Annotated in this window: 61 protein-coding genes, 1 tRNA gene and 1 pseudogene; 30 read left to right on the plus strand and 33 right to left on the minus strand. The window is 62.6% G+C overall.

All coding sequences use genetic code 11. The annotated features are described in order from the left end of the window. Both ACJ0G7_RS09295 and ACJ0G7_RS09300 read right to left on the minus strand, forming a co-directional pair. Positions 1-436 (minus strand): triose-phosphate isomerase (locus ACJ0G7_RS09295; protein WP_407395954.1); only part of this gene is annotated, 436 nt, incomplete at its 3' end. 31 nt (positions 437-467) lie between these two features. Continuing rightward, entirely contained in the window at positions 468-665 is a 198-nt protein-coding gene (locus ACJ0G7_RS09300; RefSeq protein ID WP_043691788.1) for an RNA-binding S4 domain-containing protein, read from the minus strand. 40 nt (positions 666-705) lie between these two features. Here ACJ0G7_RS09300 and ACJ0G7_RS09305 point away from each other — a divergent pair, with 40 nt between their 5' ends. Both ACJ0G7_RS09305 and ACJ0G7_RS09310 read left to right on the plus strand, forming a co-directional pair. Continuing rightward, positions 706-2451, plus strand: coding sequence for an ABC transporter ATP-binding protein (locus tag ACJ0G7_RS09305; RefSeq protein ID WP_043691785.1), 1746 nt, complete (start codon positions 706-708; stop codon positions 2449-2451). Positions 2452-2500: 49 nt separating this feature from the next. Continuing rightward, positions 2501-2740, plus strand: coding sequence for a DUF6447 family protein (locus ACJ0G7_RS09310; protein WP_043691783.1), 240 nt, complete (start codon positions 2501-2503; stop codon positions 2738-2740). 22 nt (positions 2741-2762) lie between these two features. Here ACJ0G7_RS09310 and ACJ0G7_RS09315 read toward each other — a convergent pair whose 3' ends face one another. The 4 genes from ACJ0G7_RS09315 to carB form a co-directional block, all read right to left on the minus strand. After that, positions 2763-4112, minus strand: coding sequence for an alanine/glycine:cation symporter family protein (locus ACJ0G7_RS09315; protein WP_407395955.1), 1350 nt, complete (start codon positions 4110-4112; stop codon positions 2763-2765). A 60-nt stretch (positions 4113-4172) separates the two neighbouring features. Continuing rightward, on the minus strand, positions 4173-4811 hold the full coding sequence (locus ACJ0G7_RS09320; protein WP_407395956.1) for a DUF3386 domain-containing protein: 639 nt from the start codon (positions 4809-4811) through the stop codon (positions 4173-4175). A 69-nt stretch (positions 4812-4880) separates the two neighbouring features. Beyond that, positions 4881-7817 carry an Ig-like domain-containing protein gene (locus ACJ0G7_RS09325; RefSeq protein ID WP_407395893.1) on the minus strand — a complete coding sequence of 979 codons (2937 nt, stop codon included), beginning with the start codon at positions 7815-7817 and terminating at the stop codon, positions 4881-4883. 513 nt (positions 7818-8330) lie between these two features. Beyond that, positions 8331-11645, minus strand: coding sequence for a carbamoyl-phosphate synthase large subunit (gene carB, locus ACJ0G7_RS09330; RefSeq protein ID WP_407395895.1), 3315 nt, complete (start codon positions 11643-11645; stop codon positions 8331-8333). Positions 11646-11760: 115 nt separating this feature from the next. On the opposite strand from carB, the gene ACJ0G7_RS09335 reads away from it, so the two are divergent. The 6 genes from ACJ0G7_RS09335 to ACJ0G7_RS09360 all read left to right on the plus strand — a co-directional run bounded on the left by ACJ0G7_RS09335 (position 11761) and on the right by ACJ0G7_RS09360 (position 16077). Next, a complete protein-coding gene (locus tag ACJ0G7_RS09335) occupies positions 11761-12396 on the plus strand; it encodes a DUF3318 domain-containing protein (RefSeq protein WP_043691773.1) in 636 nt (211 codons plus the stop codon). Next, positions 12389-12763, plus strand: coding sequence for a ribosome silencing factor (gene rsfS, locus ACJ0G7_RS09340; protein WP_043691771.1), 375 nt, complete (start codon positions 12389-12391; stop codon positions 12761-12763). The genes ACJ0G7_RS09335 and rsfS overlap by 8 nt, the downstream gene beginning before the upstream one ends. Next, positions 12760-13254 (plus strand): CGLD27 family protein, encoded by a 495-nt coding sequence (locus ACJ0G7_RS09345; protein ID WP_043691768.1) that lies wholly within the window; start codon positions 12760-12762, stop codon positions 13252-13254. Before rsfS ends, ACJ0G7_RS09345 begins: the two co-directional genes overlap by 4 nt. A gap of 18 nt (positions 13255-13272) precedes the next feature. Beyond that, complete coding sequence (locus ACJ0G7_RS09350) at positions 13273-14250, plus strand: asparaginase (protein ID WP_043691761.1); 978 nt, start codon at positions 13273-13275, stop codon at positions 14248-14250. A gap of 48 nt (positions 14251-14298) precedes the next feature. After that, a tRNA-Met gene (locus tag ACJ0G7_RS09355) sits at positions 14299-14375 on the plus strand. A 58-nt stretch (positions 14376-14433) separates the two neighbouring features. Then, positions 14434-16077: a GMC oxidoreductase gene (locus ACJ0G7_RS09360; protein ID WP_407395897.1), complete on the plus strand. Its 1644-nt coding sequence runs from the start codon at positions 14434-14436 to the stop codon at positions 16075-16077. Here ACJ0G7_RS09360 and ACJ0G7_RS09365 read toward each other — a convergent pair. Together ACJ0G7_RS09365 and ACJ0G7_RS09370 are read right to left on the minus strand one after the other, a co-directional pair. Further along, complete coding sequence (locus tag ACJ0G7_RS09365; RefSeq protein WP_043691758.1) at positions 16058-16324, minus strand: DUF2811 domain-containing protein; 267 nt, start codon at positions 16322-16324, stop codon at positions 16058-16060. The genes ACJ0G7_RS09360 and ACJ0G7_RS09365 overlap by 20 nt on opposite strands. A 391-nt stretch (positions 16325-16715) precedes the next feature. Then, complete coding sequence (locus tag ACJ0G7_RS09370; RefSeq protein ID WP_043691755.1) at positions 16716-17804, minus strand: sirohydrochlorin chelatase; 1089 nt, start codon at positions 17802-17804, stop codon at positions 16716-16718. A gap of 60 nt (positions 17805-17864) precedes the next feature. On the opposite strand from ACJ0G7_RS09370, the gene ACJ0G7_RS09375 reads away from it, so the two are divergent. Beyond that, on the plus strand, positions 17865-19046 hold the full coding sequence (locus ACJ0G7_RS09375) for an FAD-binding oxidoreductase (RefSeq protein ID WP_407395899.1): 1182 nt from the start codon (positions 17865-17867) through the stop codon (positions 19044-19046). A 34-nt stretch (positions 19047-19080) separates the two neighbouring features. Continuing rightward, positions 19081-20631 carry a SulP family inorganic anion transporter gene (locus tag ACJ0G7_RS09380; RefSeq protein WP_407395900.1) on the plus strand — a complete coding sequence of 517 codons (1551 nt, stop codon included), beginning with the start codon at positions 19081-19083 and terminating at the stop codon, positions 20629-20631. Between the two features lie 143 nt (positions 20632-20774). Here the strand turns inward: ACJ0G7_RS09380 and ACJ0G7_RS09385 are convergent, their stop codons facing one another. Next, positions 20775-21098: a hypothetical protein gene (locus ACJ0G7_RS09385; protein ID WP_043691747.1), complete on the minus strand. Its 324-nt coding sequence runs from the start codon at positions 21096-21098 to the stop codon at positions 20775-20777. A gap of 90 nt (positions 21099-21188) precedes the next feature. On the opposite strand from ACJ0G7_RS09385, the gene ACJ0G7_RS09390 reads away from it, so the two are divergent. From ACJ0G7_RS09390 to ACJ0G7_RS09405, 4 genes are read left to right on the plus strand one after another with little or no spacing between them, the layout of a single operon-like run. After that, entirely contained in the window at positions 21189-22250 is a 1062-nt protein-coding gene (locus ACJ0G7_RS09390) for an amino acid ABC transporter substrate-binding protein (protein ID WP_043696684.1), read from the plus strand. A 13-nt stretch (positions 22251-22263) separates the two neighbouring features. Next, complete coding sequence (locus ACJ0G7_RS09395; protein WP_043691745.1) at positions 22264-23151, plus strand: ABC transporter permease subunit; 888 nt, start codon at positions 22264-22266, stop codon at positions 23149-23151. Continuing rightward, a complete protein-coding gene (locus ACJ0G7_RS09400; protein WP_407395901.1) occupies positions 23151-24122 on the plus strand; it encodes an amino acid ABC transporter permease in 972 nt (323 codons plus the stop codon). The genes ACJ0G7_RS09395 and ACJ0G7_RS09400 overlap by 1 nt, the downstream gene beginning before the upstream one ends. Continuing rightward, a complete protein-coding gene (locus tag ACJ0G7_RS09405; protein ID WP_043691739.1) occupies positions 24122-24862 on the plus strand; it encodes an amino acid ABC transporter ATP-binding protein in 741 nt (246 codons plus the stop codon). The genes ACJ0G7_RS09400 and ACJ0G7_RS09405 overlap by 1 nt, the downstream gene beginning before the upstream one ends. A 32-nt stretch (positions 24863-24894) precedes the next feature. On the opposite strand, the gene ACJ0G7_RS09410 is transcribed toward ACJ0G7_RS09405, so the two are convergent. Then, complete coding sequence (locus tag ACJ0G7_RS09410; protein WP_173402123.1) at positions 24895-25056, minus strand: hypothetical protein; 162 nt, start codon at positions 25054-25056, stop codon at positions 24895-24897. Positions 25057-25076: 20 nt separating this feature from the next. Between ACJ0G7_RS09410 and ACJ0G7_RS09415 the strand changes: the two genes are divergently transcribed. After that, entirely contained in the window at positions 25077-26045 is a 969-nt protein-coding gene (locus ACJ0G7_RS09415; protein WP_407395903.1) for an AEC family transporter, read from the plus strand. 471 nt (positions 26046-26516) lie between these two features. Here ACJ0G7_RS09415 and ACJ0G7_RS09420 read toward each other — a convergent pair whose 3' ends face one another. Further along, positions 26517-27116, minus strand: a complete 600-nt coding sequence (locus ACJ0G7_RS09420) for an alpha-ketoglutarate-dependent dioxygenase AlkB (RefSeq protein ID WP_253912811.1) — start codon at positions 27114-27116, stop codon at positions 26517-26519. 160 nt (positions 27117-27276) lie between these two features. Here ACJ0G7_RS09420 and ACJ0G7_RS09425 point away from each other — a divergent pair. After that, positions 27277-27583 (plus strand): annotated as a pseudogene (locus ACJ0G7_RS09425) (hypothetical protein). Here the strand turns inward: ACJ0G7_RS09425 and ACJ0G7_RS09430 are convergent. The 7 genes from ACJ0G7_RS09430 to ACJ0G7_RS09460 form a co-directional block, all read right to left on the minus strand. Next, positions 27559-28452, minus strand: coding sequence for a homoserine O-succinyltransferase (locus tag ACJ0G7_RS09430; protein WP_043691731.1), 894 nt, complete (start codon positions 28450-28452; stop codon positions 27559-27561). The pseudogene ACJ0G7_RS09425 and the gene ACJ0G7_RS09430 sit on opposite strands and share 25 nt — an antisense overlap. A gap of 17 nt (positions 28453-28469) precedes the next feature. Further along, positions 28470-29795 carry an O-acetylhomoserine aminocarboxypropyltransferase/cysteine synthase family protein gene (locus ACJ0G7_RS09435; RefSeq protein WP_043691728.1) on the minus strand — a complete coding sequence of 442 codons (1326 nt, stop codon included), beginning with the start codon at positions 29793-29795 and terminating at the stop codon, positions 28470-28472. Between the two features lie 31 nt (positions 29796-29826). Beyond that, complete coding sequence (locus ACJ0G7_RS09440; RefSeq protein ID WP_407395905.1) at positions 29827-30495, minus strand: hypothetical protein; 669 nt, start codon at positions 30493-30495, stop codon at positions 29827-29829. Positions 30496-30536: 41 nt separating this feature from the next. After that, positions 30537-31496: a transglycosylase SLT domain-containing protein gene (locus tag ACJ0G7_RS09445; protein WP_407395906.1), complete on the minus strand. Its 960-nt coding sequence runs from the start codon at positions 31494-31496 to the stop codon at positions 30537-30539. A 38-nt stretch (positions 31497-31534) separates the two neighbouring features. Then, positions 31535-32116, minus strand: coding sequence for a DOMON-like domain-containing protein (locus ACJ0G7_RS09450; RefSeq protein ID WP_043691722.1), 582 nt, complete (start codon positions 32114-32116; stop codon positions 31535-31537). Position 32117: 1 nt separating this feature from the next. Next, positions 32118-33239, minus strand: coding sequence for a phosphotransferase enzyme family protein (locus tag ACJ0G7_RS09455; protein WP_043696680.1), 1122 nt, complete (start codon positions 33237-33239; stop codon positions 32118-32120). A gap of 83 nt (positions 33240-33322) precedes the next feature. Continuing rightward, entirely contained in the window at positions 33323-34834 is a 1512-nt protein-coding gene (locus ACJ0G7_RS09460; protein ID WP_043691719.1) for a hypothetical protein, read from the minus strand. Between the two features lie 57 nt (positions 34835-34891). Between ACJ0G7_RS09460 and ACJ0G7_RS09465 the strand changes: the two genes are divergently transcribed. Continuing rightward, complete coding sequence (locus ACJ0G7_RS09465) at positions 34892-35476, plus strand: glutathione S-transferase family protein (RefSeq protein ID WP_407395908.1); 585 nt, start codon at positions 34892-34894, stop codon at positions 35474-35476. Here ACJ0G7_RS09465 and ACJ0G7_RS09470 read toward each other — a convergent pair. Next, entirely contained in the window at positions 35473-36051 is a 579-nt protein-coding gene (locus tag ACJ0G7_RS09470) for an SET domain-containing protein-lysine N-methyltransferase (protein WP_043691712.1), read from the minus strand. The two genes, ACJ0G7_RS09465 and ACJ0G7_RS09470, sit on opposite strands and share 4 nt — an antisense overlap. A gap of 61 nt (positions 36052-36112) precedes the next feature. After that, the gene (locus ACJ0G7_RS09475; protein ID WP_407395909.1) at positions 36113-37414 is read right to left on the minus strand and encodes a Rieske 2Fe-2S domain-containing protein; all 1302 of its coding nucleotides are present in this window, start codon (positions 37412-37414) and stop codon (positions 36113-36115) included. Positions 37415-37469: 55 nt separating this feature from the next. Here ACJ0G7_RS09475 and stpA point away from each other — a divergent pair, with 55 nt between their 5' ends. Then, positions 37470-38711: a glucosylglycerol 3-phosphatase gene (gene stpA / locus ACJ0G7_RS09480; RefSeq protein WP_407395958.1), complete on the plus strand. Its 1242-nt coding sequence runs from the start codon at positions 37470-37472 to the stop codon at positions 38709-38711. On the opposite strand, the gene ACJ0G7_RS09485 is transcribed toward stpA, so the two are convergent. Beyond that, positions 38635-39594: a hypothetical protein gene (locus ACJ0G7_RS09485; protein WP_407395911.1), complete on the minus strand. Its 960-nt coding sequence runs from the start codon at positions 39592-39594 to the stop codon at positions 38635-38637. The genes stpA and ACJ0G7_RS09485 overlap by 77 nt on opposite strands. A 491-nt stretch (positions 39595-40085) precedes the next feature. Here ACJ0G7_RS09485 and arsS point away from each other — a divergent pair, with 491 nt between their 5' ends. After that, positions 40086-41042 carry an arsenosugar biosynthesis radical SAM (seleno)protein ArsS gene (arsS, locus tag ACJ0G7_RS09490; RefSeq protein ID WP_043691700.1) on the plus strand — a complete coding sequence of 319 codons (957 nt, stop codon included), beginning with the start codon at positions 40086-40088 and terminating at the stop codon, positions 41040-41042. Here arsS and ACJ0G7_RS09495 read toward each other — a convergent pair. Next, the gene (locus ACJ0G7_RS09495) at positions 41033-41335 is read right to left on the minus strand and encodes a cell division protein SepF (RefSeq protein ID WP_407395913.1); all 303 of its coding nucleotides are present in this window, start codon (positions 41333-41335) and stop codon (positions 41033-41035) included. The genes arsS and ACJ0G7_RS09495 overlap by 10 nt on opposite strands. A gap of 34 nt (positions 41336-41369) precedes the next feature. Between ACJ0G7_RS09495 and ACJ0G7_RS09500 the strand changes: the two genes are divergently transcribed. Next, entirely contained in the window at positions 41370-41600 is a 231-nt protein-coding gene (locus ACJ0G7_RS09500; RefSeq protein ID WP_407395914.1) for a hypothetical protein, read from the plus strand. Positions 41601-41603: 3 nt separating this feature from the next. Next, positions 41604-42002: a GLTT repeat protein gene (locus ACJ0G7_RS09505; RefSeq protein WP_043691693.1), complete on the plus strand. Its 399-nt coding sequence runs from the start codon at positions 41604-41606 to the stop codon at positions 42000-42002. Positions 42003-42020: 18 nt separating this feature from the next. On the opposite strand, the gene ACJ0G7_RS09510 is transcribed toward ACJ0G7_RS09505, so the two are convergent. Further along, positions 42021-42476 (minus strand): Fur family transcriptional regulator, encoded by a 456-nt coding sequence (locus ACJ0G7_RS09510; protein ID WP_052378154.1) that lies wholly within the window; start codon positions 42474-42476, stop codon positions 42021-42023. Between the two features lie 134 nt (positions 42477-42610). Between ACJ0G7_RS09510 and ACJ0G7_RS09515 the strand changes: the two genes are divergently transcribed. Next, on the plus strand, positions 42611-42880 hold the full coding sequence (locus tag ACJ0G7_RS09515; protein WP_043696674.1) for a DUF3764 family protein: 270 nt from the start codon (positions 42611-42613) through the stop codon (positions 42878-42880). Positions 42881-42899: 19 nt separating this feature from the next. Next, entirely contained in the window at positions 42900-43661 is a 762-nt protein-coding gene (locus ACJ0G7_RS09520) for a metallophosphoesterase (protein ID WP_043691690.1), read from the plus strand. Between the two features lie 2 nt (positions 43662-43663). Here the strand turns inward: ACJ0G7_RS09520 and ACJ0G7_RS09525 are convergent, their stop codons facing one another. Both ACJ0G7_RS09525 and ACJ0G7_RS09530 read right to left on the minus strand, forming a co-directional pair. Continuing rightward, entirely contained in the window at positions 43664-43915 is a 252-nt protein-coding gene (locus ACJ0G7_RS09525; RefSeq protein ID WP_043691687.1) for a hypothetical protein, read from the minus strand. A gap of 43 nt (positions 43916-43958) precedes the next feature. After that, positions 43959-44606, minus strand: a complete 648-nt coding sequence (locus tag ACJ0G7_RS09530; RefSeq protein WP_052378291.1) for a putative 2OG-Fe(II) oxygenase — start codon at positions 44604-44606, stop codon at positions 43959-43961. A 40-nt stretch (positions 44607-44646) separates the two neighbouring features. On the opposite strand from ACJ0G7_RS09530, the gene ACJ0G7_RS09535 reads away from it, so the two are divergent. The 4 genes from ACJ0G7_RS09535 to ACJ0G7_RS09550 all read left to right on the plus strand — a co-directional run bounded on the left by ACJ0G7_RS09535 (position 44647) and on the right by ACJ0G7_RS09550 (position 47366). Continuing rightward, positions 44647-45201, plus strand: coding sequence for a hypothetical protein (locus ACJ0G7_RS09535; RefSeq protein ID WP_253912810.1), 555 nt, complete (start codon positions 44647-44649; stop codon positions 45199-45201). Between the two features lie 94 nt (positions 45202-45295). Then, positions 45296-46282 carry a hypothetical protein gene (locus tag ACJ0G7_RS09540; protein ID WP_407395915.1) on the plus strand — a complete coding sequence of 329 codons (987 nt, stop codon included), beginning with the start codon at positions 45296-45298 and terminating at the stop codon, positions 46280-46282. Positions 46283-46543: 261 nt separating this feature from the next. Next, entirely contained in the window at positions 46544-46981 is a 438-nt protein-coding gene (locus ACJ0G7_RS09545; protein WP_043691679.1) for a hypothetical protein, read from the plus strand. A gap of 52 nt (positions 46982-47033) precedes the next feature. Beyond that, positions 47034-47366, plus strand: a complete 333-nt coding sequence (locus tag ACJ0G7_RS09550) for a hypothetical protein (protein ID WP_407395916.1) — start codon at positions 47034-47036, stop codon at positions 47364-47366. On the opposite strand, the gene ACJ0G7_RS09555 is transcribed toward ACJ0G7_RS09550, so the two are convergent. The 6 genes from ACJ0G7_RS09555 to ACJ0G7_RS09580 form a co-directional block, all read right to left on the minus strand. After that, entirely contained in the window at positions 47367-47927 is a 561-nt protein-coding gene (locus tag ACJ0G7_RS09555; RefSeq protein WP_407395918.1) for a pyridoxamine 5'-phosphate oxidase family protein, read from the minus strand. It abuts the gene before it with no gap. Positions 47928-47933: 6 nt separating this feature from the next. Beyond that, positions 47934-48848: a histone deacetylase gene (locus ACJ0G7_RS09560; RefSeq protein WP_043691670.1), complete on the minus strand. Its 915-nt coding sequence runs from the start codon at positions 48846-48848 to the stop codon at positions 47934-47936. Positions 48849-48931: 83 nt separating this feature from the next. Further along, positions 48932-49183: a hypothetical protein gene (locus tag ACJ0G7_RS09565; protein ID WP_407395919.1), complete on the minus strand. Its 252-nt coding sequence runs from the start codon at positions 49181-49183 to the stop codon at positions 48932-48934. 207 nt (positions 49184-49390) lie between these two features. After that, positions 49391-49762: a hypothetical protein gene (locus ACJ0G7_RS09570; protein WP_407395920.1), complete on the minus strand. Its 372-nt coding sequence runs from the start codon at positions 49760-49762 to the stop codon at positions 49391-49393. Further along, complete coding sequence (locus tag ACJ0G7_RS09575) at positions 49762-50049, minus strand: hypothetical protein (RefSeq protein ID WP_043691663.1); 288 nt, start codon at positions 50047-50049, stop codon at positions 49762-49764. The genes ACJ0G7_RS09570 and ACJ0G7_RS09575 overlap by 1 nt, the downstream gene beginning before the upstream one ends. Positions 50050-50417: 368 nt before the next feature. After that, the gene (locus ACJ0G7_RS09580; RefSeq protein ID WP_371257651.1) at positions 50418-50627 is read right to left on the minus strand and encodes a TIGR02450 family Trp-rich protein; all 210 of its coding nucleotides are present in this window, start codon (positions 50625-50627) and stop codon (positions 50418-50420) included. A 135-nt stretch (positions 50628-50762) separates the two neighbouring features. Here ACJ0G7_RS09580 and ACJ0G7_RS09585 point away from each other — a divergent pair, with 135 nt between their 5' ends. Then, positions 50763-50933 carry a hypothetical protein gene (locus ACJ0G7_RS09585; protein WP_162176151.1) on the plus strand — a complete coding sequence of 57 codons (171 nt, stop codon included), beginning with the start codon at positions 50763-50765 and terminating at the stop codon, positions 50931-50933. A gap of 33 nt (positions 50934-50966) precedes the next feature. Here the strand turns inward: ACJ0G7_RS09585 and ACJ0G7_RS09590 are convergent, their stop codons facing one another. Further along, entirely contained in the window at positions 50967-51197 is a 231-nt protein-coding gene (locus ACJ0G7_RS09590) for a hypothetical protein (RefSeq protein WP_407395921.1), read from the minus strand. A gap of 26 nt (positions 51198-51223) precedes the next feature. On the opposite strand from ACJ0G7_RS09590, the gene ACJ0G7_RS09595 reads away from it, so the two are divergent. Together ACJ0G7_RS09595 and ACJ0G7_RS09600 are read left to right on the plus strand one after the other, a co-directional pair. After that, positions 51224-52309: a hypothetical protein gene (locus ACJ0G7_RS09595; protein ID WP_407395923.1), complete on the plus strand. Its 1086-nt coding sequence runs from the start codon at positions 51224-51226 to the stop codon at positions 52307-52309. 175 nt (positions 52310-52484) lie between these two features. Next, positions 52485-52691 (plus strand): hypothetical protein, encoded by a 207-nt coding sequence (locus tag ACJ0G7_RS09600; RefSeq protein WP_084187947.1) that lies wholly within the window; start codon positions 52485-52487, stop codon positions 52689-52691. Between the two features lie 616 nt (positions 52692-53307). On the opposite strand, the gene ACJ0G7_RS09605 is transcribed toward ACJ0G7_RS09600, so the two are convergent. Then, positions 53308-53430: a hypothetical protein gene (locus ACJ0G7_RS09605; RefSeq protein ID WP_407395924.1), complete on the minus strand. Its 123-nt coding sequence runs from the start codon at positions 53428-53430 to the stop codon at positions 53308-53310. Positions 53431-54038: the final 608 nt, after the last annotated feature.

A 54038-nucleotide genomic window follows, 5' to 3' on the forward strand; every position in this document is an offset into this window, starting at 1 on the left:
GACGGATCACCCGTTCAGCTTCCCCGCGTTCCCGCTGCTGATCGCTCTCGCCGACACAGACGATCGGGATCAGTCCGTTGGCCTGGGCGCACCGGGCCCTGTGGTTGATCTGCTCATCACTCTCACTGAAATACTTGCGCGGCTCGCTGTGGCCAACGATCGTGTAGCGCACCTTGTGCTCCAGCAGCATCTCGGCGGAGATCTCAGCTGTGAAGGCACCCTCGGCCTGCCAGTGCACATTCTGACTGGCCAGCTGCACCCGACTGCCGTCGGCCAGGCCTGCCATCGTTGAGATGGCTGTGAAGGGAGGAGCCAGCACCACATGGCGGTCGTCCGGTGTCGCTTCGATCAGCGGCAGGAACACACCCATGTAGTCCCTGGCCTGGGCACAGGTCATGTGCATCTTCCAGTTGCCGGCGATCACCCGTCTGCGCACGCCCAGATCCTCTGCAGAACTGCGGGCCAACTTACGGCGCGATCGTTGTGGCCTCCCCGACGACACCGTCCTCTCCGGCCAGGCTGACCCGGTCCCCCTCCGCCAGCTGGCGTCCACGGCGGGTCTCCACCGTGCCGTTGACGCTGACCTCGCCGTTCTGGATGCGCTGTTTCGCCTCTCCACCGGTGGAGACCCAGCCCTTCCACTTCAGGTACTGATCGAGCTTCATCGCCCACGGGCGTGTGTCACAACATTGATACTGTGCCGGGATGTTCACCCCCTCCCAGGCCGGATTCCGCCGGCTGCTGCCGCTGCTGCGCCCCCACCTGCGACAGCTCAGCTGGGGTGTGCTGTGCATGCTCATCTACGTGGGAAGTTTCCCGCTGCTGATCCGTCTGGCCGGTCAGTTGTTCCCAGCGCTTGGCTCAGGCGATCTCAACAGGGTTCTGGGGTTGATCGGACTGGCGCTGGTCATCTTCGCGGTGCAGAAGCTGGCCCAGTTCGGTCAGGATTCCCTGCTGGCCGGTCCTGCCCTTCAGGTGAGTCAGCGACTGCGCAGTGATCTGTTCCGCCGGTTGCAGACGGTGGAGCTCGGAGCGTTGGAGAAACTGTCGGCGGGTGATCTCACCTATCGGCTCACGGAGGATGCGGATCGGGTCAGTGAGGTTCTCTACAAGACCATTCACGACACCCTTCCCAGCCTGCTGCAGCTTCTGGCTGTTCTCGGCGTCATGCTCTGGCTCGACTGGAAGCTCACCACGGCGATCCTGCTGCTGGCACCGGTGATCGTGTGGCTGATCAGCCTCTTCGGGGCCCGGGTGATGGTGGCCACGGAACGCAGCCAGAAAAAGGTGAGCGAGCTGGCGGGTCTGCTGGGGGAGGCGATCGAAGGTCTGCCGCTGGTTCGGGCCTTCGCCGCCGAGAGCTGGCTTCAGGATCGCTTCGAAGGGGAGATCGACCAGCACCGTCAGGCCCGTCATCTCACCTACAGCCTGGTGGCGTTGCAGCATCCGGTCGTCGGCAGCATCGAGGTCGCGGGCCTGTTCGCCGTTCTGGCGATGGGAGCAGCCCGTATTCAGAGCGGGGATCTGGACATCAACGGTCTCAGCAGTTATCTGACGGGCCTCGTCGTGCTGATCGATCCGATCGCCCATGTCACCAACAACTTCAACGAATTTCAGCAGGGACAGGCTTCACTGCGGCGTCTTCGCCAGATCGAACAGGAACCACAGGAGCCCCCGGATCCGGTGAACGCCGTTTCCATCGGATGCCTGCAGGGAGATCTCAAGCTGGAGCAGGTGTCCTTTGGGTATGACCCCGCACAGCCTGTGCTGCGGTCGGTTGATCTGAGTGTGCAGGCCGGAGAGGTGCTTGCGCTTGTCGGCCCCTCCGGAGCGGGCAAGAGCACCCTGTTCTCGCTTCTGCTGCGGTTCAACACCGTGCAGCAGGGGCGGATCCTCCTCGACGGTCATGACCTCAGCCGATTGCGGGCGCGGGATCTGCGCCGTCAGGTTGCGCTGGTTCCCCAGCGCACGACGGTGTTCTCCGGAAGCGTTGCCGAGGCGATCCGTTTCGGCCGGCCGGCCTCGGATGAGGACGTGGAGCAGGCCGCCAGGCTGGCCAATGCCGATGACTTCATCCGGGCCTTGCCTCACGGCTATGGCACTCAGCTGGAGGAACGCGGCAGCAATGTTTCGGGCGGTCAGTTGCAGCGGATCGCGATTGCCAGAGCCGTGCTCGGGAATCCATCCCTGCTGCTGCTGGATGAGGCCACCAGCGCTCTGGATGCAGAAGCCGAAGCAGCGGTGCAGCTTGGCTTGAAACAGGCGATGGCCGGCCGCACCGTGCTGGTGATCGCGCATCGTCTCGCCACGGTGCAGGAAGCGGACCAGATCGTGGTGCTGGAACAGGGACGGGTCGTCGATCGGGGCACGCACGATGCGCTGATGCAGCGCGGTGGTCGTTACCGGGATCTGTGCGAACGACAGTTCATCCGTGATCTGCAGAACGGCTGAACGCTCTTAAAGTCGGCATGCCGGATCCGATCACTCCCGGCAGCGACTGATGACTGACTCCGCAGCGAACAATCCCAACCCCGTGCTCACCTTCGAGGGCAAGCGATACGACCTCAACACCCTCCCTGATGATCTGAAGGAACTGGTGCGGGGAATGCAGGTGGCTGACGCCCAGCTGCGCATGCATGAGGACACCCTCAAGGTGCTGGCGGTGGGACGACAGAGCCTGGCGATGCAGCTGAATGAGAAGCTCCAGAACGTCACGCCTCTGCCAGAGGGTCAGGGTTGACCCTCTGGACATCCGCCTCTCCTCAGGCCCTGAAGTTGTAGGACCTGGAGAGGCGGAACACCGTTCCGCTGAGCAGCAGCAGCGCTACAAGATTCGGGAGCGCCATCAGGCCGTTGAGAGTGTCGGCGACACCCCAGAGAGCTCCCCCGGTTCCAGCCACGGACGCAAACACGACCATGGCGACCCAGAACAGACGGAAGGGCAGAACAGCCGCTTCGCCGAACAGATAACTCGTGCAGCGCTCTCCGTAGAAGCTCCAGCCGAGGATCGTGGTGAAGGCGAACACGATCAGTCCCAGGGTGACAACGACGCCGCTGCCGGGGAGGCCGCTGTTGAAGGCCGTGATCGAAAGGGTCGCTCCGCTCAGCCGTTCACCGGCACTGTCCATCACCGTGTAGGCCTTGGTGGTGATGATCACCAGAGCTGTCATGGTGCAGATCACCAGGGTGTCGATGAAGGTGCCGAGCATGGCCACCGTTCCCTGACGGACGGGATCATCGGTCCGGGCCGCGGCATGGGCGATCGGCGCACTGCCCAGACCGGCTTCATTGGAGAAGATGCCTCGTTTGAAGCCCATCAGAACCACCTGCCCGAAGGCTCCGCCTGCGGCAGCTTCGCCGCTGAAGGCGTTGGTGAAGATCGTGCCAAGGGCATCAGGAATCGCACCGGCATTGAGGGCCAGCACCACCAGGCAGGCACCCACGTAGAGAACAGACATCAGCGGCACGATGGCTGAAGCGGCCTGGGCGATCCTGCGGATGCCTCCGATCACAACGGCGAAGACCAGAACGCCCAGGACGATGCCGGTGAGCAATCTCGGAACACCGGCGCTTTCCAGGGCGGAAGAGACTTCAAAGGCCTGGACGCCGTTGCCGATTCCGAATCCGGCCAGCATGCCGAACAGGGCGAACAGACCGGCCATCCAGCTCCATCGCTCACCAAGGCCGTTGCGGATGTAATACATCGGGCCGCCGACATGATTTCCGCGCTCATCGGTTTCACGGAACTGCACCGCCAGAACCGCTTCGGCGTATTTCGTGGCGATGCCGAAGACGGCGATCACCCACATCCAGAAGACCGCACCGGGTCCACCCACGGCGATGGCACCGGCAACACCCGCGATGTTTCCGGTGCCGATGGTCGCCGACAGCGACGTCATCAGGGCCTGGAACGGCGTGATCTCGCCTTCCTTGAGACCGGCCGCCGGTCGCAGCATCATGCGGACGCCGTAGAACAGCCGCTGCAGCGGCATGAACTGCAGACCCACCATCAGCACGATGCCGGTGAGAGCGATCAGCGTGACCGTTGGCGGCCCCCAGACGAATGAATTAATCGGGCTGTTGATGGCCTCAATGGCACCGTTCAATTCCATCACCACCAAAGCCGAAACGTTTGGAGATGGTGTCACAGCTGATCAGCTGCTGCAATCCAATCAAAGCGCTTGAAGATCTTCGAAGCGGAAGGTCTGGCCGCCATCATCGGGATCGTTATCGATCTCGATCACGCGCTCCTGCAGCACCCAGGGGCCTCCGTCGGGAAGCTGGGTGAAGGTATCCGTGAACCTGTTGCGCGCACCGCGGGCCTCGCCGGTGGCAGGGTCGGCATAAGCGCTGGTGTACGTGTGGCTGAGGTAGCCGGCTCCCGTGTCTGTGACATCCGTGGTGAAGATCGTCACAACCGTTCCATGGATGTGTCGATGCACCATCGTCACAACGTCGTCCTTGATGCGATAACGATCGCCTTCATTCTTGCCGCCCACGATCACCTCAGTGCCCACCGCATCGGTGTCGCCAGCGGTGAAGGTGTTCTCACCATGGGTCTGCTCAAAGCTGCGTCGCACCCGATGGATGGCGACTTCCCAGAGTTGGGAATTCACGGCTTTCAACACCTCAGCATCCTCGATCCCCTGCACCTGGGCCTTCAGGTCGGCTCCGACTTCGAATGTGCCTTCAACCTGGCGATCCCCCTGCAACCAGAGGCAGCGGCCGCGGTAACCCTGGAAGCCTGGCTCCCAGGTGTAACGATTCTCGTAGCAGCGTTGGAAGGCGGTTTTCAGATCACTTCCGGGCATCACAGGTGCGGATGTGGTCACGACGGTTCTGCAGCTCAACCAACCCTATCCAGCCAGCGTCGGTGGCGTTCAGCCTGCAGTGTTCTGGAATGTTCCGAAGGATGACTCCAGCAGCGACTTCACGATGGGCACACCCGTTTCGAGACTGTCTTCCCAGGCACCGGGGACGTAGATGAGCTGCTGAGAATCAGAAACATCGAGAGCGGCTGATGTCGCATAGAGCGAGAGGACCATGCCATCGGTGAAGGGATGGAGCTGCCCATCGCCATCAATGTCGGCTTCCTCGAGAGATGGCGCGATCCCTTGAAAAAGACCGGCGACGGTGTCGTCGAGGTAAGTGAGGATGTCCTCGGCGGATTGTCTCTGGGCCGTCCCTGTCACGAGATCAGACAGATTGATGGCGGCGGACGTGCCCAGCTCTGGATGCCCCAACTGTCTGGGTCGGGGTCGGTTGGGGATGGGTGGTGCCTCGATCAGGGTGTCCACATCGATGGCAATCGTGTCTGAAGCGAGATTGCCATTGCCGTAGGTATCGCTGAATCTCTCTTCAAGCACCTTCAAGGTTGCTGTTGTCGTGACATTGACCATGGGAGTGAAGGTGGCCTCAAAGGTTGTGCCTTCACCGGAGAGTGCTGAAAGGGTTCCGCCGCTTACAGAGACATCGTCGAGTCCGAAATCACTGGAGGGTTCTGACAGCGTGAACCGGATCTGTGTGCTTTCACCGATGCCGAGGGTTGAGCGGTAGCTGCTGAGGGTGAGTTCCGGTGCGATCGTGTCAATCGTGAGCATCAGCGACTCAGCTTGGATGTTCTGATTTCCGGCGGCATCCGAAAAGCTGCCGGCTTCAATCACAGCACTAGCTGTGGTTGTGGTATCGGAGAAAGGGGTGAACAATGCTGTGTATTGCGAGGCATTCACAACGGTGAAATCCGTGAGTGCACCGCCACTGACGTTGAAGTCATCCAATGTGAAATCAAAGGAAGGTTCCGAGAGTTCCGCCGCCAAGATCGTTGATTCACCGATCGTCAGAGTTGGATCGCTGCTGCTCAGCGCGACAGTTGGAATGGTTGTTTCCACAGTCATCACAATGTCGGCTGATGCGGTGTTGGAATTTCCAGCAGCATCCGTGAGGGTGTTGGCATCCAGAAAGACGGAGGCATCATCCGTGCTGTCCGGCGTCGGCGTCATGACGAAGGTGTATTCCGTGTCACTGACGGTGTTGAAGCTGTATTCCGAATCGCTGATCTTGTTGAAGCTGGATGTGGCTTTACCGAAATCTGAAATCTGACCTCCGCTGACGCGGAGGTCGTCTGCGGAAAAGGTGGCGATCGGCTCTGAGAGGGTTGCTCGGATCGTGGCTTTCTCTCCCGCCGTCAGAATGTCATCGCTGCTGCTGAAGGAGATGGTCGGCACGGTGGTTTCCACCGTGAGATTGATCTCGGCATCCGCGCTATTGGTGTTTCCGGCAAGATCTGAGAATTCCCCGATGGCGATGGAGAGAAGGCCTTCGGCGGTGCTTTCAGCGGATGGTGTGAAGATGCCGGAGTAAGACGTGGCACTGCTGGCTTGCAGTTGGGACAGTTCTCCTCCCTGGATCAGCAGAGAGTCCTGGGAAAAATCCGGAGACTCCTCCGAGAGCGTGATGGTGATCGTTGCGGTTTCGCCAGCTTTCAAGTTGTCTTCTGAGCTGGTGAAGACCAGAAAAGGCTCCGTTGTTTCAACAGGGATGGACAGGGTTGTGTCGTCGGCATTGTCATTGCCTGCAAAGTCGGAGAACGTTGCCGCATTCACCTGCACGATCCCGGTGGTCGTGCTGTTGACGGAGGGGGTGAACGTCGCGGTGTAGAGGCTGGTGCTGATGGCCTGGAAGTCGCTGAGCTCGCCGCCGCTCACGATCAGGTCGTCTTCCGTGAAGGTGAGCGAACGTTCCGACAGTTGCGCGGAGATCGTGGCGCTTTCCCCGACGGTGAGCATCGCATCGGATCCCAGTCCACTTGCTGTCAAAACGACGGATGGAACGGTGGTCTCCACGTCCATGGAGATCTCGGAGGCCGTGGCGTTGCTGTTGTCCTCCAGATCGGTGAAGGCCCCGATGGCAACGGAAATCACACCATCGCTGGTGCTGTCCGCTGCCGGTGTGAACAACGCGGTGTACCGAAGCTCGTTCACCTGAGTGAAATCGGAGAGCACCCCGCCGCTGACATCGAGATCGTCTTCGCCGAAATCCTCGGAGACCTCCGAAAGTGTGGCGCCGATCAGGGCGGTCTCTCCTGCCGTCAGTTTGTCGTCGGTTGTTGTGAGCGAGACCCATGGGATCGAGGTGTTCACCGTGATCGTGACCAGCTCGTTCTCTGTGTTCAGATTTCCCGCGGCATCGGAGAACGCTCCGGCACCGATGGTCACGGTGCCATTGACGCTGCTCTGGGGGGTCGGTGTGAACAGGGCCGTGTATTCCGTTGCGCTGATCCGATTGAAATCGCTGATTTCGCCCCCGGTGGCGATCAGGTCGGCGGCAGAAAAATCCTCTGATCCTTCAGACAGGACGGCGGTGACGATGGCTGTTGCCGAGGTGGTCAGCGTGGAGTGGGTCAGCTTGACGCTGGGTGGTGTCGTGTCTGTTGTTGAGGCCTGGCTCTGCAATGTGAGGACACCATCGATGACCTCTGTGGTGGTGAGAGTCGCCGAGATCTGATCTTGCGTCGATCCCGTGATCAGGACCTCTTCCAGCCGAAGATCCAGATCGATGCTCTGATCCAGGGTTCCTGCCGGTACCCGGAAGACGAGGCTGCCCAGATGGAGGGGATTGGACTCACTGATGCTCTCGGCATCATCCACTGACAGGCCCACAGGACCGGCGCCGACGATGTGGAACACCCCCCCCGTCGCTGTTTCCGTCAGCATTCCCGCTATTGCGGTGAGCTTGGAAGCACCCTCTCCGCTCTGTTCCGTCGCTTCATCCACAAGCCAGCCGGCAGCCGAACCACTCAGCTGTGAGATGGCATCCATCAGGGGGATGTTGTCGGCGAGGATCTCGAGCGACTCTTCCTCGCTTTGAATGAGATTTAAGGCCGATGAATCATAATGAACCTTGATATTGAAACCGTTGATCGATGTGATCCCGTCATCGAGTTTTGTGATGTCGATGGGGATCGTGATGACCCTCTCAATGCTCGTTGCAGAAGGCGCATCCACGCTTCCGATCCGGACGATCGGATCGAGAGGGCTTGTTTGATCGTCGTCCTGACCTGACAGTGCCTGATTGCTGTTCAGATGATCACTGGCTGAGGCGGATGATTGGAGTAATAAAATATCGCCGTTATTATTGATCCAATTGGGTTGTCGTGAGGTTAAGCCTGTTTTCACGACATTAAGGGCTAATCTTGATCAGATTAGCAACATGCTTTCATTCGGGCCACTGAATACATCGTCGGTGACAAACGCACTGGATGACATGATCGCGCTGTCTGCGTCTGTGCGGCTTTTCATGCTTGTTGCTGATCCGGTTGCTCGTCAGGCCGGTCAGCTGTGGACATCCTGCAACGCATGGATGCTCAGCGTGGGCTGGCCCTGAAGGGCCGCGATCGCTTCCACGGCGGCCCGTGCACCTGCCAGCGTTGTCACGGTCGGCACGGCGTAATCAAGGGCGGCACGTCGCAGGTACTTGTCATCGTGCGCGGCTTGGCGGCCAATCGGTGTGTTGATGACGAGCTGCACCTGTTTCGAGCGAATCAGATCCTCGATGTTCGGGCGCCCTTCGTGCACCTTGAGCACGGATGTCACCGCCAGGCCGGCGTCCGCGAGGGCGTTGGCGGTGCCGGAGGTGGCGATCACCGAGAAGCCGAGCTCGATCAACCTGGCAGCGACCGGGATCAGCGCCTGTTTGTCCCGGTCATGGGTTGAGAGAAACACGGTTCCACCGGTTGGAAGGGCTTCACCAGCCCCCAGCTCAGCCTTGGCGTACGCCATGCCGAAACTGTCGGCGGAACCCATCACTTCACCGGTGGAACGCATCTCCGGTCCCAGGACCGTGTCCGCGCCGGGAAAGCGTCGGAACGGCAGCACAGCTTCCTTGATGGTCTGCAAGGGCGGCTTGGGTTCATGATTCAAACCGACTTCGGCCAGGGTTTCGCCCGCCATCAGGCGTGTGGCGATCCGTGCCAGTGGCTGCCCCGTGGCCTTGGCGACAAACGGCACCGTGCGGGATGCTCTTGGGTTGGCTTCGATGATGTAGACGATTTCCCGTCCTTCGCTGTCACGCTGGACGGCGAACTGCAGGTTGATCAGTCCTTCCACCTTGAGTGCCAGGGCCAGCCCGCGGCTCCACTCGCGAATGATCGCAAGGGCTTCTTCGCCGAGGGAAACGGAGGGCAGGCAGCAGGCGGAATCCCCGGAGTGGATGCCAGCCGGCTCGATGTGCTCCATCAAGCCACCGATCACCACGTTGCCTTCCCTGTCGCAGAGTGCGTCGACATCCACTTCCACGGCGTTTTCCAGGTACTGATCGATCAGCACCGGGTGATCGGGCTCCACCTGAACCGCTTCACGCATGTAGCGGTTCAGTTCCTCTTCGTCGAACACCACTTCCATGGCGCGCCCTCCCAGCACATAGGAGGGTCGGACCACCACCGGGTACCCAACCCTGGTGGCGACGTTCCGGGCTTCCTCTTCACTGCGGGCGAGGCCGTTTCTCGGCTGGCGGATCTCCAGGGTTCTGAGGATCGCCTCGAACTGTTCCCGGTCTTCAGCGCGATCGATCGATTCCGGTGAGGTGCCCCAGATGCGTGTCCCGGTGGCACGTCCCGCGTCCGTGTCCAGCCACTCAAGCAGGGGGATCGCCAGTTTGAGCGGGGTCTGACCGCCGAACTGCACCACCACGCCATCGGGGTGCTCCGCCTCGATCACGTTCAGCACATCCTCCAGGGTGAGCGGCTCGAAGTAGAGGCTGTCGCTGGTGTCGTAGTCGGTGGAGACCGTCTCTGGGTTGCTGTTCACCATCACGGTGCTGATTCCTTTCTCCTGGGCCGCGAAGGAGGCGTGGCAGCAGCAGTAGTCGAACTCGATGCCCTGGCCGATCCTGTTCGGTCCACCTCCGAGGATCATCATTCGACGACCTGATCCGGAGCTGTGCACCTCATTCGAAGGGGGCATCGTGATCAGCTCACCGGCGTCATTGAGCTTCTGCAGCGGCCTCTCGTAGGTGGAGTAGTGGTAAGGCGTCGTCGAGGCGAATTCCGCGGCACAGGTGTCGACGGTCTTGAACACCGGGTTCACCCCCAGGGTCTGCCGCCGATCCCGAACCGCCAACTCCGTGGAATCGGTCGCCCAGGCGATCTGCCGGTCGGAGAAGCCGAGTTGTTTGAGCTGGAGAAGCTCCTCCGCATCCAGGCTCGCCAAGGCACGTCCCGTCAGCAGCTGTTGCTCCGCATCAATCAGCCGTCGCAGCTTCGCCAGGAACCAGGGGTCGATCCCGCTGATCCTGTGCAGGTCGTCATCACTGCGTCCGAGCAGCATCGCTGTGCGAACCCAGAGAATCCGTTCCGGGGATGGGGTCCGAAGCAGACGGTCGATCTCTCGCTCGGAGATCTCCGGTTCCGGTCGATCGCAGCCCCAGCCGGACCGGCCGATCTCGAGAGATCGCATCGCCTTCTGAAAGGACTCCTCGAAGCAGCGTCCGATGGCCATCGCTTCCCCGACCGATTTCATCGACGTGGTGAGAATCGCCGGACTTCCGCGGAACTTCTCGAAGGCGAAGCGAGGGATCTTGGTGACCACGTAATCGATCGTGGGCTCGAAGCAGGCCGGCGTTTTGCCGGTGATGTCGTTGAGGATCTCGTCGAGGGTGTATCCAACGGCGAGGCGAGCGGCGATCTTCGCGATCGGAAAGCCTGTGGCCTTGCTGGCGAGGGCGGAGGACCGGCTCACCCTGGGGTTCATTTCAATCACCACCACATCGCCGTTCACGGGATTGACGGCGAACTGGATGTTGCTGCCGCCGGTGGCGACCCCGATCTCGCGGATGATCGCGATCGACTGGTCGCGCAGTCGCTGGTATTCCCGATCCGTCAGGGTCTGGGCCGGGGCCACCGTGATCGAGTCTCCGGTGTGAACCCCCATCGGGTCGAGGTTTTCGATGCTGCAGACGATCACGACGTTGTCGGCCAGATCGCGCATCACCTCCAGTTCGAATTCCTTCCAGCCCAGCAGGGACTGCTCGATCAGGATCTGCGAAACCGGGCTTGCCTCCAGTCCGCTCTTGCAGATCGCCGCATATTCCTCCGGGTTGTAAGCGATCCCACCGCCGCTGCCCCCCAGGGTGAAGGCGGGACGGATGATGCGGGGAAAACTGCCGATGGCGGCACCCACGGCCTCAGCCTCCTCCAGGGACGAGGCGATCCCGGAGGGACAGACCCTGACGCCGATCCGTTCCATCGCCTGCTTGAACAGCAGGCGGTCTTCGGCTTTCTGAATCGCCTGCAGATCGGCACCGATCAGCTCGACACCGAAACGCTCCAGTGTTCCGTTCTCGGCCAGGGTCACCGCCAGATTCAGGGCGGTCTGCCCGCCCATGGTCGGCAGCAGGGCGTCGGGACGTTCCCGTTCGATCACCTGCGTCACGAGATCCGGGGTGAGCGGCTCGATGTAGGTCCGATCCGCCATGTCCGGATCGGTCATGATCGATGCCGGGTTGGAATTGACCAGGATCACCTGGTATCCCTCGGCGCGGAGAGCTTTGCAGGCCTGGGTTCCGGAGTAATCGAACTCGCAGGCCTGGCCGATCACGATCGGGCCTGATCCCAGCAGAAGGATGCGTTGCAGATCGGTCCGCCGGGGCATGGAGGTCGTTCTGGGCCAGACATTGAAAGCCTCTCACGCAGCTGTTCCCCCACGGCATGAACGGTGAGGGACCGGGGCCTCGCTACCTTTGACACATCAAAGGAACCCAGACGCGATGAGTGAGCTCCAGCGCCTCAAGGGGCTGCTGCCACCGGAAATGCAGAGCTGGGTGTTCGTCGAGTCTGCTGCCGCTGTGGACCCGCCGCTGATCACCCTTGAAGAGATCGGCCGCGATGAGGTCGAGATCCAGGTGGATCTTGAAAAGTGGGACAGCATGGCTCTCGATCACCGCAACCTGCTCTTCTGGCATGAGGTCGGTCGCATTCAGAACGACACGATCCCCAGGGATGGCTGGGAGATGGCTGCCCTCGCCATCGGTTTGGGTGGTGCCATCGGCGAACTCTGGGTTCAGGACGGCCTTCTGCTGTTGATGGCCCTGGGGCTCTCGGGTTTCGCCGGTTACCGCCTCTACCTCAAGAACAATTCCGAGAAGCGTCTGCAGGATGCGATCACCGCAGACGAGCGGGCCATCGACCTGGCCTGCCGATTCGGATACAGCGTTCCGAACGCCTACCGCAGTCTGGGTGGTGCGCTGAAGGAGCTGGTGGAACAGACCCGCAAGAAGCGCCGTCGCAGCTTCTATGAAGATCGCCTGGAGGCGCTGCGTAAGAGTGCCAGCAAGGCGCGTGCCGAGATGGCCCAGCAGGAGGGATCCCGCAGTTCCGTCACCAGCGAAAACGTCTATGGATAGTGAACAGCTTGCCGAGCTCGCTGCGGATGCCTGTGACGACCGCAAGGCCACGGACATCCGTCTGATCCGAGTCGACGAGGTTTCAAGCCTGGCCGACTGGCTGGTGATCGCAGGGGGACAGTCGGATGTGCAGGTGCGGGCGATCGCTCGCTCGGTCGAGGACCGGCTGGAGACCGAAGCGGAGCGACTCCCGCTGCGAAAGGAAGGATTGAATGAGGGGCGATGGGCGCTGCTCGATTACGGCGAACTCATCGTTCATGTGCTCATGCCCGATGAGCGGGGGTATTACGACCTCGAGGCCTTCTGGAGCCACGGCGAGACCCGGGTGTTTCTAGGTTCGCCGCAGGATGTTCCTGCGGGGTCATGACCGAGTCCGTCGCCTGTCCGGTTCCTCCCGAGCAGCGTCCACTGGAGGAGTTCCAGCAGTTGACGGAATCCTGGTTCTTCTCCTGGCCTGCCGGGGCTAACCCACGGCTGCGCTGGCGTCTGGCAACGGCATGGTTGCTGATGCTTCCCGTGTGCACGCTGATCGCCAGCGGCAGTTGGACGCTGCGTGGCGACCCACCGCGGCTGGTGATGGCAGCTTCCGTGGCAGCGCTGGTTCTGCCTCTGTTTCTGCTGATGCGCCAGTGGCTTGGCTGGACCTACGTGATGCGCCGCCTGCTGGCTGAATCGGTGGATTACGAGGAGTCAGGCTGGTACGACGGGCAGACGTGGGAGAAGCCCGTGTCCTGGCGTGAGAAGGATCAGCTCGTGGCCCGGCATGAGGTGAGGCCGATCCTGGGTCGGCTGGCACGTGCCATGGCCCTGGCCGCCGCACTCATGCTGGGGGGGGCGAGCCTCTGTCAGGCTCTCTGAAACGAGGCTCGTTCGAGGATGCCCCTCTCCTCCGGTTTCAGCGGCGCATCACGCTCCGGGACTGCGCCATTGGAGGTGACCCTCTGCCGCGGCTGCATCGGCGAGTCAAAGCACAGGGTGCACGCAGTTGTCTGTGACGGGCGCGGACGGGTTCTGATGTCTGCCGGTGATCCCGGCTACGAGACTTTCATCCGCTCCGCTCTGAAACCGTTCCAGGCCCTGCCGTTTCTCAGCAGTGGGGCCGCTGCCCAGATGGAGGCCGGTGATCGGGGCATCGCCATCAGCTGCGCGTCCCACTCCGGCAGCAATGAGCATGCCCGTGAGGCGTTCAGGCTGCTCTGGAATGCTGAGCTGGAGGCCTCCCATCTGCAGTGCCCCGTTCCTGAAGGGTCCGACAGCCCGTTGCAGCACAACTGCTCCGGCAAACACGCCGCCTTCCTGGCCACGAGTCGAAAAATGGCCTGGCCCCTCGACAGCTACCTGCAGAGCGACCATCCGCTGCAGAAGGAGGTGAACCGGAGGGTGGCGGAACTGCTGGGGCTGCCGGCAGCGGAGCTGGTGGCGGCACGGGATGACTGCGGTGCTCCGACCCTGCGACTGCAGCTGGCGCAGATGGCGCTTCTCTATGCCCATCTCGGGGCTTCGCGCCATGCGGAACTGGAGCAGATCAGCCGGGCGATGCTGGCGCATTCTGATCTTGTGGCCGGTGCCGGCCGCTTCGACACCGAGTTGATGGGACGAAGCCATGGTCAGGTGCTCTCCAAGGGAGGCGCCGAGGGAATTCAGTGCCTCAGCCGCATCGGTGAGGGCCTTGGGGTCGCCATCAAGGTGGAAGACGGCTCAAGACGTGCCAAACAGGCTGTGGCGCTGCATCTGCTGCGTCAGTTGGAATGGCTCACGCCCATGAGCCTTCAGGAGCTCGAAGAGCAGGTTCTGATCCTGAATCCCGGCGTGCACCTCGAGGTGAACGGTTCTCTGCAGTTCCAGCAAAGCTGAAAGGATTCTGTGTCCGGCGACACCGATGTGTATGATTTCAGAGGGCAACGCGGGGTAGAGCAGTCTGGTAGCTCGTCGGGCTCATAACCCGAAGGTCGGGAGTTCAAATCTCCCCCCCGCCACCACTTCTGTTTGGATTGAAGATCCCTTCGGGGATCTTTTTTTGTACCGGATCCGTTGCCTGTGAGCTCTTCTTCTGAGCACGTCAACGCCAGCTGGGATGCGATCGTCGTCGGCTCCGGAGCGAGCGGTGGTGTCGCTGCCATGACTCTCGCCGAGGGGGGCGCCAGGGTGCTGGTGCTGGAGGCAGGTCCGGATCTGAGCCGTGCGGTGGCCTTCGGAACCCCGGTCGGAAACATGCTGCGTCGGCTCGCGGGGATCAGCAGCGGCCGGCATCGCCGTCAGGCGCAGCATCCCGGCTACTGGAAGGCCAACCCGGAGCTGTATGCGGATGAACGCCGTCATCCCTATGAGCACCCTGTCGAGCGCCCGTTCCTGTGGACCCGGGGTTGGCAGGTGGGAGGCCGCAGCCTCACCTGGGGGGGCATCACTCTGCGGCTCTCGGACGAGGATTTCGCGGGGATCCGCAGCAAGGAAGGCGTGATCCGCTGGCCGATCGGCTTTGCTGATCTGGAGCAGCACTACAGCGATCTGGAGCGGCAGCTCGGGGTCTTCGGTGCCAGGGATGGGTTGGCTCAGCTTCCCGACGGTGTCATGTCAGATGCGCTGCCGAGCACCGACGCCGAGCTGCGCTTCGCTGAGGCGGTCCGCGAACGTCTTGGCCATGCCGTGATTCAGTCGCGGGGATTCGCGCCTCATGCTCCGCAGCGGACGGATGACTGGCCAGCTTCCAGCAGCCGAGGCAGCACGCTGCAGCGGGCGATCGCCACCGGACGCGTTGAAGTCATGGCCGATCAGATGGTCGAGCGGCTCTGTCTGAGTGCGGATGCGTCAACGGCGACCGCGGTGGTCGCCGTTGACCAGACCAACGGCGAGCGCAGAACGCTGAGTGCTGATCTCGTCATCCTGTGCGCCTCGACGATTCAGACCCTGTCCATCCTGCTGCGGACACGTCAGTTCTCATCAGGAGGTGCTGCGGTAGATCCCTCAGGGCGGCTCGGGACCCGTCTGATGGACCATGTCTCCACCAGTCAGTTCTTCGCCATGCCGGGTTCCGGGGAGCGGCCGCAACCGCCTCTCAGCGGAGCTGGAAGCTTCTTTCTGCCGTTTGGGCGTCATCTCTCCCAAGCGTCGTTCCAGGGCGGTTACGGACTCTGGGGAGGCATCGGCCGTTTCGATCCGCCGACGTGGTTGCAGCGGCGTCCCGGCACGGTCACCGGCTTCCTGATCGGCCACGGTGAAGTGGAACCGCGGCTTGAGAACCGTGTGACGCTGAGCGACAGAACCGATCGATGGGGGGTGACGGTGCCCCACATCGACTGTCGCTGGGGCGAGTCGGAACGGGCGATGGTGACGCATATGCAGCGGACCATGGCGGAGTGCATCGAAGCCGCCGACGGGCAGGCGCTGGAGATCCGGGAACTGTTTCACCTTCCTTTCGTGGAACCGCTTCTCGGCGGCGCTGTCGCCCTGTCGAAGCAGGCAGCTCCTCCGGGTTACTACATCCACGAAGTGGGTGGAGCCGCCATGGGGAAGCAGGCCTCCGAGAGTGTCGTGGACCCGGACAACCGGCTCTGGGGATGTCGGAATGTGCTGGTGGTGGATGGAGCCTGCTGGCCGACCTCGGCCTGGCAGAGCCCGACCCTGACGATGATGGCCATCGCCCGGCGCGCCTGCAGCAGAGCTCTCAGCTCTCGGGGCGGCTGAACAGGTCGTCCAGGTAGCGCTCCATCACGGCATGGTCCTCGCAGCCGTTCTGAAACAGAAAATGGGCGAGCGCGGAACTCATCACGCGGTACTGATCCCAGTGGGGGTGGCCTCCGATGAACTCCTTCATCCCTCGGTAGAGGACTTCCGGGATCTCTGTTTCGAGACTCACGTACGCCGGAACTGTCTCTGTCGTCGTCGCGGCCAATCCCATGTCATGGCATCGCTCAAGGTGATTTCTGTCCATCAAGGCAGGTCGCTCAACCCGTACTGCGAATAAGAAAGCCACATCGGGCCGTCCTGCGTCAAAAGGGTGAGCGAATTGGGAAATTCGCTTGAGACTGTATGAGACAGCAGTGACGGATAGGGGTCTTGTTGCCAGGGCCCGCGGCTGATCCGCGGTTGAGCACCATCACAGCACTTGTCAACCTTTCCGGAGGGTTAAGAGGCTTCCCCACAGCGCCGGACGAGATGGCTGGCATCACTGGAGCCCGGGGAGGCTGCTGTTCAGCAGCCTGTGGAAAAGGCGGGGACAACGCCGGCTGCCATGGACTGATCAGAAAATCTCATCGGCGGAAAAATCCAAGCTGTCCCCCGCGAGAACCGGCCGATCCGTGCGTCCGGACCAGGGTTATCTCTTAAGACTTCTGTGAGGAATCGGAACGTTCGAGACTCGCCGGGCCGAGGGGGTGGCCGCTGTGGGGATAAGGGGGGTGATGCGCATGGTCGTGTCCGTGCTCATGGTCGTGACCGTGCGCATGGGTGTGAGCGATCGGGGTTCCATCCGGCTGGCAGGCGCCGGTGCACTCCCGTTCGCAGAGGGTGCAGCTCTCCGCCAGTCCCTCCACGTGGTGATGGTGACTCTCCTGAACCCGACCGACGTCCTGTTCAAAGCCCAGCACCTGTGCTCTGTACTTGCAGAGCGAGCAGTTCATGGCGGTGTCACCTCGGAGAACATCGTCCACCCGCTCGCGGAAGGTCTCCAGCACCAGGGGGTGGTCACCCAGATACCCGGCGGAGATGAAGTTGATCCCCGGGTGGTCCTGGGCCACCCGTTCGGTGTGCTGACGGATGCGGCTCACCAGGACACCTGAGAACAGGAAGTACGGCACGACCACGATGCGGCGGAAGCCGAGCCTGACGACGTGGCGCAGTCCGGGCTCCACGAGCGGAAAGGTCACCCCTGAATACACCGTTTCCCCCCAGCCGAAACCGAAGCCCTCAACAAGCATTCGCGTCACCTTGGCCACATTGGAGTTGGCATCGGGATCGGAGGATCCCCGTCCGACAACCACCAGAAGCGTTTCCGAGAGCGGTACGTCATCGCTCTGACGCTCGATCGCCTCTCGGACCCTGGCTCCCGCTGCCGCCACCATCAGGCGATCGACACCGAGCTCTCGCCCGTAATCGATCGGAAGGCCGGTTTCCGCCGTGTAGGTGTTGAGCACCGAAGGGATGTCGTTCTTGGCATGCCCTGCCGCGAAGAGCATCGCCGGGATCGCCAGGATGCGGTTCACCCCTTGCTGCCTGAGCGCCTCAAGGCCGTCGCGCAGGATCGGGCGGGCGAATTCGAGATAGCCGTGTTCGACAGGCATCGGGGCCAGCCGAGGCCGCAGCTGTTCGACCATTCCGGCGAATTCCTCCACCGCCAGACGGTTGCGGCTGCCATGGCCGCAGATCAGCACCCCGAGCTTGTCCTCGGAGCCTGCGGTGCTGAGATCCGTCAAGACGTTGGGTCCACTGATCGAATGGGTTGACCCTATTCGCCGAAGCGGGGCCAGCTGTGCATGTCGGATCTGTTCAATCTCCAGGCGGCTGATGCGGCCATCGCCGGTGTGATCTCTCCGCAGGCAGACGACTTGCCGTCCCTGCTGCAGGCCTGGAGTGGCCCCCGTCCGCTGAGGGTCTGCAGTGGCGGCACCAGTTCCCGCTGCGCTGTCGACGGCTGCTGGAGTCTCGATCTGCGTCCTGGATTCCAGGACCTCACGCTGTCCCCTGATCGCACGACGGTGCGGGTCGGTGCGGGGCGGACCATGGGGTCGCTGCTCGAGGTGCTGGCGGCTGAGGGTCTCACGATCACGGCCGGCCTGTCGGGGCATCCCGGCATGGGGTATGTGCTGACCGGAGGCATGGGACCTCTGAGTCGTCGCCGGGGACTCGCCATCGACCAGCTCAGCGAGATCCGCGGCGTCTGGGGCAACGGCCGCTGCTTCGCGCTGCAGCCTTCAGATCATCCGGAGTGGCGGGCCCTGTGCGGTGCAGCACCGTTTCTGGCGATCGTCACCGACGTCACGCTGGCCTGTCTGCCGCTGACTCCGCTATGGGTGGCACGGCGTTCCGGTCCGCCGGAACAGCTTGGGGAGTGGATCGCCGAGGCGGAGTCCTGGCCCGATGTGCAATCGCTGCAGTGGTGCTGGCGCGGATCCGAGGTGCAGGGGCTGCAGGTGAGCCTGGAGCCGTTTGAGGGGGGAGTGCCCATCGCCGGCCAGCATCAGCTGCCCTCGCTGGCATCGTCTCCGGTTGATGGAAACCGTCGCCATGGTGAGGTCGTCGGTCTGCTGGGTCCGGCAGCTGCTGCGGGCTGGGGGCGTCTGGTGCCGGATCTGACCAGGCTGATGCGCCGGAGCCCGGACGGTTTCTGCAGCCTGTCGGCCCAGCAGCTCGGTGGAGCCACCGCGAGAGTGCCGGTCAATGCCTCGGCGTTCCGGCACCGCGATGCGGTCTGGAAACCCTGGATCACGGCGGTCTGGTCGGCCGGCGATTCCGAGGCGCGTGAGCGAAGCCTGGCCTGGCTCGAGGAGGTCTGGGCGCTGCTCCAGACAGTCTGTCCCGGTGTTCACCTGGCCCAGCTGCATGACCATCTGCCTTTTCACCAACGGGAACTGGAGCTGGCCTTCGGTCCCTGGCTGTCGGAGTTGCGGCTGCTGAAGGCACGTCTGGATCCCGCCGGCAACCTGCCTCAGCTGTGATCTACGGTCGCCGCTGCCCGCGGCGTCACAGAGCATGGCCCAACGCTCCAGTCCTTCGCTGGTGAATCAATGGTTCGCCAATCCGAGCAGGGATCTCCTTTCCGGTCTTGTGGTGGCGTTCGCGATGATTCCGGAGGCGATCGCCTTCTCCGGCATCGCCGGGGTGGATCCCGCCGTCGGATTGTTCGGTGCGTTCTGTCTCTCGCTCACCATCGCGGTGGTGGGGGGGCGCATGGCGATGATCACCTCCGCCACCGGCTCCACCGCGCTGCTGATGACCGGTCTGGTGGCCACCGGGGAGGCCAGGGGGGCCGGTCTGGGTGTGCAGTACCTGATGGTGGCTGGGTTGCTGACTGGAGTCCTGCAGTTCCTGTGGGCCTATCTGCGTCTGGCCTATCAGATGCGATTCGTTCCTCAGGGTGTTCTCAGCGGTTTCGTGAATGCGCTCGCGCTGCTGATCTTCCAGGCGCAGCTCCCGCAGCTTGGGCTGGATGTTCATCACGGTGAGGCCACTGCCGGACTTCCCCACGGGGGGCAGATCCCGATCGTGCTCGTGCTCGTGCTGATCGGACTGGTGATCATCTATGGCCTGCCGCGACTGACGCGGGTGGTGCCCTCTCAGCTCGTGGCGATCATCGTGCTGACCGCCATCAGCATCGGGTTCGGCTTCGAGATTCCAACCGTCAGCAGCCTCGGGGCGCTGCCTTCCGGACTTCCCTCCTTCAGCCTGCCGTTCGGGGAGGGGGGCGTCCCCTTCAATCTCGACACGCTCGGGATGGTGCTTCCCACGGCGCTGGCGATCTCCCTGGTGGGTCTGATGGAAACCTTCCTGACCCAGGACATCCTCGACGACAAGACGGACACCACCACGGACAAAAACGTCGAGGCCCGCGGGCAGGGCATCGCCAACATCGTCTCCTCCCTGTTCGGTGGCATGGCGGGCTGCGCGCTGGTGGGTCAGTCGGTGATGAACGTCGACAACGGCGGGCGCACGCGGCTCTCCACGTTCTTCTCCGGTGTGAGCCTTCTGGCGATGATCCTGCTGGCCGGCCCCTGGCTGAAGCAGATCCCGATGGCGGCTCTCGTGGCCGTGATGATCAGCATCGCCGTCAGCACGGCGGATCTCAACGGACTGCGCAACATCCGCCGCATTCCGAAGAGCGATACCTCCGTGATGCTGATGACGTTTGCGGTGACGATGCTCACCACCCCCCACAACCTGGCCCTTGGTGTGCTGGCCGGCGTCGCTCTGGCGGGGATCCTGTTCAGCCGCAAGGTGGCCAAGGTGATTCAGGTGGAAACGGTCGATCTCAGCGACGACGAGCGGCTTTACCGCGTCAAGGGACAGTTGTTCTTCGTCAGCAAGATCTATTTCGTGCAGGGATTCGATCTGCACGATCACCCGGCCAGGATCAGCATCGACATGTCCTCCGCTCACATCTGGGATCAGAGTGGCGTGGCGGCTCTCGACCAGGTGATCCGCAAGTTCCGCGTCGGCGGTTCAGCGGTCTCGGTGGTCGGTCTCAACGAGGAAAGCCTCGATCTGTTCGAGCGGATCGGTGGTCAGGAGAGTGCTCACGCCTGATCAGCGTTGGGGGGTGTCACTCGGGCGCAGGACGATGACGATCGTGCCTCCCACGATCAACAGGATCAGCACGCCACCACCGATCAACGGAAGCAGAAGGTCGGTGTCCATCAGGCGTTCTCGGATGACCGCATCATGGCGGCTCAGCGGGAGGCCAGAGGGTTGTAGAGAACGGCCAGGCAGCTCGTCAGATCGGTGCGCATCCCGGCCAATCGCGTCTGAATCACCTGATCCGCGGGGTTGAGCTGCACGTAACGCAGCGTCACGTCATTGCCGATGCTCATCAGGATGCAGAGGGTCTCCAGGTCGCCGCTGCTGGTGGCGCGATCCTTGGCACCATCCACCAGCACCTTCAGCAGAGCCATCTTGTTGTTGTAAGCCTGTCGGTCGCCTTCCTCCCAGGCCATCGCAGGCATCTGCAAGAGCAGGCTGATCAAGGGTGCCACCAGCCACCGGATGGCGGGCATGAAGAAGGAACTGAGGATCTGCAGAACCTAGAGGCTTCAATGGGGTTCAGCCCGGATCTGGGACAATCCCACCCGATCTGTCCCATGGCCATGACCCGATCCGGAATCCGCGTTGTGATCGGCGCCCTCGGGGGCCTGGCGACGCTGCTCAGTTCCTGTGCCTCCCTCGGCAGTGCCGACAGCACGCGTCTGGATCTCGTGAAGCAGCGCGGTGAGCTGATCTGCGGCGTCAGCGGCAAGATTCCGGGCATGAGTTTTCTGCGGCCGGACGGCGGCTACGAAGGCTTCGATATCGATATCTGCCGAGCCATGGCTGCGGCGTTCCTCGGAGATCCGGACAGCATCCAGTACAGGCCGCTGACGGCCCCGGAACGCTTCACAGCCCTGCGCTCCGGGGAGATCGATCTGCTCTCCCGCAACACCACCTTCAACCTGAGCCGGGATGCCTCCGGAGGCAACGGACTCAGTTTCGGGCCGATCGTCTTCCATGACGGTCAGGGTTTGATGGTCAAGACCGGCAGTGGCGTCACGTCTCTCGAGCAGCTGTCAGGCAAGGCCATCTGTGTGGGCTCAGGCACCACCACCGAGCAGAACCTCAACGACGTCTTCGAGACGCGTCAGCTGCCGTACACCCCGATCAAATACCAGGATCTGAATCAGGTGGTGGGCGGCTATCTGCAGGGGCGCTGCGCCGGCATGACCTCGGATCTCACGCAGCTGGCCGCCGCCCGCTCAGGGTTTCCGGATCCCGAGCAGCACACGATCCTCGAGGAGCGGCTGAGCAAGGAGCCGATGGCTCCCGCGGTGGTGGGAGGCGACCAGCGCATGGCCGATGCGATGCGCTGGGTGGTCTTCGCTCTGATCGAGGCGGAGGAACGCGGCATCACCCAGGCCAATGTCGATGAGGTGTTGAAGACGGCGCAGGCGGATCCGAGCCAGGCGGCCCTTCGCCGCTTCCTCGGGGTGGACGGTGGGCTCGGCAGCAAGCTGGGACTGCCCGATGATTTCGTGGTTCAGGTGATCAGAGCGACCGGTCATTACGGCGAGATCTACGACCGTCATCTCGGTCGCGACAGTGCGGTGACGATTCCCCGGAGTGTGAACCGTCTGGCTGGCGACGGCGGCCTGATGGTTTCCCCTCCCTTCTCCTGACGGACCTGCCGCGATGCATCGCCGACTCTGGATTCAGATCGCTGCCGCGGCACTGCTCCTCGGTCTGGCCGCGGTCCTGATCAACAATCTCGCCGTGAACCTGATCCGCACCGGACTGGGTCTGAGCTTCGGCTGGCTTGCGCGTCCTGCCGGTTTCGCTCTTGCAGAGACGGCTCTGCCGTACAGCCCCTCGGACAGCTACGCCTGGGCTCTCACCATCGGCTGGCTGAACAGCCTCAAGGTCATCCTCAGCGGCCTCGTGCTGGCCACACTCCTGGGTGTTGCAGCAGGGGCTGCCCGCAGCAGTGGCAACCGCCTTCTCCGCCGGTTGGCGGCGGCTTATGTGGCCCTGATCCGTCAGGTGCCGCTGCTGCTTCAGCTGATGTTCTGGTACTTCGTTGGGTTTCTGGGGCTTCCGGAGACTCCTGTCGGCGGGTTGATCGGGTTGTCCAACCAGGGCATCCGTCTTCTGGGGCTGGATCTGAGTGTCGAGTTCTGCGCCGTGCTCACCGGTCTGGCGGTGTTCACCGGTGCCTCCATCGCCGAGATCGTGCGGGGTGGGATCAATTCCGTGCCGAGAGGGCAGTGGGAGGCCTTCCGCAGTCTCGGCCTCGGTGAGGGGCTGGGGATGCGGCGGATCGTTCTGCCTCAGGCGCTTCCGGCGATTCTTCCGGCCCTCACCAGCCAGTACCTGAACCTGGCCAAGAACAGCACCCTGGCGATCGCCGTCGGCTTCGCTGACCTCTACGCCGTCAGCGACACGACGATCACTCAGACGGGCCGTGCGATCGAGGGCTTTCTGCTGCTGCTGCTGAGCTTTCTGCTGCTCAATCTGCTGATCAGCAGCGGCATGGCCGTGCTCAACGGTCTGGTGCTTGGACGTCTGAAGGGGAGCCGTTGATGAACCGCGTCATCGATCGACTGCTGACGCTCCTGATGCTGGCCCTGCTCGGATGGGTCGGTTTCAGCGGGGTGCACTGGCTGCTGTTCGCCGCCGACTGGACGGTGGTCACGGCCAATCTGCCCTTGTACGCGGTGGGGGGGTATCCACCGGATCAGCGCTGGCGGCCCCTTGTGTGGATCGCTCTGCTGATCCTGATGACCGCAATCACGCTGATGGGCCCCCGACGCGGCTGGCTGCGTCGGGGGCTTCCGGCGCTCTGGAGCCTGATGGTTCCGCTGGGAGTGGTGCTTCTCGCCGGTGGACTGGGTCTTCAGCCAGTGCCCACCCGTGAGTGGGGCGGCTTCAGCCTCACGCTGCTGCTCACCGTCTGCAGCGCCCTGCTGAGTCTTCCGGCGGGGGTTCTGCTCGCGCTTGGACGGCGCAGCGACCTGCCGGTGCTGCGTGTGGCCAGCACCGCTTACATCGAGGTGATGCGGGCGGTGCCATTGATCGCTGTGCTGTTCTTCGGACAGCTGCTCATTCCCCTGTTTCTGCCTCCGGGGCTGGAACTGAACCGGGTGTTGAGAGCCGTGATCGCCTTCGCTCTCTTCGCTGCGGCGTACATCGCTGAGGACGTGCGTGGTGGGTTGCAGGCGATCCCACCCACGCAGACGGAAGCGGCCGCGGTTCTGGGACTCTCGCCGTTCCAGAGCCTGCGACTGGTGGTGCTGCCCCAGGCGCTGCGCATCGCTCTGCCCGCCCTGACCAATCAGGCGGTGGGATTGCTTCAGAACACAAGCCTGATGGCGATTCTCGGCCTCGTCGAACTGCTGGGAATCAGCCGCAGCCTGCTGGCCAATCCGGCGTTCATCGGCCGCTACCTCGAGGTGTATGTGTGGCTGGCTGCGGTTTACTGGCTGGCCTGCACCGCCATGGCGCTGCTGGCCCGCCATCTGGAGATCCAGCTCGACCCCCTCCGTTCCTCCTGATGACCGTCGCCATCCGAGCCATCGATCTGGTGAAGAGCTACACCCCAGGCCAGCGGGCTCTCGATGGGGTGGGCCTCGAGGTGATCAGCGGAGAGGTTCTGGTGGTGATGGGCCCCTCCGGATCCGGCAAAAGCACCCTCATCCGAACCTTCAACGGTCTGGAGACGCTGGATTCGGGCCGGCTGGATGTGCTCGGGATGCGCCTGGATGCGAGCCACGACGAACGGGAGGTGCGGGCGATCCGGCAGCGGGTGGGAATGGTGTTCCAGCAGTTCAATCTCTTCCCGCATCTGTCGATTCTCGACAACATCACCCTGGCTCCGATCAAGGTCAAGAAGATGTCTCCGTCGCTGGCGGAGCAGCGGGCGGTTGATCTTCTCGAGCAGATGGGGATCGCCGAGCAGGCCAGGAAATATCCGGCCCAGCTGAGTGGCGGCCAGCAGCAGCGCGTGGCGATCGCCCGTGCCCTGGCCCTCGATCCGGAGGTGATGCTCTTCGATGAACCCACCAGCGCTCTGGACCCCGAGCGTGTGAAGGAGGTGCTGGATGCCATGCGTCAGCTGGCGGCTGGCGGCATGACGATGGTGGTGGTCACCCATGAACTCGGTTTCGCCCGGGAGGTGGCGGACCGGGTGATGTTCATGGATCAGGGCAAGGTGGTGGAGACCTCCGACCCGGAGACCTTCTTCAGCAATGCAAAGGAAGAGCGCAGCCGCCGGTTTCTGCGACAGATGATGTGACGTACGCGATGCGCCTCCGGCCGCCGCTTCCTTCAGCTCTCGCAGAGCGGCATCCGTGCCAGCGCTCGTTCAACGGCCATCAGTTCCCGCTCGGTGTCCAGCCAGCTGTCGTTGCCGAGGGGCAGGGTCTGCACCTGTTCGGACAGTCGCAGCCTGAGTTGTTCAAAACGCCGCTGCAGAGTTCGACGGAGCATGGCGGTCAGTCGATGGACGGTTGCCACCCTGGCACAGGGGTGGTGCGGTCGTGCCGGCGGCCCTTGGAAACCTTCACGCCATGCTGCTGAGCCTGATCCCCTGTCTTCTGGTCGGGTTCTGGATCGGAGGACGCCATCCCGATCTCTCGGGTCGCCTGGCGTTGCCTCTGGTGCGTTTCGGTGTGCCGCTCAGCGTGATGGGCCTGTTGCTCAAGGGCGGCTTGAGCGGCCAGATGCTGCAGGCGGCGCTGCTGGCGGCCGCGGCGATCGGGGTGGTGCTCGTGGTCGGCGCCAGGGTCCCGCCGCTGCGTCGCCTGCTTCCCGGTCCCTGCAGCAGGCTCGGAAGTTGCGTCGGCAATACGGCCTATGTGGGCATCCCGCTGGCGCTGGCGTTTCTGCCCGCCTCGGCTCTGCCGATCAGCATCGGCTACGACCTCGGAGCGACGCTGCTCACCTGGAGTGTCGGTCCAATGCTGATCGCGGCGCCTTCTCCCCGAGAGGGCGGCAGGGCGATCAGGCTGCTCATGAGCCTCACCGCCAGCCCGGCGGTGAGGGGGCTGGCCGGAGCTCTGCTCGTTCAATGGACCCCGTGGCGTGCAGGGGTCGCCGAGGCGATGTGGATCCCCTCGCAGGTGGTCATTCTTCTCGCTCTGGCGGTGGTGGGTCTGCGTCTTGGCAGCATCGCCCGTGATCGTCGGGCGCCGGGGCCTCTGGCGGCTTCCGTGGCTCCGGTGCTGCTGGCCAAGCTGATCGGTTACCCGCTGCTGCTGCTGAGCATCGGTCTGCTGCTGCGGCTTGATCCCTTGATGATTCAGGCCCTGACGCTTCAGGGTGCTGCTCCGGCGGCCATCTCCCTGCTGTTGATCGCCGAGTCCGCAGGACGGGATCAGGACCTTGCGGCCGGGCTTGTGCTGTGGAGCACGGTCTGTGCTGCGCTGACAGCCCCGATCTGGGGTGTTCTGGTCACCATTCTGTTCAATCAGGCGTGATGATTTGAAGTGCGGCAGTGATCAACAAAGTGCCGCTCAAAAATATTCATCTTTCTTCCTACGTTTTGTTAAGAGCGCGTCGGCGGGGCGGGATTCCACCTTGTGACGGTTGATGGATCGTCGTTACATTGGAGCTGTGGGTTTCGTCGGAGATGTCGATGGGAGAGGTTGATCTCGTTGGGTCCGTTGTTCTGGTGTTCTTGATCACAGTCCTGACCGTGATCGGCTACCGCATCAATCAGGTGGTGTGAAGTCCTGTACTTCTGCCTAGGCCCTCTGGATCCTCGGTTGCTGCAGGATTTTCTGTTGTTTGATGTGTTGTCAGATACAAGTGATTGACGCGTGCTGTCTTACTGCAAGCCTGCGCTGATCGTTGCCGTTGAGCTCATCCAATGCTCAGCTCCCCAGGTGCACACGGCAGATCAATCCACTGGCGGAAACTGTTGCAACATTGCTGACTTCCCGGAACGTTCAGGGAAGAAAACAGCGAAAGGTCAGGTTCACGCGTGATGTCCTGATTCGACGCCGGCTCGGAACCCCATGCATCCATTGCTGCTGGCATCCGGGATGCATGACCAGCAGGTCGCCGTCCGCCAGGGCAAGGGTCTCCCTCCGCATAGGGTCCTGGCGATGGCGCAGGCAGAAATCGCGGGTTGCCCCCAGCGACAGTGAGGCGATCGGCCGGGTCTGGTCAATCTCCTGTTCGTCATCGGCATGCCACCCCATGCGGTCCTCACCGTTTCGGTAGAGGTTGAGCAGGCATCCGTTGAAGCACGTTCCGCAGGCTTCGTTCACCTGCTGCCGCAGCAGCTCGAACCAGCTGGGCCAGCCCTCACCGCAGTGGGTCGTGCCGCTGTATCGGTAACGCAGTCCTTCGCTGGCCAGGAACCCCGTCAGGCGAGGCACGGCGTGTCGGCGGCCGTACACCTGGACCATCGGCTGCTGCCATGCCATCTCCTGCGTGATGGTGCGCTGCCAAACGTTGCTCCGCTCCGGCGGCAACCAGCCTCGGTGCAGCGTCCAGGGCTGCCGGCTCGGGCACACAGGCGGTGCCATGTCCGGACTGTTCATGACATCCACCCTGGTTGTCGATGGCGCCAGCCTGAATGATTCAGGACCGTCTCGTGTTGCAGGCACAGCCCCTCATCGCCCTGCCTCCGGGGCTGCCGGCTCCGTGAAGGGGGATGACAGGCCTGCTCGGTCTGCGGCAACCAGCCCATACAGTTCCGTGATGGCGGCACGCATCACCGAAACCGAATTCCTCAAGCGGGCGGAGCAGCGCTTCGGCGATCAGTTCGACTACAGCGAAATGCGCTGGCGCAGCTTACAAGAGTCCGGTCAAGATCCGCTGCCGACGCCATCCGGTTCAGCTGATCTGCATCACCCCGGAAAAGCACCTCCAGACCCTGGGGGGCTGTCGACATTGCCTGAGGGAACGTCGCATCGCCACGCTTGAGCGGGAACTGAACCGCAAGGCTGCTCCGGAGCGTTCCGAGAGCCTGGCCCTTCAGCCTCAGGCGGTCAGACTCACCCGCTGATAACAGAACCAGAGCCACTGCTGAAACAGCAGGTTGCGATGCGACCGCCAGAGCGTCTGGGGATGATCCGCATCGAAGTTCTCCGGAGGCGGCACATCGCCCCGAGCCCGGTCTCGTTCCATCTCTCCAAGAATGCGCCCCACGTTGTATTCCGGGTGGCCGAGATGCATCAGCTGTCGCTGATCCGGGGTTTCAAAGATCGTGTATCCAACCCGCTCGCCATGGGAGAGCAGGCGAAGGCGTCCCTGACGCTGGGCTGATTCCATCGCTGCATCGGAGAGGCCGGCATGGCGACTCTGCGGACAGAAGAAGCGATCATCCTGCGTCCCCATCAGCGGATGGCCTGGAACCAGGCTTCGCATCGGGTAGATCCCGAACAGCTTGCGCTCGAAGGGGATCTTGTCGACCCCGGCGAGATAAGCGAGAGCGAATCCCGCCCAGCAGAGTCCCAGGGTGCTGGCACAGCTGCTGCGGGCCTCTCCCACCAGCTCCACCAGCTCGCTCCAGTAGGTCACCTGCTCGAAGGGCAGATGCTCCACCGGAGCCCCGGTGATGATCAGACCATCCAGAGGGCCCTGCGCCAGGGCTTCCTCCCAGGTGACGTAAAGCTGATCCAGGTGTTCCTGGTCCCAGCTGCGGTAGGCGTGTGAACGCAGACGGATCCAGATCGGTTCGATCTGGAGCACGGAAAGCCCCAGGGGATGCAGCAGGTTGAATTCGTACTGCTTGCCCAGGGGCATGATGTTCAGGATTCCGATCCGCAAAGCCCGGATGTCCTGGCGCTCCGCCTGCTCGGGCTCGATCCAGGAGATCCGGTTGCGTTCCACCGCACCGATCTTGTGATAACTGCGGGGAAGAATCAGTGCCATGGGGCTGTCATCGGCATCTAGCTGAGAACGGCGAGCGCCTGATCGAAGTCGTCCCTGATGTCGTCGATGTGTTCCAGACCGACGGAGACCCGCACCATGGTTGGTGTCACGCCTGCGGAGGCCTGTTCGGCTTCACTCAGCTGCTGATGGGTGGTGGAGGCCGGGTGGATCACCAGGGTCTTGGCATCGCCGACGTTGGCCAGATGGCTCGCCAACTTGAGGCTGTCGATGAAGCGAACGGCATCCTCATAGCCGCCGTTCAGGGAGAACATCAGCATGCAGCCCATGCCCCGCCCGGTGAGATATTCCTTGGCGCGTTCGTGGTAGGGGTCCGCGGGCAGGCCGGGATAGCTGACCTGTGCCACCTTCGGATGCTGCTGCAACCAGCTGGCCAGGGCCATGGCGTTCTCCGTGTGGCGTTCCACCCGCAGGCTCAGGGTCTCCAGTCCCTGCAGCAGCAGGAAGCTGTTGAAGGGGCTCAGGGCCGGACCCCAGTCCCGCAGGCTTTCCACGCGGGCACGCAGGGCGAAGGCCACATTGCGGTTATCGGGAACGCCGAGCATCTTGCAGATGTCGCTGCCGAAGCCGAAGGCATCCCAGTGCACCAGGCCGTGATAAGCCGGGCTGGGCTGGCTCATCAGTGGAAACTTGCCGTTGCCCCAGTCGAAGGTGCCGGCATCGACGATCACGCCACCAAGGCTGGTGCCATGGCCTCCGATCCATTTCGTGGCGCTTTCCACCACCACATCGGCGCCATGCTCGATCGGGCGCAGCAGGGCTCCGCAGGCCCCGAGGGTGTTGTCGACGATCAGCGGAATGCCTCGCTCCTTGGCGAGAGCGGAGAGGCCCTTGAAGTCGGGGATGTTGAAGCGGGGATTGCCCATCGCCTCGACATAGATCCCTTTGGTCTTGTCGTCGATCTGTGCGGCGAAGCTCTCCACGTCATCGCCATCGGCGAACCGGACGTCGATGCCCAGGCGGGGAAACTGCACCTTGAACTGGTTGTAGGTGCCCCCGTAGAGAAACGAGGTGGAGACGAAGTTGTCTCCTGCCTGCATGCAGTTGGTGATCGCCAGGAACTGGGCCGACTGCCCCGACGCGGTGGCCACGGCTGCCATGCCGCCCTCCAGTGCTGCCACCCGCTTCTCGAACACGTCTGTGGTGGGATTCATCAGACGGGTGTAGATGTTCCCGAATTCCTTCAGGCCAAACAGATTGGCGCCGTGCTCCGCATCATTGAACACATAGGAGCTGGTCTGATAAATCGGCACCGCTCGGGCGTTGGTCGCCGGATCCGGCGATTGGCCGGCATGCAGCTGGAGGGTTTCGAAGTGAGGGGACATCGTGCGTGGGAGGGAGCGTCGTCGCTCCGATCTAGTTGTCCTGTAGCTCGGGTTTGTCGGTCTCGGCCAGGGATGGGAAGGTTCCGCGCAGAAAAGCCTGGATTTCGCTGAGGGCGGTGCTGCGGAACTGCACCGCCGTGTCGGCGGAGAGAACCGGGTAACGGCGGTCCGCGCCTTCGCCATCGCGCAGGTGACGCCAGCGGTTCGGTTCCTTCTCCTTCAGGGTGTTGAGGGCTGCCTCGAAGTCATAGTCCTTGATGGTTCCCAGTTCCGCTGCCTGCCCGGCCAGGGTCTCGCGCAGCGGGCCCAGCCCCTTGGCCTTGAGGGTGTCCGGCAGACCGAGCACGGGGGCGTAGTGATCGAGCAGGCGCAGTTCGGTCTCCAGCATCAGCGGCCAGGCCCCCTGTTCCTCCTCGGCGATGCTCATCTCCGCTTCAGCGGAGCGCATCGCATCGCGGTGGAAGCTCAGCCACTTGTAGTAGGTCTTGTCCTGGGTGGGTTTCTTGGCGGCGGCCCTGCCTGAGAGGATGGCGGGAAGAGCATTTTCCGCCTTCCTCAGGAACAGGCGATCCTCCCGCTCCAGATTCATCGCGCCCCAGCGCTGCCGGTACTCCCAGAGCTCGACATAGCGGGAGACATCCTGGGCAGTCCAGCCCAGGGCCTTGAGTTCATCGCCCCGATGAGAGGTTTCCTTGGGCACGCGCTGCTCTTCAAGCTCGTTGTCAGCGTAGGTGGCGATGCTCAGTCGGCCGGTGGTGCGCTCTGCGGATGTCGGCGCAGGTAGTCCTGCACCGGCACGCGGCGCGATTCGTTGTAACCCACCGGCAACCACAGATCGCCTGCGTCGGCATTGAAGTGGATTTCCCAGTGATACAGGCCTGTGTACGCACGCGGATCCTCGCGGATCAGAGAGGCGTAGAGCAGGACCGCTTTGCCGTAGTAGTCGCTGTTGTTGTAGCCCCAGAGGCCGCGACGGATGTCCTTGAGGCCTCCCCGTCTCACCAGATAGCGGGCGGCTGCCTGGATCGCATCATGGGGATCGCGGATGTCCCCAGCGCCGATGCCGGGTTCCGCCCAGGTGGTGGGAAGAAACTGCATCGGTCCACGGGCGTTCGCCACCGAGATGCCGTCAATGCGTCCCATGCCCGTTTCCACGAGGTTCACGGCTGCGAGCACCTCCCACTCGATGCCGGTGGCCGCCTCCGCTTTGCGGTAATAGGAGATCAGCTGTTCGGCTGGTTCGGGCTGGATGATCCGCCAGGCCGGAAGCGAGGAGGGCCCTCTGCCCCTGCTCATGCGCAGGAATTCCCGCCGTGCCGCCAGATGCCGTTCCGCGATGCTCCGCCAGCGTGCGGGCAGAGCCGCCACAACCCTCTGCGAGCGCGGACGGTCCTTGGACAGCACCCGATAGATGACCTGCTGCTGGTGTCCGAGGTCGGGCAGGGCATCGGCAGGCGTGGCCGGATCCCGCAGAGCCGACTCCACGCTCAGGAGCAGCTCGGCTGCAGCTTGATCATCCGCAGGCACCCGCGGGTAACGACGCTCGGGGGTGGTGGGGGCCGACGCCACGATCGGTTCTGTGGCCGGTGCCGGTGTGGAGGCAGCGGAGTCGCCTGCTCTGTTCTGGTTCCCCAGAGCGGTGATGGTCAGGCCGAGACTGGCTAGCACCACTGGGAGCAGCAGGGCTGGGCGGAGTCGCATGACCGCTTGTGCGTGACGACTGGACCTTACGGCGAAGATCAGGCCTGAAGGAATGTGCTGCGGTCGTGAAAATCGGCCTGGTGCTGCGGATGGCGTAAAGCCCAGTGACTGAGCCCGGCCTCGCCTCGGTCGAGCACGCAGCTCAGGGCCAGGTCAGGACAGATCTGCTCAGGCCACCAGGGAGTCAGTGGAAATCTTGCGTCCAGCCGCAACTGATGGTGCCAGCGGCGCAGGCGGATCAGAGGGGCTTCCGCCAGATCCTGGGGGTGCTGTCCCTGCCGGTAGGCATCGAAGCGGTAAAGGGCCCAGTCGCCGCTCGCCGAGAGATTGATCTCCCAGTAGTCCGGGCATCCCGGGAGAGCCAAGAAGGCTTCGAAACAGGTGGTGGTCCAGAGACCATCACGGCGTTCACCGTTCGTCTGCAGTCCGTCGATGAGCCCATCCGGAGTCACGAGATCCGCCAGACCGGAGGAGGCGGTCGTGAGCACGCCATAGCTGAGCTCAAGCCATCCATCCCGGCTCCAGATCATCTCTGCACTCACCTTCAGTCCGGAGGGAAGCCCCCCCTCGAAGGGGACCAGGCGCGAGGCCTGGCGCAGCATCACGGCAGGGCGAGGCATCTCAGTGTCCGTTCCCGATGTCGGCTCCGAGCTTCCGCACCAGGGCCCGGATTGCGTCCATCTGGGCTTCGATGCTGGCCGTCAGACGGAACTGCACGGCGGCTCGGTGCAGGTTGTGATCGGGCCGGTTGGTGCGGAAGTAGACATCCCCCTCCAGATGATCCGTCAGAAATCGCAGTCCCAGTTCGAGGGGGATCAGACGGATGCAATCCGGAAGGTAGTGAAGATCCCATCTGCTCAGGAAGCCTCTGGCGACTGTCAGGTAGCCGTCGAGGATCGCTTCGCAGAGTCCGAGATCGAAATGCACGGCGTCGAGGTTGGTTTCCTCCTCGCCGACGGGATTGCAGCAGGACCGCAGGCAGTCGCCGATGTCGTAATGGACGAGGCCCGGTTTGACGGTGTCGAGATCGATCAGGCCGACAGCCTTGCCACTGGCCTCATCCATCATCACGTTGTTGATCTTCGGGTCCCCGTGAATCGGACGGTGCCGGAGTTCTCCCCGTTCCAGTGCGGCCTCGAGCACGTCGATGCCCCCGCGGCGTCCGTCCACGAAGGCGATGGCCTGAGCAAGCAGGGATCCTTCGGGGCAGGCAGGCCTGGCCACGGAGTCGAAGTGCTTCAGATACGCCGGTGTGACGTGAAAATTCTCAAGGGTGTCGGCGAGGTGTTCGGCCGGCAGGTCGCTGATCAGGCTGTGAAACATTCCCAGGCCGTAGCCCACCTCTTTGGCCTGATGGCGATCGCGGATCACGTCAGAGGTCGTGGCGGCTCCGATGTAGGTGATCGACCTCCAGAACTGGCCGTCCTGCTCCACCCAGTGGGCGTCCTCCCGGCAGCGAACGACGGTGGGAACCTCCCAGCGGCGCCCGCTCAGCTCCGGGGGAGGGGAGGCCAGCCGACGCTGCACGTGATCGCCCAGGGCCACCAGGTTCCGCATCACCAGATCGGGCCGTTCGAACACCGTGGTGTTGAGGCGTTGCAGCACGAAGGCTCCTCCCTGGGCATGCCCGTCGTGCGTCACCAGAAAGGTCTCGTTGACATTGCCGGAGCCAAGGGCCCTGATCGCGGTGATCCGCTCGCGGGGATGGAAGCGATCGGCGATGGCTTCCACAGCCTCGGTCATCAGCGATCGCAGCACACTCAGACCCGAACCATCGCGCTGTTCCTGGGCGAGTCCGGTCTGTGGTGTGCAGAAAAGCAGCCGACTCAGATGTCGAGCTGGCTCTCGATCACGTCCATGAGCTGCAGATAGGCGGGGAGCCCGGCGTTCGCCTCCTCCAGGGTGACCTCGCCGCGCATGGCGCGTCGTGCGTTGTCCGCGATCACGGCGTTGACGACCAGATCCATGGCTTCGGGCACCTCGAGGTTCTGGAGCGCCTCGGCGTAGCGACGGGCGTGGGTGGGACGGACCGACTCCTGGCAGTAGTTCGACAGTTCGCGGCTTTCTGTCATCACCCGGTAAGCGGTCTCCTTGACGGCCGGACGGCCGTAGACGGCCATGTAAAGCAGGTTCACCATCGACGCGTCATGGATGGGGATGGCGTACTGCCGAGCGATCAGGGGCCAGTAGCGGAGGGATTTCAGACCTTCCAGGGCGCCCTTGCGCAGCCCGGCCTGCTCGCACCAGGCTTCCAGCTCCTCCATGGAGGCGGGGCAGCGCCCCGATTCCCGCATTTTGTCCGCCAGGACCTGACCAGCCTGGAAGTTGCGGGTGGGACTGCCGGACACCGGCAGCATCATGCTGCCGCGGACATCCGCCACCATCGCGGTCAGCTGGGAGAAGGTGTGATCGCGCACCTTCTCGAAGTCACCGTCGCGCACCAGGGTGGCTTCAATGCGGGGAACGGCGTAGCCGAGCTCCGTGAGCGGAATCGGCTGACGGTGGTAGAGCTTCTGTCGATCGGTGCGGGCCATGGAGACCGTGGCGGCCTGATCCAGACACTGATCAAGGAGCAGGGTCAGCAGCGTCGGCAACACGCCGGGGTTGTCCTGGTGGTAGGCGTAGCCGAAACCGGCGAACACCGAAGCCATGTTCTTGGCGGCCTTGATGTACTGGCCTTCCACGTTGTGAACGCCCGCCGCAACCTGGATGTTCGGGGAGAGGCGATCCAGCAGTTGCGCCCCCAGCATCGCCGTCAGCGCATTGGGATGGCAGAAGTTGGCGGTGAAGCTGTCGAAGGGGTTGCGCAGAGCTCCATGGCGGTGGAAGCCTGAGAAGAAGGCAAGGTTCGGCTGCTTCTCACACAGCACATAGGCGGTGTTGGAAATCGGGTCGTGGTTGAAGGATCCCGCCAGACAGGCCAGCACCACCTGGTCGCGCCCCAGCTCATCGCGCAGCCGGCAGGCTTCCTGCAGGTCCTCCTCAACGTGGTTGCTGTTGGCGCTGAGCACCACCAGTTCGCAGCGTTGAATCAGATCCCGGAGGGTGTTTGGCACCTGATCGCCACCCTGTGAGCTGGTGCCCATGCCGATCACCGTTTCCACGTGACCGGTGTCCATGCTGTCGATGGCGTCCTGGCTGAAGGCCCCGAGCAGGTCCCGTCCTGGCCGGGCTGCGAGCATCAGACGCCCGGCCGCGTTCTGCATCGCGCAGTTGTAGGCCAGCGAGGCGGGATACAGGCCAACGCTGTAGAAGCCCACCTTGGCTGAATCGAGCTCCAGCACCCGCCGCCGGATCGACGCCGCGTCGACACTGCAATCGAAGAACGAGTTCTGCATGGGGAGAGCCTACGGAGCCCACCTCTGCTGAGACTGTCGTTGTGCTGCTTCCCATTGATGTCCCTGACCCTCTACGGCGCTCCCCGCACACGCGTTTCGATGCCGCGCTGGTATCTGGAGGAAAAGGGCATTGCCCATGAGCTGGTGATGCTGGATCTCGCGGCCCAGGAACATCGTCAGCCCCCCTACCGGGCGATCAATCCCTTCGGCAAGCTGCCCGCTCTGGTGGACGACGGCTTCCAGGCGCCCGACGGTGGGCCTTTGAAGCTGTTTGAGTCGGGGGCGATCCTGCAGCATCTGGAGGATCACCACAGCGGCGAGGATCGCACCGCTGCTGAACGCAGCCTGACCAGCCAGTGGCTGCTGTTCGCCAACGCCACGCTGGCGATCGCCCTGTTCGTGCCCAGCAACCGGGAGCGGGAGTTCCCTCGCCTGATGGAGGAACTGAACCGTCAGCTGGGTTCCGGCGGGCCTCTGGTGGGGAACCGATGGGGGGCCGCGGACTGTGCGGTGTCCGCTTACCTGGCCTATCTGCCGATGTTCTTCCCTCAGGAGGATCTGACGCCGTATCCGGCTGTGCAGGAGCTGATCACAGCGACGCAACATCGACCGGCCTATCGACGGGTGATGGGGCTCGACTAGATCTCGCTCGTCCGGGAGAGGGCGCGGGGGAACGTCTGTGCATCCGTCAGCCCGGCTTCAGCGCACCAGTGCCGGAAGAACGGAGCGATGTCGTTGTGGTTGTAGTCGGTGAACAGCTCCTCCCCTGGGGCGATCTCGCGGCTGGCGATCAGATCCATCCAGGGGCCATCGAGCCGGTGCAGCAGGTTGGCCGGGATGTTGTGGTTGAAATAGGCGCTGACGCTGTTGATGTAAGCGATGCCCCCGGTTCCGGCCACGAACCACGAGAGGTGTCGGGCGATCTCCGCCGGGGTCTCCTCCCTGGCCGCGGCCAGGTAGAAAATCAGTGCCTCCAGCTCCTCCTGATCCCGGAGCAGAAGCACGATGTTCTCCCCTTCGCCATCGGCTCCTCCAGCGGCGAGGCAGTCGGTGAAGGGCAGCATTCGGCTGCGTCGCACCAGCTGGCCGCTGCTCAGCGGCTCCAGGGTGAAACGACCGTCTCCGGCACCCGGGAGGGTGGATGCAGCAATGCGGGATCTGATCTGAAATCCTGCATCGCTGCGACGACGCCAGAACAGACGGCTGGACGCTGCCATGACTTGCGCGTGCTCACGCGCCAAGGCTGTTCACCGCAGATCGATCTGTCCGCGTGCTGGATCACCTCGTGCTGTTCCGAGGCGCCAGTCCGTCTCCGGCCAGCAGTCCCTGCTGCCAGCGCGCGGTCTGCCGGAGCAGAACGGCTGAGATCAGTGCCATGAGCACGCCAATCCAGCTGAACGGGCTGATGCCGATCACGGCCGCTGAACCCCACAGAACTCCCCAGAGCCAAGGACGCAGGGCCCGGATGCGGCGAAGCGCCGTTGAGCAGCTGCGGCAATTCACCGTATGGCTGTGATAGCGATCCATCAGCGCTGCGGTCTCAAGACGTGGCGGCAGAGGTTGCCCGACGAAGGGTCCGCCGCCATTGCCGTTCAGCCAGCGATGCAGCGCCGTGACGTAAACATCGGCGCTGGTCGGCAGGAAGAAGGCCCGTTCCGCTTCTGCGCTGCCGCCGGCCTGCTCCAGCACGCGCTCCTGCCAATGCAGAAAGATCTGGTCGTCTTCGAGAACCTTGTGGTTGCCGATGTGCTGCAGCCAGCGAGGACGCAATCCGATCAGCAGCCGCGGGACCGCTGACTGGAACTGAAAGGGGAAGCGGGCGAACAGGCGGCATTCCCCCCGGCGGATCGGCACGGCGTAGACCACCGTGAGGATGCGTGCGAATCCCTTCGCGGTCAGGTCGTGCCACATCAGTTGTGGAGCATCGAACCTGGTGGCCTGGGAACCGAGCGTTCCCCTGCGTGGCCCCTCCTCCCAGAAGGCCTCGAACCCGTCCTCGCCTTCGCGGGTGATCACCGCCTGAACCGGGGAAGCGTTCTCCCGTTTTCCCACGGTCTTGTGGTGCGTGAAGGGCACATGGCTCACATCCAGAACGTTCTCCAGCAGGGTCACCGCATCCATCGGCAGGTCGCGGAAGGTGTCCTGAACGGTCCAGCTGTCCGGGGTCTCCTCCAGAGCCGGCACCAACGGCAGACGTTCCTGGTCTGCAGATTCGGGCGCACCCGTCCAGACAAACAGCAATCCCTGGCCCGTGGCCGTGGGCAAGCTGGCGCAGCTTGAGCGTCGCCCTTCCGGACGGGTGCTCTCCTCGGCCTGCGGGATGTGACGGCACTGTCCGTCTCCATCGAAACTCCAGCCGTGGTACGGGCATTCCAACTGCCCATCCCTGTTGATCCTGCCCTCGCTGAGCGGGACGAGCCGATGCGGGCAGACGTCAGGAAAGACACGCCAGCGATCTCCGGAGCTGTCCCACCAGATCACCAGGTCGCGTTCCAGCAGGGTGAACCGACTGGGCTTCGCCGGATCGAGGTCCTGCAGGTAGGCGACGGGCCACCACTGCTCGGTCCAGGTGGGATGCATGACGTGCCTTGGGAAGGGGGCCATGATCGCCAGGTTTTCGGCCCGCCGCGTCGCCATGCCGCGCCTCACTCCGGATCAGCTGCTGCAGGAACTGGCCGTCGTTGATGACCTGCTGATCGTGCAGGACCTCGATGGTGTGTGCATGCAGTTGGTGAAGGATCCGCTCACCCGCCGGATGGATCGCAACTACGTGGAGGCGGCGGCTCTCCTCGAGGGGGCCTTCGTGGTGCTCACCAACGGCGAACACGAGCGGCGCCGTGGTGTGAACCGTCTGGTTGAACAGGCACTTGAGGATCAGACGCGACCAGCGCGTGAAGGGTTGTACCTGCCTGGGCTGGCAGCGGGTGGGGTGCAGCTGCAGGATCGCCACGGCAACGTCAGCCATCCAGGGGTGAGCGATGCCGAGATGGCTTTTCTGGCCGCGGCACCGGCACGGATGGAAGCGCTGCTGAAGGAACGGCTCCCGGCGGTTCTGCCCGAGGTGGGCTCAGGCGATCTCGAAAGGTATGCCCATGTGGCGGTGCTGGACACCCAGGTGTCTCCGACCGTCAACCTCAATGCGGTGTTCGGTCTGATCCCGAACGACGTGCCACGGCAACGGCAGCTGCAGAGCCTGCTTGAGGCGTTGATGGAACAGCTGCTGAACGAGGCGGTGGATGCCGGATTGGCGGGGTCTTTCTTCCTGCATGCGGCGCCGAACCTTGGCCGTGATGCGGCTGGTCGCGAACGGTTGAAACCGGCGGAGCGTGGTGATGTCGGAACCACCGACATCCAGTTCATGCTCACCGGTTCCCTGAAGGAAGCGGGGCTGCTGGTGCTGCTGAACCGACACATCGCGGCGCGTTGGGGGGAGGCACCCCTGGGGGATGACTTCCATGTGCGGACGGCGCCTCGCGACCATCAAGGACTGCTCGAGCTGGCACGGACCCGGATCCCGCCTGAGCGGATGCCTCTCCTGGTGGGAGTGGGGGACACGGTGACGTCCACGGCGTCTCCCGACGGATCGGGCTGGCTGCGGGGTGGCAGCGACCGCGGCTTTCTGACTCTGCTGCAGGAGCTGGGGGCCTGGAGCGGCCAGGACAACCGGGTGATCCTGGTGGACAGCAGTCATGGTGAGGTGGACCGTCCGAGCCTGGCCGATGGGCATCTGGTCGGGATCAGTGATCCGCAGGATCCGTTGCGGCTGGATCTGCTGATGCCTGAGGGACCGTCGGCCTATGTCAGTTGGTTTGGGCGGCTGGCTCAGGCTCGCTGCTCGTCGGCAGCTGATGATCGACCCACTCCCGGGTCGGCGTGACCCGCAGCAGGAAGGGCATCTGGGTGATCGAGGGCTTGCCCCCGCTGACCCAGACCGCCTGTTCCTGGCTCCACGGCCGTGTCCCGGGAATGATCAGACGGGACTTGGAGGCGTGATCCGGCAGATAGGCCGCCAGAAAACCCTTCTGCTCCACGAAGTGCTTCAGGTCCCGGAAGTGGACTCCATCGGCGGTTTCCACCAGTTCCAGCTTCCCGTCCGCCCGCAGCCCGTAGACGATCCGGACATCAGCGAGATGCATCTCGCCGTAGACCCCTTCATAGGTCTCGGGAGCGACCCGGGTGGTGTTGGTGAAGGCGTGGAGCCCTCCGATGAACATCCGAAGGTTCTGTTCCAGCTCGGGGGTCAGCGGGCCGTACCCGAATTCCAGAGCGCCGTCCCGGGTGATGCCCATCCAGGCCCGTTCCCGGGCTGCTGTGAGATTCCCAGCCCGCCAGGTGCCGTTGGCCAGCATCAGGTCACCGTGAAGACGCATCCCCAGCTCGCCGTTGCCCCGTCCGCGGGCAAAGGTCGGCCCCGACGTGAACAGCAGGGCATCGGTGTCTTCGTTGGCGTCCATCTCCCGGTTCCAGCCCCCGAAGAATTCAACGTCGATCCAGCGGGGATCAACGACAGCGCTGTGGTAGCCGATGCTCACGTTGGTGCCGTCCGGCCGAAGCAGGTCCAGGTTCCGTTCCGGGTGGAACCGCACCAGGTCCTCGCGAGGCGGAGGTGGAGGTGGAGGTGGCTCGGGCTCTGCGAGCATGTCGCTGATCACCGCCGGCAGCTCTGCCTGGTGGTTTTCCCATCCGTGCCACCACAAGGCACAGCCGACCCCCACCATCGCTGAAAGCAGGCACCACGTGGCCAGACGCAGAGTTCTCACGGCAGGACCGGGAGGAGTGGGACCGGGAAACGCATTCAGTCTGAGGAGTTAAGAGAGTTGAAGCAACATCACGAATGCATCAATGTTTCTTCGAGAACATTGCCAGATGAGTGATCAATCACGACAGTGACAGCATGGATTCGGAGGCTCCCAGATGGATGACACTCCACCCCGCCAGCAACACGGAGTGTGCTGACGTACAGGTCCCTGCTCCAACAGTCTCAATTCACGAAAGAAGTCATCAGGATGTCTGAGACCGTTTCAAGGTCTTGGATCCGTCCTGTTCCCCGATGCATCGTCTCAGGTGCCCCCGGGCAATCTGACTTCATGCTTGGACGTCATGGCCCCAGGGCCCTTGGCAGTAACTCCGTCTGAAAACTGAATTTCTTTTTTCGCAATCAGCTGGCCTGATTGTCTCGATCACAACGATCTGGATGTCAATGACCATCGGATCGCGAGGTCCGATCTGAAAAGATCGGACCTTGTTGTGGATGCTGTTGACGTTGACTGCCGGTTCCGAGCCGTTCCCGTCCCTGCAGCGCGGCAGGTTGAGCACCCTTCAGGTGAACCTCGGCTACCGCTGCAATCAGAGCTGTCGCCACTGCCATGTGGACGCCGGACCCTGGCGCACGGAAATGATGGCCGACGCTCTGATGCAGTTGATTCCCCAGGCGGTACGGACGCAGCGCATCTCCTGCCTCGATCTCACCGGTGGAGCGCCGGAGCTGCATCCGGGTTTTCGAAAGCTCGTTCAGCAGGTGCGGGCCGATGGCGTCGACGTGATCGACCGCTGCAATCTCACGATCCTGTCCGAGCCGGGACAGGAGGATCTCGCTCTTTTTCTGGCGGATCAAGGGGTGCGGGTGATCGCCTCTCTGCCCTGCTACAGCGAGTCCAATGTGGATCAGCAGCGGGGAGAGGGAGTCTTTGAACGCAGCATCAGTGGGCTTCGCCAGCTCAATGCTCTTGGCTACGGCAACGGAGATGGCCGCCTGGAGCTGCATCTCGTCTACAACCCGCAAGGACCATCACTGCCTCCGGCTCAGGCTCCACTGGAGGAGGCTTACAAAAAAGAGCTGGCCGTTCTTGGGATCCGCTTCGATCGCCTGCTCACCCTGGCCAACATGCCGATCAAGAGGTTTGCGCGAGATCTGGCCCTGCGCGGGGAACTGGAGCGTTATCAGCGCCTGCTCGAGGGGGCTCACAACCCTGCCAACGCCTCGGCGGTCATGTGCCGTGAGCTGCTCAGTGTCGACTGGCAGGGCAATCTCTATGACTGTGATTTCAACCAGCAGCTGGAGATGCCGCTGTCGGGTCGGATCCGTCGTCTGGAGGATCTGGTGCTGGACGACACCGTGGTCACTGGCCAGGTGATTCACACCGATCGCCACTGCTTCGGCTGCACCGCCGGCGCCGGCTCCAGCTGCGGTGGGGCCCTTCAGGGATGACCGGTGTCGGGATCGGGGCTCTGGCCCGCGCGCGAAAGCCAGTCCAGCCGGATCGAGGCCGGGGCGAACAGCAGCACGTTCTCGCCCACCCGCTGCTGGTGACCATCGAGGGCATGAACGCCTCCGCTGACGAAGTCGGCGGTGCGCTGGGCCTGGTCCGGATCCATCCGGGACAGATTCAGCAGCACCGTTCGCTGGTCCCGTACGGCGAGGACCGCTTCCAGACCTTCCTCAAAATGCTGAGGTGTCATCACGATCACGTCGTGCCAGCCGTCGGAATGGGAAAAGGACATGCGTCCATGATGGTGGGATTGGAACAACGTCCAGATGCAAAAGTCGCGGATTGCTGGCAGCACCCTGATGGTGTTGTTCGGGCTCGGCTGTCCGGCTGCCCTGGCAGACCATCACGGCGGACAGCCCAAACAAGCCATGTTCAAAACCAAGGCTGAGGCCGAAGCGGCGGCACCTGGATTCGGCTGCACGGGAGCACATCAGATGGGAGCGATGTGGATGGTGTGTGCCGAGCATTCCGATGCCGGACACAAGCAGGCCCACTGACGGATGACTGCTGAATCAGGTCACTGCGGAAGCAAGCCGAAACGGATCGCGGTTGGTGTCGCCCCGCTCGGAACCATCTCCATCGGCATCGTGCCGATGGGCGTCATCTGCATCGGTGTGGTGCCGATGGGAGTGGTTTCCATCGGCGTTGTCGCGATGGGGGTGATCAATGCCGCCGTTGTCGGCATGGGTCTTGTCGCTGTCGGAGTCAACACCATGGGAGTGATCACGGCCGGCCCGATGAGCATGGGCCTCATCCAGATCCGCTCCACCACCAATCCGCGATATCTGGCCTACCCCAGCCGTGAACAGGCGGAGGAGCAGGCCAAAAAGCTGGGCTGCCTCGGTGTGCATCGCATGGGGGATCGCTACTGGATGCCCTGTGATGAGCATCCCCGTTGAGCGGAAGCCTCCGGAGGCTCAGGGCTTGCAGTCCGGGCAGATGGCGCGGACCTTGAGGCTGGATTCGATCAGTTGAAATCCGAATCCATCGGCCGCCGCCGCTCCGGCGGCGAGAACAGGCTCGCTTTCGAACTCCTCGGTTCGCCCGCAACGGATGCAGACCACGTGGTGGTGGTCGCGATGGTCCGCTCCGGTGAGCTCGAAGCGACGTCCTCCCTCACTCAGCTCCAGCTCCTGAAGAAAGCCCATGTCCGCGAGCAGGCGCAGAGTGCGGTACACGGTCGCGAGGGAGACTTTCATCTCCCGATGGGCCAGCTGCTGATGGACGTCCTCCGCGCTGAGGTGGCATCCGGCTCCCAGCCGTTCGAAGAGATCCAGCACTCGCCTCCGCTGAGGCGTCAACCGACGGCCACCCTGATGCAGGCCCTGCTGCAGAGCACCACTTTCAGAGATCGACGGCGGGGGTATGGACAACGCTGCCGGGCTGCTGTTCTCAACAGTAACCACTAATGAGAGTGGAGACCAGGCGTGTCGGATGCTCCTGGCGTGAACACGGAATTCAGCGGACGGTGGTGATACCTTCCGGGCGACCTTTTCCCTGTCTGCTGGTGGAAACACACGTGCTCACCTTCAGGATCACCACACCCTTCGATGAATGGGCGAAGACCTACGACGGCTCCGCCGATCTGCAGAAGGCCGCAGGCATCACCTCTCTGTACCGCGGCGTCAGCAAGGACGACCCGAGCCGATGCTGCGCCGTGATGCAGGCGGAAGCCGGCGTGATGGAGCGGTTCATTGCCGACAACGCTGAGCTGATCGCTTCCTCCGGCCACGTGCTGGAGAGCACGACCGCCCAGGTGTTCCTCGATCACGCCTGACCCCATCCGCCTGAGCGAGATGCGCATCCTGCAGCTCACCGATCCCCATCTGGTGGCCGCAGATGCTGCCCGGGTGCGCGATCGCCCTGCCCTGCCGCTGTGGCATCGCGCTCTCGACCAGGTGGAGCTGCTGCAGCCGGATTGTCTGGTGGTGACCGGTGACCTCTGCCAGGACGAGAGCTGGGGTGGCTATGCCCGGCTGAGGGATGCGCTGCAGCTGCGTGTGAACTGTCCTGTCGCCCTGGTTCCCGGTAACCACGACCATCCGTTGCTCCTCGATGCGGTCCTGGGTCGGTTCTGCACCACCGCGCCGGCTGAGTTGGTCGTGAGCGGTGTGCGTCTGCTTGTGCTCAACAGCCATTGGAGCGGTCATTCCGCCGGTCGCCTGGGGGCTGGTCAGTTGCAGTGGCTGTCCGAACGCCTTCAGCAGATCGCTGGTGATCCGATGCCCCTGGTGGTGGCGCTGCACCATCCACCGATGGCCATCGGTCATCCGGTGATGGACACGATGAACCTGATCGATCATGGGGCGCTTCGCCGCTTGCTCCTCCCGCTTGAGGCTCTGCGGGCGGTGGTCTTCGGTCACATCCATCAGCACTGGGAGGGATGCTGGCCTGATCGCGTGGACGTGCCTCTCCTCGGCGCCCCTTCAACGCTGAAGAGTTTTCAGAACGTTCAGCCCTGCCCTCTCAACCGGGCTGAAGATCCTGGTGGCCGGCTGCTTGAGATCGATGCCAGCGGTCGGCTCAGCCATCGTGTGCTGCGCTGGCCGACGCTCTGATCTCAGCTCCCCTGGCCCTGCGCAGCCCGGAACGCCTTGAGTTTGTCCATGTCCTTCTCGTGGTCGATCGAGTAGTCGGTTAGCACCAGGGCCTTGCCGATCGTTCCAAGGGCATATTCCATCCGATCCAGGTCTCTGCGCCCCTCCTGGGTCTCACGGGCTGCCCGGATCACGTCGGGCGTCAGGTCAGCAGCGATTCGTTCGATCGCCTCGGTGAGAGCCCGGGCCTGATCGAGCGGACTGGTCGACTCCATCGGATCCCCCGGAGCTGGTCCAACGAACTCTGCCAGTCGTTGGTCAGAAGCGGATCGCCGGCGGACGCCTCTGGCCGGGAACGGCGACGACGTTGAAGGCAAGTGACCAGCGTTCACCGTCTCCGCGGAAGGGCATCACCGAGTGCGGCTGCCAGGCGGGAAACACATAGAACTCGCCGGGAATGGGCAGCACATAGTGAGCCATGCCTGTGCGGAATGACTGGAGATGCCATTCCTCCGGGCCGTGAAAACAGAGCTGTCCATCGAAGCTGTCTCCACTGATCTGATTCGGCACCTTCAGGAAGATCACACCCGAGAAGCTGCCTCCATGGGTATGCATCGGGTTGTAATCACCTGCCCGCTGGCAGTTCAGCCAGAGATCGATCATCTGCAGTCCGTAGCCACCCTGAACCCAGGGACCACGCCCCTGGGGTGGTTCACGGTCCACGACGTGACGGATCCAGCGGTCGCAGGCCGGCAGCAGATGTTGATCAGCCAGCTCCTGGACACCGGGCTGGTTCGGCATCAACTGGCGTTGCTGGCTGAGCTGACCGGCGAGTTTCGGCGATGCATCCGGACTGGCCTGCGGATTGCTCAGAACCGACTCGCTCAGCTGCATCAGTGTTGATTGCAGAGGAGCCGGCAGTGTTCCCTTGAGAATCGAGCGAGGGAAGAGGTCAAGAACTTCCACGCATGCGCCCGCAGCTGCAGGACATCCTGACAGCGCCAGAGTGAAGGCTCTGTCCACCACGATCCCCATGGCTGCTGCCGTGCTGCTGACCCTGGTCGTGCTGCTCAGCAGCTCTCTGCAGGCTGGGCGAACGGCTCAACCCCTGAAGGTTGACAGCTCACCGCCCGGTCAGCGTGGCCCGACCGCCGAGCTGTTGCAGGGAGGGTCCCTGACGCTCACCACACGACGCACGCGTGCGCGTTTCCCCGATGGCAACCGGATCTGGAAGCTGGACCTGCGGCGCGATGGGCTGCTGCTGGCCAGCTGGGATGCGGTCAGCGGCATCGCTCAGCGCCAGGATGCCGACCGGCTCTGGAGCCCAGGCAATGCGGCACCTCTGCCAGCCGGCCGCTACCGCCTCGGACCGCCTGAGCCATGGGGCGCGGATCTCTGGTTCGATCTGCAGCCGCGTTTCAAGACCACACGCAGCGCCCTGGGCATCCATCACTGTTATCCCGGCACCGGTTGCATCTGCATCCCAAGCCGTGCGGATATCAATGCCCTTGCGGCCTGGGTCAAACGCGGCGAAATCCGCACTCTGACCGTGATCAACTGAACCAAACAGATCACAGCCTGAGGTCAACTGCAGCACGCCATCTGAGGGATTTCATCTCTAAAAACACTGTGAACCCACTCCCCGGAACGGATTCATGGGCGACGTGAACATCTGGATGATCGTCGGCTTCCTGCTGGCGGCGTATTCCGTGGTGGCCAACGACTCTCTGCAGACGCTGGGTACCTACATCTCCTCGAACAAGACCCGCACCCCGAAGGTGGTGCAGATGGGCTTCATCTGCTCCGTCACCGTCATCGTGCTGATGCTGGGCTTTTTTCTCAACGATGGTGATCCGGCCTGGGGCCGGCTTGAGAAGTTCGAGCTGCCTGAGCCGTTCGGCTGGGTTTATGTGATTCCACCCATTGCGGTTCTGGCCCTGACGCAGTGGGGAGCTCCGGTGAGCACCTCCTTCCTGGTGCTCTCCTCCTTCAAACCGGCCAACATCGGCAAGCTGCTGGGCAGCTCCCTGAGTGGTTACTTCCTCGCCTTTGCGTTGGGACTGGCCGGCTATGGCCTCGGCATGTGGCTGCTGGAGCGCTGGGTGTTCCGCCGCACCCAGGAAGGAAAGGATTTCAACAGGGTCTGGTACGGCCTGCAGTGGGTCTCCACCGGCTTCCTCTGGAGCATGTGGCTGGTGCAGGACCTGGCCAACATCTTTGTGTTTCTGCCCCGCAAGCTGGATGTCTTCCCGATGGCCATCTGCACGGCCGTTCTTTGCGTGGGTCTCTGCTTCCTGGTCGCCAGTGGTGGTGGCCCGATTCAGGCGGTCTTGCGATCGAAGACCAACACCTCCGACCTCCGCTCGGCAACGGTGATCGACTTCTTCTTCGGTCTCTGCCTTCTTTACAAGGCCTTTCTCTCCACCTTTCCGCTCAGCACCACCTGGGTGTTCCTCGGATTGCTGGGTGGCCGTGAAATCGCTCTGCGCATCAAGGAGCAGGAATTCGAGTACACCTTCACCAATCGAGAGAGCGGCAACCTGGGCAAGATCATCGGAAGCGATCTGTGGAAGGCCTTCATCGGTGTGGTGGTCAGCCTGGTGATCGCCCTCGGCATTCAGCCCCTCCTGAGTGTCGGTTGATCCAGAAGAGCTGCTCGGTGCGGCCACCGGGCAGCTCGACCATGCGTTATGGTTTAAGGAATAATTAAGTGGGCAAAGCTTGACCATCGCTGCCCATTTCGGCGAAATGGCGTCAATTCGTTCATCACTGCACTGACAAGCTCACACTCCCACCCGCGCGATCACAGCGGCCGCTTCCGATCCAGCGGTGCTCCCAAAGCGAGGGCCGTTCAGGTCTGGCTCAAGCCCGATGTTCTCCAGAGGCTTGACGCTTACTGCGCGATGTACGGCATCGGCCGGGGCAAGGCCATCGGCCATCTTCTCAAGGGAGCCCTTCCCGATCCCAGCTGGGTTCCCCATGATCTCGCCTTGCCGGGGCATGGCGATACGGAGTCGGCGGTCACGGGGGGGATTGATGTCCTGGAGGAGGAAGGTGCTGGTGATCCTGCATCCGATCCTGAGCTTGAGCATCTGCGACGGCAGCCGCGGCCGGCAGCCCGGTTCCGGGTGGGCGATCGGGTGAGCAACAACAGCGGTGGGCGTTTCGGGGTGATCGCACCGGAACCCAAGCAGTGGACCGATGCGGTTCGGCTCCCCGGTGGAGACCTGCGCGCCGGTCACTGGAGCTATGCCGTTGCCTGGGATGGGCAGATGGGTCTCACCATCCGTTACGCGGAGGATCTGCTCCGGTCGGCGCGCGAGTCGAGAAAAATCTGTTGAATCACTCCTTGGCGAAAGTGCATAGCTAGGGAGAGGGAAGTCCAGACCCGTCATGGGACGCTCGCTACTTCCTCTCGTTCTCGTCTCACTGCTGGGGTCTGTGGCTCAAGCTGCTCCAGTGCAGGAGCTCATCGCGCGTCAGTCCATCCTGGATGCCGATCGCTCTCTGGTGGCAGCCGGCTGGCAACCATCACCGCAGCAGCAGCCGTCCGCGGCGGAGCGGGAGTGGTCCAAGGTGCCGTTGAAGAGTCTCAGCACCTGCTCCGGAACCGGTGCCGGTTTCTGCCGTTTCGACTACGTGCGGGATTCTCAGCGGCTGTCGGTGGTGACAGTGCCGTCCAGTCCGGGCAGGCCGTCGGTCGGGCGTGTGGAGCGCTGGTGGTGATCAGGGGTTGAGCCGCTGTTCGGCCCACCGCTGCGCCAGGGACCAGGTCAGCCTTCGGTGGGGGTGATGGCCGAGATCCAGCAGCTCCACACGCTCAATGGTGAGCGTCAGCACCAAAAAATGCTGAGGTGGTGGAGTCGTTTCCTCGATCTCGACCGGATACTCCACCCCGGCGCTGAAGGGCTGACCCGGCTCCGGCCAGGCCCACAGCGCCCGACCGCCAGGAGAGAGCTGTTTCCAGTGGTTGCGGCAATGGTCGGGGTCCTGCGCGATGGAACACAGTTCGATGGCTCCGCGGAACCGGTATTGCTGTTTGGCCTTCGGCAGCAGCCAGCAGGTCTCCACGGCCGGTTGATGGGTGAGTTCGGCGGTCTTGCTGCTGCGCCCGTCGGTGTAGAGCAGCATCCGGCTCTGCGCATCCCAGCCGCGGAACACCAGGGTGCGGACCCGTGGCGTTCCATCCGCTGCCGTGGTGGCCAGTTGCAGCCAGCGTGCTGCCGGTGTGCGGCCTTCGCGCTGAAGGGCGCTGCGCAGCAGAGGCCGCCAGGGGGGCAGGGTCATGACGATTCAGAGTCCATAGAGCCGCGCCTGTTCGACGGCGGCACGCACGACGATGGCGTGTCGCCTCACCAGTGGCTGAAGCGTGTCGTACCCCCCGCCGATCACCGTCGCGACCGGAAGGCGGCGCCTCAGGCAGGCATCCAGCACCAGTCTGTCGCGCTGCATCAGACCCTCATCGCTGAGGTCGAGTCGACCCAGCCGATCATCCCGGTGGGCATCGACACCGGCGTTGTAGAGCACCAGCTGGGGGCGGATCTCATCCAGCAGCCCGGGCAGCCTGTCACCGATCACGGCTAGGTATTCCTGATCGCCGGTGGCATCGGCAAGGGGCAGGTCATGATCACTGGCCACCTTGCGCAGTGGGAAATTGCTTGCCGCGTGAACCGACACGGTCACGACCCGGGGGTCATCGGCGAAACAGGCGGCGGTGCCATCCCCCTGATGCACGTCCAGATCCAGCACCAGCACGCTCTGCAGCTCGTTCCTCTCCAGCAGCACCCTGGCTGTGACGGCGCAGTCGTTGAAGATGCAGAAGCCACTGCCGAAGTCCGGATGGGCATGGTGTGTTCCGCCTGCGAGATGGCAGGCCAGGCCATGGCGCAGGGCCAGCCGGGCGCAGAGCAGCGTGCCTCCAACGGCCAGCCAGGTGCGCTGCACCAGCGGCCGTGTGGGCGGGAGTCCGATGCGTCGCTGCTCCGGACGTGTCAGCCGGTCGCCGCTGAAGGCTTCGTGGTAGCGGCGCGAATGAACCCGTTCGAGATCCCGCCGCGCCACACTCACCGGTCGGTGAAGTTGTGAGTGGCTGATCACACCCTGCGCCAGCAGAAGGTCGTGCAGCATCCGGAACTTCGCCATCGGAAACCGATGGGTGGATGGCAGCGGCGCCGAATAGAGCGGGTGATAGACGACGGGGATGGGCACAGGAACGGACCTTGTGGCCGTGAATGCCTGTTGATGCTGGATGGCGGAGCCTTCGATCGAGGCCGGTTGAAGGCCGATGCGTCTTAAGCCGAGCGGCGCTCCATCAGCCAGGCATTGAAGCCGCTGGTTTCCAGCTCGCTGATGCAGTCGCGGATCTTGTTCAGGTGGCTTCGCTTGATGCTGCCAAGTCGCTTGCCTTCTGCGCTGCCGAGCCCGGCTGACAGCCGGCGCTGATTGAGCAGATCCAGCTCGCGGTCGAGATGTTCCATCAGTGCGAGCAGGGAATAGCCGTGCCGGATCTGCTGTTCGCTGAGGGATGTGATGAAACGCCGCATCGGCCGTTCCTTAAGCCTCTTTTAACTCTGGCACGCTCCCCGCAGCACCTTCCAAAGAAAAAGGCTCCCGGCGAATGCCGGGAGCCTCACGTCCGTGTGAGGGGTGTCTCAAGCCCCTGCGGCCATTCTGACCTCCACTGATCGGCTCAGATGTGAAAGAGAATGGCGGGACTGTGTCCAGGTGCGACCAAAACCTCGGATTGAGGTTCAGGGCCGCAACTCCGGCATCCCGATCTGCAGCTGCGGCCAGGTGAGCGTGGTCCCCTGCTCTGCGCTGCGCACCAGCAGCCCATAGGCCGTGTCGTTCTGCAGGGTGATCTTCACATTGCAGCTGTCCACAGCTGTCGCTCCCTTGCCGCTGCTTCGCCAGCGTCCGAGGCGACGGGCGGCGATGGTCCTTCCGTCCTCCAGGCTCAGCTCCAGAGTGTCCGGGGTCTGCAGGACCTCACAGGCTTGAGCCATTGCGTTGATGACGCACTGGGTGGTCCGTGCCTCCCTGGATGGTTCGGCTGCGGCGGGAAGCGTTGTGATCATCAGGCTGATCCAGCCAGCCAGCGTCAGTCGTCGGGAACGTCCCATCAGTTGAGGATCACGGTGTCCGTGGCCACGCAACGCGTCCAGGCTGTTTTGGGCAGCTTCGGGTTGTCGCGATCGGCGATCTTGTACATCAGCTTGAACTGGCAGAAGCCCTGTGTGTCTTTCAGAGGCGGGACATGAACCCGTACTTCTGGAAGATCCAGCTGGAACCGGGCTGATTTCTCCGGCTGGGAGTAGAAGATCGTTCCCGGTTTCACAGTGAAGATCCCCGCCGCTGCAGGCTGTGCCACAGCCGCCAGAGTCAGTGTTGCGGCCAGAATCGATCGCATCGTGCGTCTGAAAGAGGGCGACGCTAGGGAGTGAGTTTCCGAGCGTCAAGCGTCACAGCCCTGCACCGCTATGACAATCAGACATCTGCCTACGCCACATATGGGGCACAAAAAAGCCCCATGCGTCGCACGGGGCCGGGTGATGGGGACAACTTTATTCTGCATTGTCGGGTCAACGCCATATCTGGTGATTGCCAAATGAGTGACACCAGACCTATTGGTGAAGCGTGTGCTGGCGCCGGGGTTTCTCCTGATTAGTGTCAGCCCATGCCGGGTGATGGGGATCGCCCGCGTCGATCATCAGCTCCGGGCGACCACGTCGGAGCTCTTTCCCTCTCCCCATCCCGGCCGCTCTGTTTCGTGAGCTGTCAGGCGTTTTCAGGTTCGTCCGGTGGAATCGTCTGCCAGCCGCTCTGCCACTGCGTTCGGTCCTGCAGTTCCTGAAAACTCTGTCTCAGCCTTACTTCTGGCGTGAGCACTGAAACCAGTTCCACCCAGCGCCCTGAGCCACGCCCCCCCTGCAGCACCAACCTGAAATGGCGTCGCCCCTCGCGGGGGTGGCGGCTGGTCCACGCCAAGGCCGGTTTCCATGTCACAGAGATGCTGTGAGCGGATGGACTCCACGATCGTGATGGATGGGACGTCGATCGGTTGATCTGTCCGATCAGACGTTGCCGCTTCAGGCCAGACTTTGATGCTCATGGACCCTGGCCTTGACGAACTTCCGCATCGTTCGCGATGACAGCGAGGAGGACGCCATCACGCGCCTGCGCTTCGGCAGTTACGACGAGGCCTACGACGAACTGGAGCGCTTTTATGCCGGTCTCTGTTGTTCGGATGACCGTGTGGAGTATTCGATCAAGAAGGTCTGCAGCCTTCCTTGAGGCAAGCCTCAGTTAGCCACATTTTATTTTCCGTCAAGAGAGGTTATTTAAAGAGTTGTTACCTGAAGTCCAAAGACTTCCATGGGTTAAATCAGTAGAAAAAATAAAAACTGAAGAAAACCTTATAAACGGCTCAGGTCGCTCCGTAGCAGGAGCCACGGTGTGGGAGTCCACCTTCACAAAGTTTTTCTTATTTAGGAAAAATGAAAACACCTCTGCTCCTAACTGCGCTTCTCCTGGCGGCTCCAGCGGCTGTTCATGCAAGCGTCGCCGGCTCGGATGACCCGAACATGGATGGCACCACCCAGCGCATGTTCATCATCAATGCCACCACGCCTGGCGGACTGACCTTCTCCGGTGCCGGCACAGCCACCTTCAACAATGCCGTCGGCACCTCCAACCAGTTCAACGTCGGCTCCAACACCAGCATCGGTGTGAACGGAAGCGTGTCGGCCACTCAGGAATTTGATGGCTTGTCCAACGGTGTGATGCAGATGGGGGCAGGCAGCAGCCTGATGCAGACCAACGGCACCTCCTCCTCCGCTGCTGCCACCCAGGCTGCTTCCGCTGCTGCCAACTCGGTTGCAACGGAAACGGCCATGCGTGAATCTCACAGCACGGGCTGGGAATCAGCCACGACGGCAACGAACCTGTCCTCCACGGAGACCGGCAACTACGGCAGTTACAACCGTGAGGGCGAGTGGGAGTGGACTGCTGATTACGACTCCTCTTGGGGGGATCTGACTGCTTCGCAGCAGGCTTCCTATGGGACTTCAGGCCAGACCGCTTACGAAACCGAGCAGAGCAACTTCAACGAGTTCAAGAACGCCTACACCACGTCCTACAACCAGAACTACAACTCCAGCTATAGCTCCGCTTACAACAACGTCATCACCAACAGTTCCTCCACGGCGAACGAGTCGTCGGCGACCGGAATCATCAAGGGTGAATTTCTCACCACGGAAGACTCCATCACCGCCATCGGTCAGGAAGGGCAGTTGGGTGCCATCGTGACCTCTGCCTTGGCAGCAGCGACCAGCACCGGAGATAGCGTTGGCGGAACATCCTGGACCGCTGCCTTCAACGCAGCGTATGAGGCTGGCTATCAGCAGTCCGTCGGTTCGACCAGCACTGTCAGTGACAGTCAGGTTTCCATCGAAGGCCTGGGTGCCATCGCCAGTGTGAATTCCGACGAAAATTCCAGTTTCACCGTGAATCTGGATCGCCTGGAAGCGTTCAAGTCCACAGGCACGCAGACCAATTCATCTGCGACAGCCAACGGTTCTGCCACAGCGACGTTGTCCACCAACTCCTTCGCCACTCAGAACAACCAGCGCACCGCGTCCGCCTTCATGCAGGCCTTCGCTGCCAATTGATCAAATCGCAAGTTCGATTGATTTGGGAGGGGCTTCGGCCCCTCCTGGTTTAAAACTGTTCAGGGATTGTTCATTTCATCAGCATGATCAGCTCTCGATGTCAGTGCTGATCATGCTGATTTTCTGTATCAGCCGCTGGCCACGATTGCCGACGTTGTTGTTCTGAAAGTACTTCATGTCCATGCATCGTTATCAGGTTTTCTACTGCGAGCAGCCTGACGGAAACGCAGGGTTTGAGCCCGTCATCGCGTCGGATGCCTACGAGGCCTGTCGGGAGATGGAACGCAGGCACCCAGGCGCTTTATTGGCTTCGATTGATGGTGAACTGACGGATGAGGTCACGGCAAGGAAGCTGTTCGCGCACTGGCTTAGCTCCATCTGACTGACGGGATTCCACCTGGATCACACAGGGATCTCCGCTTCGATGGTCCATCCTTCCCTGGTCAGCGCATCGGCTGCGTCAGACGCATCGCGAGAGCAAACATCCACGAGGCGAAACAGCTCGCCCTTGTAGCAATACAGCCTGGTTAAACCGATCACGGCGGGGACTCCCGGGTGTCGACAACGTCATCCAAGCTTCTCGGACCAGTTCGCGCAAGTCACCAGCTCCCATGCTTGCGGTTGGCGCGAATGGTGTGGTGAGCACAAAAAAACCGCTCCAGAGGTGGAGCGGGAGTCTTGGCCGTAGTAATCCCCATCACCCGGCACACCACCACATCTTGAGGTGTCGAGATGAGTGTAGTACGAGATGTACCACAGATATGGGGCGTCAAGATTTCCTCAAGGAATTTGTTGAGTTTGGTTTGTTCTGTGTCGTGTATCACTGCAGCACTAGATCTGGTGGCTTAAGGGAGGTAAGTTAGGTATCCCCATCACCCGGCCTGCCCCAGAGGCAGGCTTTTTTATTGGTCGGACACCATGTGTGGTGTTTTTGGGTGCGACGACGCCAGGTCAGCCTCGAGAACGATGGGTGGTGGCCTGCAATCGGAAGCATCTGATCAGAGGAAGGCAGGACCAGCCCGTGACCGGGCCGCTGCAGTCCAGTCAAGAGAACAGATCCAGAAGCTCTTCTTTGTGAGCACGCCGACGTTGAGCGGAATCCAGCGAGGATCCAGCAGCATCAGTAAAGATGCTCAGCCGACAGGCCAAAGCACGACATGGACGGTGGGTGCCATCATCAACGATGGTTCCGACCGCGGATCCGTTGGATAAATGAAGGGTCATCAAAAATCTTTGAATGCCGATGGTCTATCGAAAATTTCACAGATCATCAGGACGGTTTGCCGTACTCAGTTCATCAAGGATGAGCCAATCGACAAGGTTGATTCCTTATCTCGGCTCAATCCCCAGTCTCTGGATCCGCATCAAAGCAATAACAGATCTTCAATGCTTTCGATGACTGGACTTGTTCATTCAATCCGGACCTTGGCTTGGCTTCATCTGTTGGATCTGAAATCACATCCTCCAACTGAGGGATTGAAGCAAAGTCCGACATCCCCTAATTGGGGGATGTCGGATCCGTTTCTTTGAACAAAACTTGAGCTCACGACTGTGAGGTGCCTTGGTTGTTCTTCCACAACTGAAATTGAAGGCTGAACGTGATGAACTCATCAGGTTGATGTGCAGACCCTTGCATCAGCAGGCCAGTGACCAGTGCATCAAGGAGTCATTCACCACGTTCGTCTATGGGATGGGCAATAGGAGTGTGCTGGACTGCCTTGCTGTGATG

It is taken from the genome of Parasynechococcus sp., from assembly GCF_045559935.1.
Classification (GTDB): Bacteria; Cyanobacteriota; Cyanobacteriia; order PCC-6307; family Cyanobiaceae; genus Parasynechococcus.

Coding starts and splice junctions, on each gene's coding strand:
- ACJ0G7_RS09300 (WP_043691788.1), bottom strand. CDS start 665: ATGAAGCTCGATCAGTACCTGAAGTGGAAGGGCTGGGTCTCCACCGGT.
- ACJ0G7_RS09305 (WP_043691785.1), top strand. CDS start 706: ATGTTCACCCCCTCCCAGGCCGGATTCCGCCGGCTGCTGCCGCTGCTG.
- ACJ0G7_RS09310 (WP_043691783.1), top strand. CDS start 2,501: ATGACTGACTCCGCAGCGAACAATCCCAACCCCGTGCTCACCTTCGAG.
- ACJ0G7_RS09315 (WP_407395955.1), bottom strand. CDS start 4,112: ATGGAATTGAACGGTGCCATTGAGGCCATCAACAGCCCGATTAATTCA.
- ACJ0G7_RS09320 (WP_407395956.1), bottom strand. CDS start 4,811: ATGCCCGGAAGTGATCTGAAAACCGCCTTCCAACGCTGCTACGAGAAT.
- ACJ0G7_RS09325 (WP_407395893.1), bottom strand. CDS start 7,817: ATGGATGCCATCTCACAGCTGAGTGGTTCGGCTGCCGGCTGGCTTGTG.
- carB (WP_407395895.1), bottom strand. CDS start 11,645: ATGCCCCGGCGGACCGATCTGCAACGCATCCTTCTGCTGGGATCAGGC.
- ACJ0G7_RS09335 (WP_043691773.1), top strand. CDS start 11,761: ATGAGTGAGCTCCAGCGCCTCAAGGGGCTGCTGCCACCGGAAATGCAG.
- rsfS (WP_043691771.1), top strand. CDS start 12,389: ATGGATAGTGAACAGCTTGCCGAGCTCGCTGCGGATGCCTGTGACGAC.
- ACJ0G7_RS09345 (WP_043691768.1), top strand. CDS start 12,760: ATGACCGAGTCCGTCGCCTGTCCGGTTCCTCCCGAGCAGCGTCCACTG.
- ACJ0G7_RS09350 (WP_043691761.1), top strand. CDS start 13,273: ATGCCCCTCTCCTCCGGTTTCAGCGGCGCATCACGCTCCGGGACTGCG.
- ACJ0G7_RS09365 (WP_043691758.1), bottom strand. CDS start 16,324: ATGGACAGAAATCACCTTGAGCGATGCCATGACATGGGATTGGCCGCG.
- ACJ0G7_RS09375 (WP_407395899.1), top strand. CDS start 17,865: ATGTCGGATCTGTTCAATCTCCAGGCGGCTGATGCGGCCATCGCCGGT.
- ACJ0G7_RS09380 (WP_407395900.1), top strand. CDS start 19,081: ATGGCCCAACGCTCCAGTCCTTCGCTGGTGAATCAATGGTTCGCCAAT.
- ACJ0G7_RS09385 (WP_043691747.1), bottom strand. CDS start 21,098: ATGCCCGCCATCCGGTGGCTGGTGGCACCCTTGATCAGCCTGCTCTTG.
- ACJ0G7_RS09390 (WP_043696684.1), top strand. CDS start 21,189: ATGACCCGATCCGGAATCCGCGTTGTGATCGGCGCCCTCGGGGGCCTG.
- ACJ0G7_RS09395 (WP_043691745.1), top strand. CDS start 22,264: ATGCATCGCCGACTCTGGATTCAGATCGCTGCCGCGGCACTGCTCCTC.
- ACJ0G7_RS09400 (WP_407395901.1), top strand. CDS start 23,151: ATGAACCGCGTCATCGATCGACTGCTGACGCTCCTGATGCTGGCCCTG.
- ACJ0G7_RS09405 (WP_043691739.1), top strand. CDS start 24,122: ATGACCGTCGCCATCCGAGCCATCGATCTGGTGAAGAGCTACACCCCA.
- ACJ0G7_RS09410 (WP_173402123.1), bottom strand. CDS start 25,056: ATGCTCCGTCGAACTCTGCAGCGGCGTTTTGAACAACTCAGGCTGCGA.
- ACJ0G7_RS09420 (WP_253912811.1), bottom strand. CDS start 27,116: ATGAACAGTCCGGACATGGCACCGCCTGTGTGCCCGAGCCGGCAGCCC.
- ACJ0G7_RS09430 (WP_043691731.1), bottom strand. CDS start 28,452: ATGGCACTGATTCTTCCCCGCAGTTATCACAAGATCGGTGCGGTGGAA.
- ACJ0G7_RS09435 (WP_043691728.1), bottom strand. CDS start 29,795: ATGTCCCCTCACTTCGAAACCCTCCAGCTGCATGCCGGCCAATCGCCG.
- ACJ0G7_RS09445 (WP_407395906.1), bottom strand. CDS start 31,496: ATGCGACTCCGCCCAGCCCTGCTGCTCCCAGTGGTGCTAGCCAGTCTC.
- ACJ0G7_RS09450 (WP_043691722.1), bottom strand. CDS start 32,116: ATGCCTCGCCCTGCCGTGATGCTGCGCCAGGCCTCGCGCCTGGTCCCC.
- ACJ0G7_RS09455 (WP_043696680.1), bottom strand. CDS start 33,239: ATGACCGAGGCTGTGGAAGCCATCGCCGATCGCTTCCATCCCCGCGAG.
- ACJ0G7_RS09460 (WP_043691719.1), bottom strand. CDS start 34,834: ATGCAGAACTCGTTCTTCGATTGCAGTGTCGACGCGGCGTCGATCCGG.
- ACJ0G7_RS09465 (WP_407395908.1), top strand. CDS start 34,892: ATGTCCCTGACCCTCTACGGCGCTCCCCGCACACGCGTTTCGATGCCG.
- ACJ0G7_RS09470 (WP_043691712.1), bottom strand. CDS start 36,051: ATGGCAGCGTCCAGCCGTCTGTTCTGGCGTCGTCGCAGCGATGCAGGA.
- ACJ0G7_RS09475 (WP_407395909.1), bottom strand. CDS start 37,414: ATGCATCCCACCTGGACCGAGCAGTGGTGGCCCGTCGCCTACCTGCAG.
- stpA (WP_407395958.1), top strand. CDS start 37,470: ATGCCGCGCCTCACTCCGGATCAGCTGCTGCAGGAACTGGCCGTCGTT.
- arsS (WP_043691700.1), top strand. CDS start 40,086: ATGCTGTTGACGTTGACTGCCGGTTCCGAGCCGTTCCCGTCCCTGCAG.
- ACJ0G7_RS09495 (WP_407395913.1), bottom strand. CDS start 41,335: ATGTCCTTTTCCCATTCCGACGGCTGGCACGACGTGATCGTGATGACA.
- ACJ0G7_RS09500 (WP_407395914.1), top strand. CDS start 41,370: ATGCAAAAGTCGCGGATTGCTGGCAGCACCCTGATGGTGTTGTTCGGG.
- ACJ0G7_RS09505 (WP_043691693.1), top strand. CDS start 41,604: ATGACTGCTGAATCAGGTCACTGCGGAAGCAAGCCGAAACGGATCGCG.
- ACJ0G7_RS09520 (WP_043691690.1), top strand. CDS start 42,900: ATGCGCATCCTGCAGCTCACCGATCCCCATCTGGTGGCCGCAGATGCT.
- ACJ0G7_RS09525 (WP_043691687.1), bottom strand. CDS start 43,915: ATGGAGTCGACCAGTCCGCTCGATCAGGCCCGGGCTCTCACCGAGGCG.
- ACJ0G7_RS09540 (WP_407395915.1), top strand. CDS start 45,296: ATGGGCGACGTGAACATCTGGATGATCGTCGGCTTCCTGCTGGCGGCG.
- ACJ0G7_RS09545 (WP_043691679.1), top strand. CDS start 46,544: ATGTACGGCATCGGCCGGGGCAAGGCCATCGGCCATCTTCTCAAGGGA.
- ACJ0G7_RS09550 (WP_407395916.1), top strand. CDS start 47,034: ATGGGACGCTCGCTACTTCCTCTCGTTCTCGTCTCACTGCTGGGGTCT.
- ACJ0G7_RS09555 (WP_407395918.1), bottom strand. CDS start 47,927: ATGACCCTGCCCCCCTGGCGGCCTCTGCTGCGCAGCGCCCTTCAGCGC.
- ACJ0G7_RS09565 (WP_407395919.1), bottom strand. CDS start 49,183: ATGCGGCGTTTCATCACATCCCTCAGCGAACAGCAGATCCGGCACGGC.
- ACJ0G7_RS09570 (WP_407395920.1), bottom strand. CDS start 49,762: ATGGGACGTTCCCGACGACTGACGCTGGCTGGCTGGATCAGCCTGATG.
- ACJ0G7_RS09575 (WP_043691663.1), bottom strand. CDS start 50,049: ATGCGATCGATTCTGGCCGCAACACTGACTCTGGCGGCTGTGGCACAG.
- ACJ0G7_RS09595 (WP_407395923.1), top strand. CDS start 51,224: ATGGATGGCACCACCCAGCGCATGTTCATCATCAATGCCACCACGCCT.
- ACJ0G7_RS09600 (WP_084187947.1), top strand. CDS start 52,485: ATGTCCATGCATCGTTATCAGGTTTTCTACTGCGAGCAGCCTGACGGA.
- ACJ0G7_RS09605 (WP_407395924.1), bottom strand. CDS start 53,430: ATGCTGCTGGATCCTCGCTGGATTCCGCTCAACGTCGGCGTGCTCACA.